Here is a 57,671-nt window from a genome sequence, read left to right as displayed (position 1 = left end):
ACCCCAGTGGATAGACGTGCCATCCAATCGCCCACTTCGACCACTCAGGTGCGGCAGCGAGCGTCTTATTAGGGGCGTTGGGGGTCGTGGACATTGTCCTATGCATCCTCTCTAGGTGCCTGAGGCTGATTGGAATTATCTGATGCCGCCGCCTCAGGACTCGGTGAGGTCTCCCCCGCCGATTCGCTTGACGACGCCCGCGCCTGGCCCGCATGCGACTGTGGCGTGCCAAGGCCTGCCTTCCGCGGCCGTGGAGGCACGGAACCTGCTGCGGGCATGGTCGGAGATGTGGCAGGTCGCTCCGGCGGATGATTCTTCGACGGGTTCAGTGCGTCGAGCGCGATTTGGATTTCCGTGCGCATGCCATTGACCATGGCTCTCTCCACAATTTTAAACTTGGAATTGTGGAGAAAGAAGGGATTACCCGCTTCCGGGCCACCGGTGCCGAGGAACATGTAACAGCCCGGCGCTTCACGAGAAAAATAGGAGAAGTCATCCGAAGGAGCCCACGGATCGGCGGCGAACACCTTGGAGTTGCCAACTGCCTTCGTCGCCGCATGCCAGGCACGATTGACTGCAATGTCGGCGTTGACCACCATCGGGTACGGAATCTGCCAGTCGAAAGTCGCCTGTGCGCCGTGAGCTTGGCAGACGCCGTTGACGACGGCCTCGATACGCTGGCAGACAATCTCCCAGTCGGCCTCATCCACCGAGCGGATGGACACTTCCAGGTTGGCCGTATCCGGAATCACGTTGCCGGCCTCACCTGAATGCAGTGAGCCGACGTTGACGATGTTCATGTGCTTTGGATCCACATCGCGGGAGACAATCGTGTTCAGCATGAGAGTCACCTCACTGGCGATGAGCACCGGGTCAATCGACAGCTGTGGGTTCGAGGAGTGACCGCCACGGCCACGAATCGCGATGGAGACAATGCCCGACATGGTTGTCACTCGCCCAGCGCAAATTCCCACATGCCCCACCGGATGCGGCGCGACGTGGAAGGCATAGACCTCATCCAAGTCATCGGCGGCACCCTTGTCGACCAGCTCACGAGCACCGCCCGGCAGCATTTCTTCGGCGTGCTGGAAGATGCACAGCACCTTGCCGTGCAGCTGATCGCGCATTCCAGAGAGCACCTTCGCCGTGCCCAGCAGCATCGCCGTGTGAACATCATGACCACAGGCGTGCATCACACCTGGCGTGCGCGAGGCATACGGCAGTCCCGTTTCCTCCTGAATCGGCAGGGCGTCAATATCCGCGCGGTAGCCAATCACACGGCCAGTGCTGGGGTCGCCCGCTGTTCCCTCGATGACGCCAATTACGGACGTCGGGGTCAACCGGTACGTCGGGATGTCCCACTGATTGAGCAAATCCTCAATCATGTCCGAGGTCCTGTACTCCCGGAAGCTCAGCTCCGGATTCTGGTGCAGTTGGCGACGCCATGCCACCGCCTCTTCGATAGGTACTTCAAGGCGGTGCGACGGCAGGGTGTCGTTAGCATCAGTCATGGTTCATAGCATGACAGAAAATAGGCTCCACGACGAGCAGCTACGGAAATTCCCTCACCCATTTTCGCTTCACGACGGCCACAGCGCCCCGACATCTCCCCTGCTAGAGGCGACTTCAGCGCTGCCAGCGAGCTGCTAGTGTCCGGCACCCCAGAAATCCACGGTGAGTTCGGCCAACCACCATGGGTCAATCGTGCCGCACATCTCACGCGCCGAGTGCATGGAGACCATCGCAGCTCCGATATCGATGGTGTCGATACCCAGTCGCGTTGCAGTGATCGGGCCGATAGTGGAGCCGCATGGCTTGTGGTTCGCAGAGACAAAATACTGCACCGGCACTTCCTGGCCAATGCGCTTGGAGGTTTCCGCTGCGATTCGGACAACCTCCGCCTGACCGGCCGCCGTGGTGGCGTAGCGCTGGTTGGCATTGATCTTCACCACCGGGCCGGCATTGAGTTCCGGCTGGTGCCCCGGCTCGTGTTCGCCTGCATAGTTCGGGTGCACACCGTGTGCGCCGTCAGCAGAGAGACAGATGGAACCGCGGTAGAGCTGCTGAGTGCGTTCCAGGTCAGCGCCCGTGGCCGCTGCGATGCGGGACAGAACGTCGGCAAGCAGTGGCCCTGCAGCGCCCGTGGTGGAGGCGGACCCAACTTCCTCGTGATCGAAAGCGACCATGACGGGGATGGTGGTTGACGTGCTCCAGTTTTGACGGAGCAAGGTCTCGAAGGCGACCAGGGAGGAGTGGACGCTGAGCAGGTTGTCGAGTCGGCCAGAAGCCAGGAACTCATCGTGAGCACCGAAGGTGCGCGGCTGCTGAGTGTCGAAGGAAATGAGGTCCCAGGCGACGATGTCGTCGATAGACAGTCCCGCAGCATTAGCGATGATCTGGTGCACATCGGTGCCGAAGGTATCCAGTCCGATGATTGGTGCAGTGTGATTCTGCCTGTGGAGCTTCAACCCCTCTTCGTTAACCGCACGATTGAGGTGGATAGCCAACTGCGGGATACGCGCGACCGGGCCAGTGCGAGCAAGGTGCTCATGGCCGTTTTTATCAATTACCCGACCAGCGAACTCGATTTCACGGTCGGTCCAGCTTCCCAACAACGCGCCGCCATAGACCTCTACAGCGACCTGCGCATAGCCTGCGGCGGAGGTGCGCGCGTTGGGCTTCACACGAAAACCGGGCGAATCCGTGTGAGAACCCACAATACGGAAACCGGTGAAATCGGCAGCCGGCGTCTCCGGGACGACCCAAGCAACGGCAGCGCCATCGCGACGCAGGACGTAGGCACCGGGCTCGCTTGGCCACTGCTCGTGCTCGTCGACGACCGTGGCACCGGCTGCACTCAGACGGTCAACGACCTGTTGTGCCGCATGAAATGAGCTTGGCGACGCAGCCACAAAATCTATTAAATCCTCAACGTGACTGAGCGCTGCCGCCGGAACGCTGCGCGATGCCGCGTCCGAGGTATCCGCTGAATCCGGGGACTCAGGGGTGGGTGCCGAAGAAATAGCCATAACCAAACTCCTACTTCACATTTGATTCCGGATTTCATTGTATTGGAGCCCACAACTGACCGTGACCGAGCATTAAGCCGGTCCACAGTGTGATGCAGCTTTCATGTTGGGAACGGTATCCACTTAGTCACTTTTGCCCGTTTTAACTCGATATCGGGCATATTCAGACATATAGTGGCAACCGCATCAAAGAAAACCATTTGAATACAGAAACTCTCAAACCGGAATCCTGACCGGATTCCGACCACAGAAAGGGTTTATACCGTGAGCCTTGAAAACCTGTTCCCCCGTTCTTTCACTACCAAGCGCGCCTTCTTCTCTCAGCCGCTGCGCGAAGCTCTTACCCGCGACACCAGCAGTGACGCTAACGCAGTCCACTTCGGCCACCAGGTTAAGAGCGCCCGGAACGAGATTTACAGCGACATGTCTGCCCGTGACATCGTCTCTATGCTGAGCCGCTAAATCTAGCGCTTCCTCAAGTCGAATAAGACCATTGGCTCTGGCTGAGGAAATTTTAATGTCTCCGCGGCAGCTAATTCACTGCCAAAACCAGCTCCAACCTCGCCTGCATCACCATCGCCGTACCGATGTACCGCAAACGCGTGGCAGCCACCAACAACTAGCATCAATGCCAGCGTCAAGAGCATCGCAGTAATCCCCGAGTACACAAATCCGCCGGTATACGGCGTAGCAGCAATCGGGTTTGTCACAGGGAACGTCAGCAGGACCACTAGCAACGCAATACCGATATACGGCCACTGTCTGGTCAATCGGTTCCGCGCCATGGCGGCCAAACCGAACACAGGCGTGACCAGCATCAACATGTAGTGGGTCCAAAGAATCGATGAGAATGTGGCTGCAATAAGCCACGCGCCGGTGATTAGAAACTCAAACCGGTAGACCGGGTTCAACCACGCAACTGCCGTGACCATCAACACCACGCCGAGCGCAATACACAGTGGAATCGTTTTCACGTGACTCGGATAATCACGAACCACTGTTACTAATAAATCAGGATTGCCCAGGTCTGTGGCTAAAGTCGACGCCAACGACTGATTCGCACCACCGACCAAGACCGACGCACCAATGTCGTCGATTCGGTCAATCCAGTCCGAAATAACCGGCATGTCAATGCGGATAAACATCCAGACCGCCAGTACCGCCGTGGTGGCCAGCGACCAGAGGGCTGCGCGCCGTCGATAAGCGAAAAAGAGCATCACGGCGATGAGCGCATACGGAGTCAATTTAATGGATGCGACAATGCCGAGGACGATGCCCGCGAGCCAAGGACGAGTGCGCGAGGCAGCAAGCCCATAGGCGACGCCCGCGACAATCAGCGGTGTCGTCTGACCAATCCAGAACGAATTGAGAGTGGTCGGCAGGGCGAATACGCATGCGGTAACCAGCGCTGCGATGCCCCAGGGCATGGTCGACCGAAACCACAGGTGGTAGGAAGCTGCGACCAGGACCACGACGGCCATTCCGGAAAGAAACAGCAACCAAGCAACCGAGGTTTCAAAGCTCATGACGTGGGATATCGCTCCCAGAGCCTTTGCAAACAAAGGGTTTTGCACAAAGGGATGCGTAAATGGCGCAGACACTTCCTGCGCCAGGCGTGGCCAGACCTCTCCGCTCATGGCGGTGAAATCGATTGGATCGGCATCATAGAGATGGGACTCAAGTCCCCTGTCCATCAGTAGCCCGCCCACCCAGAGCGACGCCCAATCGTCCGGCTGGGTGCGGCCATTCCAGGCCAGCAGCGAGGCAAGACCACCGAGCAGCGAGACCAGCATAAGAGGCCAGCTCATCACAGGCGATTGCGTCAGCGCAGGGGCCTGATTGGGTTTGCGAACCCATATTTTTCGCGAGGCCCGCGACGGAGACTCCGCAACAGCACGTTGCGACTCCGCAACCTGTGACGATGCCCCATCCTGTGACACCGGTCCTTCTGCCCGACTATGCCGTCCCACGTTCCTCCTCATCGCTGGTAAGCGCCTCTATCTAATGTAGTGATTCCACTACAGCAGTGGTTACAACCCGCAGGAACCCGCAAGGTATGACGGCTTACTTTGAACGAAGTGCCAGGTAGACGACAGTTGGCGGCTGTGATGGTCGGAGGGACTACCGGAACTGCGAAATAGTGCCGATGGTCGTGATCAGCTGATCTCCATCGCTGTCGACCACGGCGGCAATGGGCATACGCTCCATCTCGTCCGGGCCGACATCGTAGCCCTGCGAGACCTCTGCCGTAATAATCTTTCCGGTCGGGCCGTCCTCAATGCGCGGATTACGGACGACCACATGAACCAGACTGAACTTCGCGGTGAAGTGAACTTCTCCGCGGTAGCTCTCCCCTTTGGCATCGCTGCTGTCATTGTCGCGGGTGAATGAAACGACTCCGGCCTCAGGCTCTAGGGCACCGTTCTTGGCAGTGACGCCACCACCCAGTGCGCCGAATACCTTCTCCAGCGCAGATACAGAAATTACTAAATCCTCACTCGAGGGAGCCGGAGCATTCTTGCCCGGAGCATCCGAATAATTCAACGGAATATAGATTTCCTCGGCCGCATTAATCGAGCCGGCTGCCGGGTAGACGTAAATGCCCCAGTTATCACCAGCTGGAGCCTCTGGCGGGTCAACAACAATGCGGGCTTCAAAACTGCCGTCATCTGTCATCGGAGTAGCCTGACGAGCGATAGAACGCCGCATATCGACGCCCTGGTTCGGTATCGCCTCGAGAGTTCCAGCCGGCGTGACCCAGGCAATGTTGTCGTGCGGATGTTTCCGCGCCGAAGACGGAGCACCTTCACTTGGCTTCCACGAGTCTGGGAACGCACTGTAGAGAACGTAAACACCATTGGGCACACCCGGAGGAATTGGAAGCGGGTAACCACCACGGTTGGCCGACGGATTGAAACCACTGCCGCGAACAATAAGAACATCGCCGCGATGAACCGTGGCACCTTCAGCTGGTGTGCCGTCTTCAAAAGTGACAGTAACTTCCGGGGATTCGACATACTGTGAATCCTGCGGCTGGAAGTTCTCCGCTGGATTGATCACATTGGGAAAATTGTCCGGCACGATTGGTTTCGCAGTTTCAGCCATTGCCGGGGACACAAACGCCGAAAGAACCATGGCGCCGGACAGCGAAACCGCAGTAGCAGCTCTGCGCGCACTCCGCCCCACCGGTCGACGCACGCCTTCTCCAGCCGTGGATGATTCAGAGCTGAATGAACGGCGAGTGTTGCGAGTGTTGCGAGCACCTGCGAGATGGCGGTGGGAATTATCGAAAGTCAGGAATCTCAGGCTGTGCATACAAGCAATGTACACCCCACTAGTTAGGTGTACCTAACGCCTTTATGAAGGTGCGCCTTACCCTCCCCCCGTTTGAGCCTCAACACTGAGGCCGGCAGAAATAGCTGAAAGCAAAAGAAAACCGCGGCCAAGCCCAATAGAGCTAGACCGCGGCTTACTTCAGCATCTTCTAAGACAACCAACTACTCCGCGGTAATCGGCAGGTAGACGCGGCTGCCCTGATCAGCGAACTCCTGGGACTTCTCAGCCATGCCGGCCTCGATCGCTTCAACGGAGTCCAGGCCGTGTTCCTTCGCGTAGTCCTGTACGTCCTTGGAAATACGCATGGAGCAGAACTTCGGACCGCACATGGAACAGAAATGCGCAGTCTTTGCCGGCTCTGCAGGCAGAGTCTCATCGTGGTAATCCAGCGCAGTGTCCGGATCCAGAGCCAGTGCAAACTGGTCATGCCAACGGAACTCGAAGCGAGCCTTCGACAGCGCGTCGTCACGCTCCTGAGCGCGCGGCAGCCCCTTCGCCAAGTCGGCGGCGTGAGCGGAAATCTTGTAAGTAATCACGCCGACTTTGACGTCGTCGCGGTTCGGCAGCCCCAGGTGCTCCTTCGGCGTGACGTAGCAAAGCATGGCGGTGCCAGCCTGCGCAATGATTGCCGCACCGATAGCCGAGGTGATGTGGTCATAGCCCGGCGCGATATCGGTTGCCAGCGGGCCGAGGGTGTAGAACGGAGCTTCCTCACACCACTCCTCTTCCCACTTCACGTTGTCGGCGATCTTGTGCATCGGAACGTGGCCTGGACCTTCGATCATGACCTGGCAACCACGGGACTTAGCGATCTTGGTCAGCTCGCCGAGGGTGCGCAGCTCAGCCAGCTGGGCTTCATCGTTAGCATCGGCAATGGACCCCGGACGCAGGCCGTCACCGAGGGAGAACGTGACATCGTACTGCGCCAAAATGTCACACAGCTCAGCGAAGCGCGTGTAGAGGAAGCTCTCCTGGTGATGCGCGAGGCACCATGCGGCCATGATTGAGCCACCGCGGGAAACAATGCCCGTCACGCGATTGGCGGCCAGCGGCACGTAGCGCAGCAGCACACCCGCGTGAACGGTCATGTAATCCACGCCCTGTTCACACTGCTCAATGATGGTCTCACGGTAGATTTCCCAGGTCAGCTTGGCCGGGTCACCCTTGACCTTCTCCAGCGCCTGGTAAATCGGCACCGTACCAACCGGCACCGGGGAGTTACGCAGAATCCACTCGCGGGTTTCGTGAATGTCCTTGCCAGTGGACAGGTCCATGATGGTGTCCGCGCCCCAACGAGTCGCCCACACCATCTTCTCCACCTCCTCAGAGATGGACGAAGTCACAGCCGAGTTACCAATGTTGGCGTTGATCTTGGTGGCAAAGCGCTTGCCGATAATCATCGGCTCAGTCTCCGGGTGCTTGTGGTTCGCCGGAATCACGGCACGACCCGCAGCGACCTCTTCGCGCACAACTTCCGGATCCACACCTTCACGAGCGGCGATGAAAGCCATCTCCGGGGTGACAATTCCCGCGCGCGCCCAAGCCAGCTGCGTCTTGACCTTCGGGGCGTCCTCAGAGCCTGCAACCGCCGGCACTGCCGGAGCCTTCGGCCACGAGTCACGAGTCTTAGCCAAACCCTCCTTCAGGTTCAGCTCCGGGTTTTCCTCGGTGTAGATACCCGAGGTGTCGTACGCATCGAAGTGAGTACCGTCCGTCAGATTGATTCGACGAACTGGAATCCGCAGGTTCGCCTCACCGAAATCGTTGCTGAACGCAACCTCGTCGTAATGCTTGTTGCTGCGGTAAATCGGGCCAGTTGTAACCTCGCCCTCTTTCGGCGGAGCGGATACAGATACACGTGCAGCCATGAAGCAACACATCCCTTTCCTACGCTGGTATTACCCAGATTCAGGTTCGTCCGGTCGACGCTCGGTTCCTAGCGTCCTCTCAGTGCCGGAATTTCGGTTGGCACTCCCGTGGTTTTGTAATGCGCCTCATAGTCTAACCAATCGTTCGGATTACTTCGGTCATTACGCCCATGTTTGCCGCCAACGCTTAACGACGGCACGGAGAACACACCCTAAAGGTGCAGGTTGCGGCTGTGCAGAGGCGCTGTTTTTCGCGGCGACCGCGTTGTCCACACCCCTAAAAAGTTATCCACAGTCGGTCTATTTTTTCGGCTTCTCAGCAAGCGCAATTGTGAACGCGGTGTTATATCTTTCTCACACAAATTCTTTGGGGAGGGAAAATTGAAAAAGGCGACTACTGCCGCCCTAGTGTCAGCACTTCTATGGGGAGTAACGGGGACTAGTTGCGCATCGACCAAGGCTTCCGGCGAGGACGTTCAACCTGTCGGCGACAATGCGACAACCATCACTACTGACTCGGGCGTGACGTTACCTGCGGGTGTGCTTCCACCCAACAATCCGCCGGAGCCCGGTGATGCTCCACTTGGCCCCGATGGGCACTACAACTACGACGCACCCGAATTCGTCCTGACCAATCCGTGTGACGACCCTGAGATTATGGGGCGCTTAGACAGGCTGGGGTTCCGGGAGCAGTCGTACATGGAGGGCCGAATCGAAGGAAATAAACAGATCGGCTGCGTTATCGAATCCGACGCTTCCGGCCTGCTGAGCATCTGGCATGCTGCGGTCGCTCATTCACAACTCGAACGCTACAGTGCCGAGCCTTTGGCTCATCACGAAGGGATTTTCAATTGGGTGACATTCACTCAAATCAATCCGCTCGGAAGCTCTGCCTGTATTGCTTCTGTCGAAACAGAGCAAGGGGCTCTCGGATTCGTTATCGATACAACCGGACAAGATAGCCCTGACCCACAGCACCGGCTGTGCGCTCCCGTAAATGAGCTGTTAATTGATTACTTGGGGGAAGAATCATGATGCATGCCGTAATTCCAACAATCGACTCTGCAATTCAGAAGTTCCATTCCACGAATTTGCTGGCAAATAATGCCATCCATATCCAGCCCAACTTGGCCGGCTACTCACAGGTTCCGTCACTCCAGCTGGTGGCGACAGAACACAGTCTCGCAATTTCCGGCAGCTCAGGAAGCTCTGCCGCCGTCGGATTGTCTCTGGGCAAACAGCTCACGTGGGCGCAAACAAATCTCGCTGACTTCCGTCGCGTGATTACTGAGCACGAATCCACCATGAATCGGATCCTTCGAAGCATTAACCCGTTCAATGGTGACGGTGCTTCCATTGCCGAAGTAGCGCGAACAAGCGGTGTATTTCAGCGTCGGCCAATGTTTGAAGCTGGAAGTCTCACTTTCGCGCCAGTCACACTTTCTGCGGAACTCGATCTTGATGCGAAGTCCCTACTATCCATGTTTTCCTCGACAAACGACGGTGCCGTAGCCGAGGCAATCGCCTACTGGAACAACTTCGCCGAAACTATGACCACGTTGGCCAGCAATCTAACCTCCATCTCATCCGGCTTGGTGTCGAGCAACAGCGGTGCTGTCTTCTCTGCTGCTGACTCAACAATGAAAGGTCTGGCCGCACGCGCAACCAGCATCGCCACCGCATCTGAGGTCATGGCCGGACACCTTGCCGTTTTGCCGTCCGTTAAGGCAATGGCCGTCAATGCACTATCGGCGATTGAGGCCGAGTCCAAGGCACTCCCAAACCCCGGCGCGCAGAAAGCTTTTGAACAGGCCGAGGTAGCTGCCTTTCTCTCTGGCCCGTATACCGCACAGCTACAGACCGCTATTCCTCGAATTCCTAACCTGGTTTCTGCCGATGCGGGAAGTGGCGTGACTGCCGAGGTTTCCGTTGGAGCCACAGTCGCCGGACGCTCGGGAACTAGCCAGTTCGGTCTTTCGCCTGCGGGGATGACTGGAAGCATGCAGGCCGCCAGCGCACCAGTTGGCGCCACCTCAACAGTTCCGGATTCTCCAACACCGCAATCCACAGCCGCGAGCCCTTCCGCTCCTTCGCAGGTTCAACCGAGCACTTCGACTTTGTCGAACCCTACTAATCCGTCTGCTACCCCTGTGCACCCCGCATCACCTGGCAGCCCAACGAGCTCCACAATCTCGCCAACTTCCCCGACCGGTACATCGACTATGGCTCAACCGAATGCGGCGAATCCAGCCATGGTCGCTCCTTCGGGCGCGAGCGCCCCACTTCAACGCACATCACCGCAAGGCGTTTCGTCTTACGGAGTTCACGGCAACCGACCGGCTGGCTCCCTCGGTGCAGGACGCACTGCGGGGCTCACACCAGCGGGCAATATCCCGGTACTGCCGTCTTCTGGAAACGCAAGCCCCCGCCCACCGGCCTCGGGAATTCCGACTTCAAGTCTTGGACGTATGCCAGCGCCAACAGCGGGTCGCGAGATGGGAACCGGCTTGGGTGCCGGGGTCGCTGGGTCTGCCTTGCCAAACGCTTCGAACAGCCCTGCACAGCGCGGAAGTGGATTGATGAATTCCCTAATCAGTGCGCGCAACAGTGCTACTACCGGAGCTACGGGTGCTGCTGGCGGAATCGCGGGTACCGCTGCTGGAAACCGTGGTGCAGGGACTTTCGCGGCCACCACTGCGGGCAACCGTGGCGGACTACTCCAAAAGAACTCCGCACCGTCGGCACGCAAACTGACAAATGTGGCCACCATCAGGGATAACGATGCCGGCGCTTTCGAGCAGAACGAATACCAGAAGGAGCTTTTCGGGGATGCGCCAATCACTATCCCGGCGGTGATAGGCCACAACGTCCGAGCGTAAAGCTCCGAGCGTAAAGTCAGCGCGTCCAAGCTGATCTTTACCCGCTCGGGCGCCACGGGGGATCGAACGGCGTCCGTGAATTCGTACCTCAACAACGCCTTCAACTTAGACACTTTTTCACCGGCCCTTTGGTAGGGATTGGCGTACTTTTGTTGAAGTTCTAGGCCTAAATCGTCGCTCTCCAGAAGTTGTAACTAAACCGAACGTTCGTTACAGTTACTGGAATGACAAGTACCGACCACGCCGCTTCCACGAGGGCTAATCCGTCCACTCCAGTCACCCACAGGTGGGTCTTCCTCGCTATCATCAGCGCCGGCCTACTACTCATCGGCATAGATAACTCGGTGCTCTACACTGCCCTGCCAGTTCTGCGCGAGCAGCTCCACACAACCGAGCTGGAGGGCCTGTGGATCATCAACGCCTACCCACTGGTGATCTCCGCACTCCTCCTCGGCACAGGCACTCTGGGCGACCGCATCGGTCACCGCAAGATGTTTCTTGTGGGCCTGACAATCTTTGGCTTCTCTTCCCTGACCGCGGCCTTTGCGCCGCACGCCTGGGCCCTGGTCATCGCTCGAGGCTGCCTGGGACTGGGCGCCGCGACCATGATGCCAGCAACCCTCGCACTGCTACGTGAGACCTTCCACCACCCTCGTGAACTTGCCACGGCTATTGGCATTTGGTCAGCCACAGCAACACTGGGTGCCGCTGCTGGCCCCGTCGTCGGCGGTTTCCTGTTGGAGCACTTTTGGTGGGGCTCAATCTTCCTTATCAACATCCCTGTCGTAGTTTTCGCAATCATTGGCACGCTGATTTTCGCTCCACCAAATCAGCCCAACCCAGCCAAACACTGGGACTTCCTCACCAGCCTCTACGCGATGCTGGCCATGCTGGGCCTGGTTTCACTCATCAAGGAACTCGCCGGCCATCGCTCCTCCACCGTCATCGTCGCAGCTATCGCCTGTGGGCTAGTGGGCGCGGCACTGTTTCAGCGTCGTCAGGCACGTCTTACCGAACCCCTCATCGACTTTTCGGTCTTCCGTTCGCCGATGTTTTCCGGTGGCGTGCTGGCAGCAGCGCTTGCCATGTTTGTCCTGGCAGGCGCCGAATTGATGACGACGCAGCGCTTCCAGATTTCCGTCGGATACACACCACTCGACGCGGGCTTGCTAGTTGCCACCGCGGCACTGGCATCCTTGCCAGTTGGTGTCATCGGCGGCATGGTGCTCCATCGAATGGGTTTCCGCACACTCATCACCGGCGGCTTCCTCCTCAACGCCGTCGGACTGGCAGGCATGTACTACGGCGTTTCCTCGGGCAATTTCTCGCTCATGATCGCGGGATTGATACTGCTCGGCGCGGGCGCAGGTTCTGTGATGTCGGTGTCGTCGACTGCGATAATCGGCTCAGCCCCGAGGTCAAAGGCCGGTATGGCGGCGGCGATGGAATCCGTGTCCTACGAATTTGGCACACTGATCACCGTCGCAATCACAGGCAGCCTCCTACCCATGTTCTACGCCTTGTTCACGCCTGTCGACGCCAGCATCTCACTCACCGATGCACTTCACACGCCAGCGCTTAACGACGGCGCCCGCGCCGGCCTCGACAGTTCCTACCTGGCCATTTTGATTATCCTGGCTGTCGTTGCTGTCATTGCAGCGATTGCGACTGCGGTGGCATTCCGCGGCAACCCGAAGGAGACTGAATATGCGCACGAGTAAGCGCACTGCCATTCTCGACACAATCGTTGAGATTATCGAGACAAATGGCTTTTCCGAGGTCACCTACGAAAATGTCGCAACTCAATGCGGAATGAGTAAATCAGGGTTGATTTACCACTTCCCCTCCCGCGAAGACATGATTCGCAGCGTCCATGAGCACATGGCGCAGTTATGGGAAGAGGAGCTTATCGAAGCCGCGGGTGGGCCCGCAGAGGAGGTACCCCCCGCCAACCGCCTACGCGCAAACCTCCAGGTCTCGCTGGATACAGCAACGAGGGCCGAGCTACTCATGTCCATCGACTCTGCCGCCGACCCGGAGCTGCGCGAGATCTGGACGCGCCTTTTGCGCCGGTGGAATCCGCCGGTAGAACAGATTGCCACCGATGAGGAAGCCTGCATGGCCTACGTTGTCCAAATGATTTCCGATGGACTCTGGGCCAACGACTACCTCAACGGCAATCAGCTCACGAAAGCACAGCGTAAGGCAATCGCCGAGGCCGCGGCAAAGCTGATTCCAGAGTCGATGGAGTAGCCAGCTCTAAACGCCCTTGCGCTGAACGTCCTTGAGCTCGGAGTCAGTAGCCAGGCCGTAGTTAGCACCCTCATAGACGGCCTTTGCTCGACTCGTTCCGCCGAGCACATACTCACTAAAAGACAGCACCAGCGAGCCAAGCACATTCTTGGACGGATCATCCAGGTAGGTACCGTGGTAGGAACCGGTGACTACCGCTTCCCAGGCGGGCCCTTCAGCGTCGCGGTAGCCACGTCGATCCGCATCAAAAGGAACGATGTCCTCGTGCTCCGCAATGGCCACCAGGCTTGGAATCTCCGGCGGTGTGGAGATTAGTCCAGCGTCGGAAGGCCCTGGGGTGATGGCGACCAGACCACGGGTGACCATATCGATACCCGCAGCCTGGAAGGCTTTATCCATCCTGTTGTTCAGGAAGATTGCGGAGCCACCACCCGCAGAGTGCCCGACCAACATCGTGCGGGAGAAATCGATCTTGCCTGCAAGTGGTGTGGACTCATCCCCATTGGCCGCTGCGGCAACTGAAGCTGCCAGCACCATCTGTGGCGCGAACCAGTTGGTGAAGTTGTAGCCAAGAGCCACGACGTATCCGTGGCTTGCATAGAGTCGCGCTTGCGCGTCGTACATACCCGGCTCAGTACCAATGCCAGGGCTGAGAACCATCAGTGGCGCAGACTCCATCGAGTCAATATCCGCCGGGTAGATAAGCTGCGCGCCAACTGGGGAGGCGTTGGCCGATTCAGGCAGTACGTCATAGCAGCCGGTGGTGCCGTGGAGACCGTGGAGGTCCCGCAGTACGCGGTTATAGATGGTGTAGACGACACCATCACATGGCATTGCTTCGCGGGTTGCGGCAACTGGATGGGAGCCCATCGCTCCGAACTCCTTGCGCAGCTGCCCCGCCTCTGGGGCGAACGGCTCGGTGATATGGCCACTTTCGCCACCGGAAATGACACGGTTCACGCCACCCATGACATCCACCAGACCACCGCCAATTTTGTCCACGGTTTCCGAGTTCTGGTAGTCAATAGTGCTTTCGCGTGCAGTGATATCCGGCAGCTGACCAATGCGCGGTGCCGCCTGCGCTGGCACCTGTCCGCCGAGAACTACACCAGCTGCGAGCGAGAGAGCAGCCACCTTCGAGAACGTACGCCCCTGCCCTCGGCGGGATGCCGACACGGCCTTTCCGGCGGCACTTAGTGAACCAATCATCGTTTTTCCTTAACTCTTGCCAAAAGCCTTGGAATACGAATCTACCTAATGCGTAAAGACGTACGTAAAGACAGAATCATCCTCCCCCATACTTCACCCCTCAAACAATCATTCAGGGCGCTACAAATGTTCACTCTCGCCCACAATTAGCACTATTACCCCCATTTCCTACCCCCTTTCTAAGAGTGCGCAAACTCAGAAAAACCCACCTCACCACCGTTACCCACATATTTTTATTACCTTTTTCCACAAACGCCTCCGCTGCCTCCCCACCAGCGCATACCTTATTGACACCAAGGAGAAAGTGGCCACGCCCACACTCACTGTTAACCGACAACCGAGTGTGCATGGCCCTTAATAAAACCCCCGAACAGAAAAGAACTCCCACAATGAGAATCGGCATCCCTTTAGAACCCGATCCCCAGCAAACAATTGTGGCTGCGACCCCGGAGACCGTCGGCAAACTCGTCAAGCTTGGCTACGAGGTCGCCGTGCAGGCTGACGCCGGCCTGGCTGCTAAGTTCACCGACGCGGACTACGAATCCGCCGGTGCCACCATTGTCGACGAGTCTGTCTGGCACAGCGATATCGTCGTAACGCTCGACACTCCGCCGGAGCAGTTCCGTGCACTGCTTAACGACGGTGCCATGCTGATCAGCCGACTTGCGCCAGGCCGAAACGAAGAACTGGTCGAAGAGCTCGCGCAACGCAACATCACCGCCCTTGCTATGGATGCAGTTCCCCGCATTTCCAGGGCACAGTCGATGGACGTACTGTCGTCGATGGCCAACATCGGCGGCTACCGCGCAGTAGTCGAAGCGGCTTCTGCATATGGTCGCCTTTTCACTGGTCAGGTGACTGCCGCAGGCAAGATGCCGCCAGCTACCGTTTACGTCATCGGCGCTGGTGTCGGCGGACTTGCGGCGATCGGTACGGCCAACTCTATGGGCGCGGTTGTTAAGGCAACAGACCTGCGCCCTGAAGCCGGTGAACAGGTCGAATCGATGGGTGCAGAGTTCATCCCGATTCCGGCCGCCACCGAGAAGTCCGAAGATGGCTACGCCAAGGAAATGACCAATGATCAGGCTGCCGCTGCCGCGAAGCTCTACTCCGAGCAGTCCGCGCAGGCTGACATTGTCATTACCACCGCGAATATCCCTGGCCGTCGCTCTCCACTGCTGCTGACTGCTGCCGATGTTGCAGCTATGAAGCCAGGCAGCGTCATCGTCGACATGGCTGCCGCCGGTGGCGGCAACTGCGAGATGACCGTTCCAGGCAAGACCATTGTCACTGACAACGGTGTGACCATCATCGGTTACACCGACCTTGCAGGACGTCTGCCCGCGCAGGCATCGTCGCTGTACGGACAGAACATTTTCAACCTGTTCAAGCTGATCACGCCGGAAAAGGATGGCTCTCCAGTTCTCAATCTCGAGGACGAGATTATCCGTGGCATCACGGTGACAAAGGCTCGCCCACAGAATGGCGCCGGCGCTGCCGGAGCTGAGATTCTCTGGCCACCACCGCCAATCAAGGTCGCTGTCACCCCTGCTGCCCCACTGCAGGAGCAGCAGGCTCACCAGGCCGCATTAGAAGAGAATGCGCCGGAGAAGGTTTCCTTCATGGGATCTGGCCTGGGCTCGAAGATTGCTCTGGGCCTGACGGCACTGCTGGCAATTGTGGTTATGCTCAGCGCACCGCACAGCGTGAGCGCCAACTTCATGGTTCTCACCTTGGCTATCGTGCTTGGCTTCTACGTAATCTCCGCGGTCACGCCGCGCCTACACACACCGCTGATGTCTGAGACCAACGCGATTTCCGGCATTGTTCTGGTGGGTGCGATTCTCCAGGTGGGAAGCTCCAACCTGCTGGTTTCCGGTCTCGCGTTCGCGGCCATCGTGGTTAGCTCCATCAATATCTTCGGCGGTTTCGCCGTCACCGACCGCATGCTTGGCATGTTTGTGAAAGAGGAGGCATAAAGTCTAATGGCTAGCATTGATACTGCTTCGCTTCTGGACTGGACCTACCGCCTGTCCAACGTCGGCTACATTGTCGCCGCCGTCCTGTTCCTCGCTGCCCTCTCGGGCCTGTCCAAGCCGGAGACCGCTCGCCGCGGTAACTCCTTCGGTATCGCCGGTATGGCTGTAGCCGTCGTCATTGCCATCTTCCAGGCACTCGTGACCGCAGACACCAAGCCGGATACTCACTTCTCGCCGCTGATTACCCTGATTCTCATCGTTGTCGCTATCGGCATCGGTGGTGTCATCAGTATCAGTCGCGCACGCCGCGTTGCCATGACTGGCATGCCGCAGCTGATTGCACTGTTCAATGGTCTGGTCGGACTCGGCGCTATCTTCATCGGCTTCAACTCCTACATCTTCGCCGAAGATGTAGCCCCCGATGCCCTGAAGTTCCACTTCGGTGAGGTCTACATTGGCGTCTTCATCGGCGCTGTGACCTTCACTGGCTCCATCGTCGCTGGCCTGAAGCTGTCTGAGAAGATCAAGGGCTCGCCGCTTCTGCTGCCGGGCCGCAACGCTCTGAACATTGCCATTCTGGTGGTCACTCTGGTTCTCCTGGCTGTCTTCATCGCAACCGGCACCGAGGGCGGCGCCATCGCATGGGCATGCATGGTTGCAGTGACTGCTTTGGGCCTGTTTTTGGGCTGGCACTTGGTCATCGCCATCGGTGGCGGCGACATGCCGGTTGTCGTGTCCATCATGAACTCGTATTCCGGTTGGGCCGCCGCTTTCACCGGTCTCATGCTTGGCAACCCGCTGCTCATCATCACTGGTGCGCTGGTTGGTTCCTCCGGCGCCTACCTGTCGTACATCATGTGTGAGGCCATGAACCGCTCCTTTGCCAACGTTATTCTGGGTGGCTTTGGCTCCGAGGCTTCGTCGGGAAGCGCCGTGGAAGGCTCCCACACCGAGGTCAGCCACGAGGACACCTCCGAGATTCTGCGTGACGCAGACAAGATCCTCATCGCTCCGGGCTACGGTATGGCTGTGGCACAGGCTCAGTACGCTGTTGCTGACCTAGTCCGTAACCTGCGTGAGGCCGGCAAGGAAGTGGTCTTCGGTATCCACCCAGTCGCTGGCCGCCTGCCGGGTCACATGAACGTGCTGCTGGCTGAGGCCAAGGTTCCCTACGACATCGTGCTGGAGCTGGACGAGGTCAACGATGACTTCGCTGATGTGGATGTCACCCTGGTCATCGGTGCAAATGACACCGTCAACCCGATGGCAGAGCAGCCGGGCTCCCCGATTGCGGGTATGCCGGTGCTGAAGGTGTGGGAATCTGAGCGCGTGATTGTTCTCAAGCGTTCGATGGGTTCGGGTTACTCGGGCGTGCAGAACCCGTTGTTCTTCAACGAAAACACCGACATGCTTATCGGCGATGCGAAGGCCAGCGTCGACTCTCTGAACCGCATCCTGGCGAGTTCGAAGGTCAACGCTTAAAACTTCAGGCAAGCAACGCCGTACAAATCGGAGCCTAGGCGATTAATTCCTAGGCTTCGCCACGGGCTGCATCACGAACCATCGTGATGTGCTCAATGCCGGCTTCTATGAAGGTCTCCCCGATCTCATGGAAGCCGGCTTTTGCGTACACAGCCTTCGCCTGCGTCTGGGCATGCAGAATCAGCCCCGTATCTGGGTGGTCAGCGATGACCTGCTGCAGCAGTTTCGAGGACAACCCCCTACCCCGGCTCGCAGCATCGACGACAACTCGGCCGATGGTGCGCGGGTAGCTCGTCGAGAACTCATCGAGCGTGTCAATTACACGCAAGTACGCAATAATCTTGCGGGAGTCATTGTCGTCGCGGATGAAATAGTGCTCTGCGGTATCTTCCAGGTCGCGCCAATCCATTTCCGGCTCTGTACAGGACTGCTCAAGATAGAACACATCGGTGCGCAGTGCCGAGATGGCATAAACATCCGTCGCGCTGAGTTGAGAAAAGGAGGCGTGTTCAATCATGGTGGCTGATTTTACTGCGAAGAACGGTGTGACGCTCATAGCTGGCAAACGTAGTGGCGCACCATCGCGCAGAATGAAGCCGCAGACCTATACCGCCCGCACCCGGCGGAATTGTACCTTCGCGCCGGGCACCAATTGCCCGGCCCTCGACAATGACGGCTCCGTCAACACACCAATGACCGGATATCCACCCGTCGCCGGATGATCAGGACCGAAAATAATCGGCTGCCCCGATGCGGGCACTTGTATCGCACCGGGGACCATTCCCTCGCTTGCCAACTCATGGGTGACCTGGCGCTCAAGAGTAGTCCCATTCAGCCGAAGTCCGACGCGGTTGGCCTCTTGCGTCACGGTCCATGTCTCGTGAAAGAAATCACTGACGCTTTCCCGCGTAAACCAGTCCGCCCGAGGGCCAGGAACAACATCTAAGCGCGCAGCCTCGCTCGACCAATGAGGCGCGGGATAAATTGCGATTGACGACCCCGTCGAATACTCCGGGTCGCCGACCTGCAAGACCTGACCGGCCTGCAAAGGCGCTGGGCCGAGCTTGCCGAGCGTATCGTATGACCGCGAGCCCAGCACTTCCGCGACATCGATGCCCCCTCGAATCGCGACGTACCCGCGAAGACCTGCATCGAAGGTACCAAGCCGCACAATTGCCTTCGCCCCGACCACAATTCGACTATTCATCGAGGTCTTGATGACCTTGCCATCCTGCTCGACAGTCACCTCACCGTGGGCTCCTGCGAAGGATATGATTGCTCCCTCCGCTACTTGGAACTCCAACCCGCCGACGACGCACTCAAGCACCGCCAGGCTTTCTTCGTTGACAACCATCCGGTTAGCAGCTGCCGCGGACTCGTGGTCGAACGCACCGGAAGTACTCACGCCCAGGCTGCCTTGCCCTGCACGGCCCAAATCCTGAATCGTCGTCAATATGCCGGGTCGAATAATCTCGATAGAATTCTTCATCTCTTCCGCCCCCTTTTTCTACGCCGCACTCACCGTAGAAGTCGCTTCAAATTGCACCTCAACCCCGGGCTCAAGCAGCGCCGGATTAGGCCGATTCAAGTCCCACATCTCCACATCTGTATGTCCCAAGAGCTGCCAGCCACCGGGCGAATCGATGGGATATACACCTGCGAATTGGCCCGCAAGTCCGACGGAGCCCTTGGGAACTCGAGTGCGCGGCGTCGTAAGGCGGGGAATATCAAGCGGCTCTGGCCACCCCTGACCGCTCCCGCGCACCATGTAATAAAAGCCCGGCGCGAATCCACCGAACGCGGCCGTCCAAGGGCGTTCGCAGTGCCAATCAATTAACGCTTGGGGGCTCATCCCAAGGCTTTGTGCCAAGGACTCAAGGTCCGCGCCGTCATAGTGAACGGGAATCGTCATTGTTTTTCGCTTGTCGACGGTCTGCCTCTGCGCATTGTTGCCCCGCAGCGCGGTTTCTACTGCGCCGAGGTAACGACGAGCCGGTCCGCGAAAGCGAAGAAGGAGCGTTTGGGCTGCAGGTACCCTGTCAACGAGTCCCTCGATCTCGGCCGCAGCAGAGTGTGCACGAAGTACCTTCGCCAACGGATTGGCCGATGATGAATAGTCGATAAGCAGCGCATTTGTTCCCATAGGGCGAATCTCGGCCATGGCGGTGCTGATCCTTTCTTTCTTGCGGGGTTGAAAAACTGCGGTTGATAAGACCGGTGTGCGAGTCCGCGCTATACGTGGGCAGCGACGGTGACTCCGGCGTCGACGAGCCCTTGGCGAATCATACGGGAGAGTTCGACCGCACCAGGGGTGTCTCCGTGCAAACAAATAGAGTCAGCCTGCACGGTCAACGGTGAACCGTCGTAGGCGACGATTGGTTCCCCGCTAGCCATTGCAATGACGCGTTTGACGACGGCATCGGGTTCTACAATGACCGACCCCTCGAGTACTCGGGACACCAGAGTTCCATCGGAGTTGTAAGCGCGATCTGCAAAAGCTTCCCTAATCACAGGGAGGTCCGCGTCGAGGCTGAGCCGTTCGATGACCGACCCCGGCTGCGCCATAATGGCAAGCTCATCTCCGCAGGTGGAGCGAGCGAGCAGGAGCGCCTCCACCACTGCAGCGGCCTGATTTTCATCCACTGCGATGCGGTTGTAGAGGGCACCGTGGGGCTTGACGTAGGAAACTTCGGTACCCACCGCCCGTGCACATGCCGAAAGTGCACCAATCTGGTAGACGGTTTCGGCTCGCAATTCTCGATGTGAGTAATCCATGCGTCGTCGTCCGAATCCGGCGAGATCGCGGTAGGCGACGTGCGCGCCGATGCGAATTCCGCGCACGGCAGCTGCCTCACAGGTCTCCATCATGACGCTAGCGTCACCCGCGTGATACCCGCAGGCAATATTGGCACTGGTCGCAATGTTCAGCAGAGCGATATCATCACCCATCTTCCACGAGCCGAACGCTTCCCCAAGGTCAGAGTTGAGATCGATAGTGGCGCCCATAAACGTCACCGCTCCTTCCAAGTAATAATGCTGGTCTTTGTACCGTTGTTATGTTGGTTCTCATCTGAGCTGTGCGAGAAACCGGGGGGGGATTAGCCGAGCATTTCAAACACACCGCCGAATGAGCGCCACGCCAAGAACCAGGCGACTGCGACACCCAAGATTCCGATAGCCGCCAACCACTTCGGGTACTTGTAACCATTCATGAGATCCGCACGGAACAGCGCGATGTAAATCAGCACAGTAACGCCAATTGGAAGAACCAAACCATTGAAGGCTCCGGCGAAAACCAACAGCGTCGCTGGAGCCGTACCGATGACACCGAAGAGCAGCGTGGAGATTGCAATTAGGACAATGGTGATCGTGTTTTGAGTCTTGGCTCCAGCACCCGAGGAACGAGTCAGAAATGTTGCTGAGGTGTAGCTGGCACCCACAATCGACGAGATTCCCGCAGCCCACAGGACAACGCCAAAGAAGCGCATACCCCAATCTCCTGCCGCAGCTTGGAATGCCTCTGCAGCGGGGTTTCCATCCGTATTGAGGACCACGCCACCCGCAACCACTCCCAAGACAGCTAGGAAAAGGAGGAAACGCATGATGGCTGTGACGATGATGCTCGTAACAGATGAGCGAGTGGTCTGTGCGAGGTTCTCTACACCGCCGGCGCCAGCATCAAGCATGCGGTGAGCGCCAGCGTAAGTAATGTACCCGCCAACAGTGCCACCGACGAGCGTGATGATTGCCAACAAGTCAATCGTGTCGGGCATGACCGTGTTCTTCAGTGCTTCCCCTACTGGCGGGTTAGAACTGAACGCCACAATTCCAGTGACCAGAATCATCACGACACCGAGCACAACGAGTGCCTTGTCCAGCGCCATACCCGCCCGACGGGAGAGGAAGAAGCCAATGGCGAGGATTGCAGTAACAATGCCGCCAATCTTTGCGTCCACGCCCAACATCGCGTTCGCACCAAGTCCAGCACCGCCGACGTTGCCAATATTGAAGACCACACCACCGATGACAATGAGAATTGACATTAACCAGCCCAGCCCCGGAAGCACGGCGTTGCCGAGCTCCTGCGCGCGGCGTCCAGAGACAGCAATCACTCGCCACACGTTGAGCTGAATCGCGATATCAAGAAGCACCGAGATCACAATGGCAAAGGCGAAAGCCGCGCCAAGCTTGGCCGTAAAGGTTGCGGTCTGGGTGAGGAAGCCCGGCCCGATAGCACTGGTCGCCATCAGGAATACGGCGCCGAGGAGTGCCGTTCGCCGCGCCTTATGGGCAGATGTTGAAGCGTCCATAGCGTAAGGCCTTTCCCTACAAGTCTGACGATTCCCACGTTGAAGGATTCCCACGTTGAAGATCGCCTGCACAGAGATTGTTGAACAATGTCTCGTATGTTAATTGGTGATGGCCGCCACACAAAAGTGCTTTAGTAGTCTGTATTACATGACTACCCCCGGAAGCATCCTCGACGATCAGCCCCACACGTCCTCTGGGGAAAAACAACAAGACGTTTCAGTAGCGGATGTCACCGCAACTGTCCTGCGCCGAGAGATTCTCGCCGGAAAGCACTACAGTGGCGAGCAGCTCCGTGAAACCCAACTTGCTGCGCGACTGCAGGTCAGTCGCAACACCATCCGACAGGTCTACCGCAAGCTGGAATCTGAGGGGCTACTTACTCACATCCCTCATCACGGCGTGTTTATCGCTTCCTTCGACAAACAACGCATCCGCGAACTGTATGCCTTTCGCCATGTCGTCGAATGCGGAACACTGCGATCGCTAAGCAAGAGCCAGGCAAAGCTCCTCGGCGAAGAGATTCTTTCTATTTGTGGTTCACAGTCATCATTGAACCTTCCCGAACGGAATAATGCCTTTCACCTCGCCATCGTCAGAGCTTCCGGGTCCCCCGACCTGTTAGCCACCGCCGAATCAATTCAGGCCCAACTCCGTCTTTGCTTCCTCTCCTACCCCCAAAGCATCGAACTCCATGCCCGATACGCCGATCGCCACATCAGTATCGCCAAAGTTCTCATCGAGGACACCCCAAACCACGCCGCCGACCTCCTCAGCGCCTACCTCAATGAGTCGTTCAGTGCCGTCACCGCTGCCCTCCCGCTTGCCGACCGTTGATAATTAGCTGCTAGGACTAAAGTGATGGACATGGCAGCAAATTCAGGCAACGCATACGCAATGACCATTCCGGAGTTCGGCCCCGCTGACATTTTCACCAGGACACTTATCGATCATGCTCAGCCCGGTCCCGGCGAAATCCTGGTCAAAACCACAGCCATCGGCGCGAATCCGCTGGATTACAAGATGCGCGATGGCTCTTCCGGTCTGTGCGCAAAGTTCACCCCTCCCGCCGTCCTCGGACGCGAAGCCGCTGGCGAAGTCGTTGCCGTCGGCGAAGGTGTGGACAACTTCCACCCCGGCGACCGAGTCTTCGGCATGCGCGGCTTCGATGACTTCCGCGGCACCTACGCAACGCACAACGTCTTCCCCGCCGACGGTGTGGTTCGAACACCCGATTCGCTTGACGACGTAACCGCTGCGGGCCTTGCCCTAGTGGGAATCACGGCGACCGTGGCTGTCGATCAGCTAGCGAAGGTAAAAAGCGGTGACACCGTACTCATTCATGGTGCCGGCGGCGGCGTTGGCCAGCTGATGACGCAGCTGGCAGTTGCCCGTGGCGCAACTGTGTTGGCCAGTGCGTCGTCACGCCATCATGAAAAACTAGTGGGCTTTGGCGCGCAGCATCTTGATTACACAGCGGAAGATGTATTCGAGGTTGTGCGTCGACGGTTCCCCGAGGGCGTAGATGTTGTGCTCGATGGCGTGTACTTCGACACCTTCCTGCCCTCGCTGGATGTGTTGCCATCGGATGGTCGGATCGTGGCGCTACCTTCACTGGCCGATCTGGCACCGGCGAAGGAACGTGGCATTGAGGCGCACATTCCGGCTATTTCGAATGACACGACTATTTACGCCGACCTGGCCGACCGCGTGGTTGCCGGTGAGATTTCACTTCCTATCGGACTGACTAAGAATCTCACCGAGGTCGCGGAGGTCCACCGAGTATTGGAAGACGGGCACGCTGACGGCAAGATTGTGATGACCGTCGAGTAAACCAGGTGCGTTACTACAGCTCGCGACGAGCGTTCTGATACGTCTTCGTCAGCGAGCACCACAGCGCGTCGGCATCAGAGATGGCTTCCACCAGCTCCCGGTTGGTCATAGTTTCACGCTGCTCGCGCAGTCGGTTGTTTAGCTTCCGAGCACGAGAGAGCTCACCGCGTAGCTCGATGAGCTCCGGCGTAGCCTCACCGGAGGCAAATACATCTTTGTAGATGGTGCCGACACCCATTGTGGTGTTCACGTTGTCCCAGGCAGAGAGGATTGCGGTGAGCTGGTACTCGGTGTCCATGGCAATCTGTTGCAGCTCAGCGTGATTACGCTCGGCGAGCTCGTGCGCCTCAGCGCTGCGGCGCACACCGACCCACGCCTGGTATGCAATGAGAATCGCAAGCACCAAGCCCGCAACTGGCAATGCATATTGCAGAATCCACAGCGTGACACCGAAGAGCTGAACAATCAGGCCGAAGAAGAAAAATACGACAATGACCGTCGCGCACCCGTTGTCGGAGCCTGAGCGTTTACTCATCGCGGCGTCACCTCCGCCGCAGCATTCAAAATCGCATCGGCCCCCAGGTGGCTGGCGTAGCCAAGTCCAATGGCTGCTGCCAGAAGGAGTATTGCCAGCAGCGTATAGACGATTGCCTCTTTGACAGTGCTAGTAACCGCAATGCGCTGCTCTTCGTAGTCAACCAGGGCACGCATGTCTTTGGTCGAGGCATTCAATCGACGTTCGAGGTCAACCATGTGTTCCTGCTGCTCGGCGCGTGAGATAGCGATGGCATTCAACGGCACATCAACACTCTCGACACTGGCATATGCCTGCCGACGAGCACTCTTCACGCTGTCGAACGACACTGACGGTGCGGGTGGCACTTTCGTCGGCCCAGTGAGATTCCGCGACACCTTATAGTAAGAGCGCGCTGCGGCTCTCGTCAGTTGGTTGTTGGAGTCGCCTTGATTGCCCATAGTGCCGAGTCTGCCACATGAATTTTCTTTGGCTCGTTATCGCCCACCTCATCGATGATGGCGAAGACATGCATACCTGCATATGGTGCGGCTTCGGCTCGGAGCACGGTCCCCGGGCCTACCCCTGATGTAGCCAAATAGCGCAGCAATTCAGGATCGGAGTCGTTAATACGATCGACTACCACCATCGCGCCAGCTTCGATATCCGTCAGGTCAGTGCGCACTGCGCTGGCGATGGTACCGCTGGCGCTGGGAATTGGATCGCCATGCGGATCGCGCTCAGGGAATCCCAGCATTGCATCAATGCGACTAATGAAATCATCCGAGACCGCATGCTCAAGCTTTTCAGCTTCCTCGTGAACCTCATCCCAGGTGTATCCCAGAGTCGAGACCAAGAAGCTTTCAATAAGCCGGTGGCGACGCACCATGATCAGCGCAATATCCCGCCCACGGTCCGACAGGCTAATGCCCCGGTACGGCTCGTGGTTGACAAGTCCACGTGCAGCTAGCTTCTTCACAGCTTCGCTGGCGGTGGGCTTCTTTTCACCCATCCGCTCAGCGACGTCGCCTAGTGCCACTTTTTCACCGGTGCGCTCGTGCAAATCCCAAATGACCTTGAGGTAGTCCTGGGTCTTTGCTGGTAAATCCTCCACGTGCATTCTTTAAACTCTAGCGTTATTGCGTGTTGCCGCAATCTTGAGGGGGACATAGAAACAACCGGCGCACACGCCAATACAGCCACCAACTGACAAGTTCGCCGCCACCGCAATGAATAGCCCCACCAGGCCAATCGCGATACCCATCAATGGTGCTAACACGAATAGCAAACGGGTATCGTTCACTACCCCAACCAGCGCAGCTGCCGGGGCAGCCAACAGCGCGATGGATAAAATCGTGCCGACAGCCGGAATCAGCGCCACCAGAGTCAACACAATCAGCCCGCTGATGACCAACTGTGCTCTTCTCCTCGAATGCGCGACCCCGAAAGACTCCGGATCGAATGTGAAGTAAATCAGCTGGCGCCACCGAGCCACCAGCACCAACGCCACCAGCAGCAAGAGGCCACCGGACAGCACAATATCAATCTTGTTCACGTTAAGTACGCTGCCGACCAGGAAGCTTTCTACCTTCACCGGCAACGGGGCGAACCACTTGTTCAGGAAGTAGCCCAGTGCGAACCCAAATGTCAGCACAATTCCTGCCGCCGAGGACGTCGTTCCCACCTTTGACAGACCGAACAGTGCCCCAATCGGAATACACATCAGAAATGCTCCGATAAAGAGGAACACCGAAATCCACGAGTGGCTCAGGCCGAGCGCTGCCGCAATAACAACGCCCACAACCGCGCCGGGAAAAGTCGCATGTGTAATCGCTTCTGCGAAGAACACTTGTTTTCCCAGCACCGCGAGCACCCCAACTACTCCAGCCAGGGCTCCTACCAGTATCAGTTCGATAATGGGCAAAATCAGGATGCTAGACACGGTCTCCTCCCAGCACGACGCGCAGCCCCAGTGCCATGAAATACAGTCCCACCGAGGTCAGCGCGACGACTGCCTGAGGCGACACCGGCCCCAAAGGCACCAGTGCCAAACCAACGATTCCGCTGAGGCAGCCCACTGCAATCGCAATCGGCACCATCACATGAACTCGGCGAGTCAGCAGTCTCGCCGCCGCTCCCGGCACGACCAGATATCCGACTACCAGAAGCACGCCCACAGCGCTTGCCGACGACACCACGACCGCAGCAATCGCCGCGTTAATGGTGAGGTCGATGCCCCACACATTGACGCCTGCGGCTTTGGCACCGAAGCGATCAAAGGCAACAAACACCTGCCGGCGCCAGGTCACTGCGATAAGAACCAAGGCGATGGCACAGACAATCAGGGCGCTGGTGAGACGGGAGTCAGTGACTTCCAGCAGTCGCCCGAACATGAGCGCTTCCAGCTGTCCTGACTGGTCACCTTTCTTCAGCGAGAGAATCACACCGATGGAAAAGAAGCTGGTCAGTACAACTGCCACTCCGGCTTCCGACATGTGCGAGCGCGATACCAAGGTCAGTGCTACTGCCACTACCACCGCAAATGCTGCAGCCACCGGGATAATCATGTCGATGCCGCCGAATACGGCACCGGCCACAATTCCGGGAAAAATCGAATGCACCATGGCCTCGGCATTGAACTCGAGGCCACGCAGGTTCACGATGACACCGACCAGGCCAGAGACCGCCCCGAGGGCAATCAGCAGCACTAGTGGCCTGAACATGAAAGGCGCTACCCCAAGCTCATTCGCAAGCTCAGTCCACATAGGCTGGCACCAACTTCGAGGTCGCACCAAAAGCCGGCTGCTCCGCCACAATTAATGTGTTTTCGCAGGTCTCCTCAGCAAGAACAAGATCATGGGTGGCCGCGATAATTGCCGTGCCATTTTCCTTCAGTTCGTTGAGGAGATTCAGCAGCATCGCCCGATTTTCAGTGTCGAGGCCGTTGAACGGCTCGTCGAGAAGCACAAGTTGCGGACGTGCGACGATGGCGCGCGCCAACAGGACGCGTTGCTGCTGACCACCGGAGAGGTTGCCGAAACGTTCACTGGTGCGGTCGGCAAGCCCGACTTTGGCTAGCGCTGCGTGGATGCGTTCTTTGCGGTGTCCAAGCGGTTGGAAGGGGCGCAGTTCGTGCAGCACCCCCATGGCGACGACATCGAACGCCGTGACCGGAAAAGTGCGATCGAGGTCTGCCGACTGCGGGACGTAGGACACAATCTTCGCGTTGTTGTGCATCTCACCAGCGAGAAGACGAGTCCCACCCAGGATTCCGCGCAGCACAGTCGTTTTTCCAGAGCCATTGGCGCCGATGAGTGCAAGCCCGGTACCCGGCGCGACATTGGCGGTGATGTGATTGACGATGGGTACCGCCGTGTAGCCGAATGAGGCATCGCGGAGCGTGACTATGGGCTCGGCAGACATGGGGTTGGCTAAGTGGTTACGGCTCATTTGATGCCCTCTGGCAGGGGCGCGACAGTTCCGTCCCATGCCGTCACAACCTGAGTGACGTTGTGGATGATGGAACCGATGTAGGTCTCGCCATCACTGCCAGCCGGACCAAGGGAGTCGCCGTAGAGTGCGTCCTCACCAACGATGGCCTTGACACCTGCGGCCTTGGCGATCGCCTCAATTGATTTCGAGTTGTTCGAGTTCTCCGCAAACAGCGCGGTTGCACCCGAGTCCTTCACGGTCTTTGCCGCCTCGGCGATATGCGCGGCCGTGGCATCCTGCTGCTCGTTGAAATCAGACAGCGCTGCGCCGATGAAGTTGATATTGAACTCGTGGGAGAAGTATCCAAAGGCATCGTGGCTGGTAAACAGCACAGGGTCCGACACGGTGGCGATGGACTTATTTGCCCACTCATCCAGCTGATTCAGCTTCTCCTGGTAGGCCGCAACGTGGTCGGCGATGGTGGACTTCAGCTCATTGTCGCCACGTTCCTCAGCGACCTGTTCCAGGGCATAGCCGATATTGGCAACCTGGATCTTGGCGTTCTTCGGTGAGGTCCATACATGCGGATCGAAGCGGAATTCCGCCTCCTCACCGGGTTCTTCCGGCGGGAATGGCCATGGGGCGACATCAATCTTTTCCACCCCTCGGTCGATGGTGTAGTTACCATTCTTCGCCTTCTCTGGTGGCAGCGGCTTGGTTTTGTCCGTGTCCTTGGCTGCCTTCATGGCATCTACGTCACCTGCAGTGAGAACGCCACTGGTTACTGCCATCGTTCCGGAAAAGCCCGAGGACTCAATCGCCTGGTCCAGGAAGTGCTCCAAATCGACTCCGTTGACGAACAAGAGATCGGCGTTACCAGTCTTGGTCAGCTGCTCATGGGTCATTTCGAGCTCATGTGCTGTTGCATTCGGCGCCAACAGGCAGGTCAAATCAACTTCATCGATGTCCAGCTGCTTCACGTAATCACAAATCTGCGTCGTGGAAGCCACGACGTTGATTGGGTTCTCGCCGCTGGCTCCCTCACTGCCATCGCCACACGCTGCAAGGCCAGCGCCCGCTAGCAAGATCGAAAGGCCCGCACACATGGACTTAGCTGATCGCGAAAGTTTTCCGGAAATTGTCATGTTGGTGTCCGCTCTTGATTGTTTGTTATTGCTTTACGACGGCTACGCTGACCGGCCGCTTCAGTAAATCTGGTCACCTTAGGGGCGGTTGGAGCGCACTTCGCCGTTCATCTATCACGTGTGAGAGTAAACCTAACGACAACTATTTTCAACCTATTGAACTTAAGTGTTGTTGGCTTTACAGCCTTTCAGGATAAATAATGAACAAGGTCTCACCCCATACAGTTACACCGCTCCATCAACCGCCACACCACAACATCAGCCATGATGGAGACATGGAAGCGAAGATTTACCACAACCCCCGCTGCTCAAAGTCCCGCCAAGCTCTCGCCGTACTACGCGAGGCCGGAATCGAGCCGGAGATCATCAAGTACCTAGACACTCCTCCAACCAAGACCGAGCTGCGCTCGCTAATCGAGGCGGCCGGCCTGAGCGTCATCGATGCCGTGCGCACCAAGGAAGCAGAGTTCAAGGAACTGGGACTCTCCAAGGACTCCAGCGACGAGGAACTGCTGGACGCAATGGTCACACACCCACGCCTGATTGAGCGCCCATTTGTCGTCACCAATAAGGGGGTAAGGATGGCTCGCCCCACCGAGGCCATTAATGACATTCTCTAGGCAGTGACAAGCATTAATTGCTTTTACGCCAACCCCTCTCAAAGACCTCCAAGGCCGGGAGGTTAATGCCCCGTTAATAGAGACTGAAGTCTCTGTAAACTCAACGCTGAAACGATAAAGCTCCCCGCCTGCTGCCCTAACCACCCGCACAGGTTGCATTAGAGGCAACGGCGGCCTTCAGCGAAAGGACTGTCATTATGAGCAGTCAGAGGCTCGGCTGGCTCAGCGCACCCGGCCCAGCAGCTCCCCTCCCCGAGGAAAAAATTGCCCCGACCTACCGAACCTGGCGATTCAACGTGTTCATGGGCATCTTCATCGGCTACGCGGGCTTCTACCTCATCAGAAATAACATCCCCCTGGTGTCCGCCGTACTGGAAAAGCACGACCTACTTGGCGCAGCCGGAATCGGCATCGTAGCCAATGCAGTTCTGTTCTCCTACGGCCTATCCAAATTCTTCATGGCCATGCTCTCCGACAGGGCCAATGCCAGGTACTTCCTCCCACTTGGCCTAGCACTGTCCGCGGTCGTAAACCTCTTTGTTGCATTCGTCCCAGCAATCAGTGCCTCTGTTGCAATTTTCGCGACAGTCATGTTCATCAATGGCTGGTTCCAAGGCATGGGCTGGCCTCCTTCTGGACGCGTTGTCGTCCACTGGTTCTCGACATCCGAGCGTGGCACCTTGATGTCGATCTGGAACACTGCCCACAATGTCGGCGCCGCCGTCGGCGGTGCTCTGGCAGCCTGGGGCTTGCATTCGTTCGCCACTTCCGACGCCGACTGGACTCCCGCATTCTGGCTACCGGCAATTGTCGCGCTCGTGATTGCCGCCATCGCATTCCTGCTGATTCGAGATAACCCGCAATCCATGGGTCTGCCTCCGGTAGAGGAATACCGGAACGACCCGGACAAGGTCGAAGGAACTAATGACGAGGCACAAGAACCCTGGTTCACAATCGTCAAGAACCATGTTCTTACCAATCCGGTTATCGTCATGCTGGCGCTGGCCAATGTGTTCGTCTACGCACTCCGTTACGGAGTTCTTAACTGGATTCCGATTTACTTGACAAACGAATTGCACAAGACCAACGTCACGGGCGGAATCATCGGATTCATGCTCTACGAGGGCGCAGCAATTGTGGGCACCTTGCTGTGCGGATGGGTCTCCGACAAGGTCTTCAAGGGTTGGCGCTCAGGCGCCGGCATGCTCTTCCTGGTCGGCACCGGCATCACCATTTTCGCGTACTGGCAGCTACCCGCTACGGCACCATTGTGGATGTTCTACGTGCTCATCTCTCTGATCGGCGCACTCATTTACGGTCCAATCATGCTCATCGGACTGCAGGCCATCGACCTCTCGCCTAAGTATGTTGCGGGAACCGCAGCTGGTTTCACTGGATTGTTTGGATACCTTCTCGGCGCAACACTCGCCTCGACTGGTGTCGGCCTCTTGATCGACTTCGCAGGCTGGAATGTTACATTCGCAACCCTCATTGGCGTTGTCGCTATAGCGTTTGTCCTCATGATGTTCGTCGGCAAGTACGAGCGCGATGTCATGCACAAGGCAGATGAAGCCCGCACCAAAACAGCTCAATAACTGTCGGCCACGGTGTAGCTAGTCGAATCTCAACTTCACTCCGTGGGGCCAATACGGTCGCAAGGTCGCCAATTCATCGGTACACTCTATGTCACAAACGAAAAAACGCGAGTAGACATTACGAATGGAAGGAGACTTCACCATGGGACTTATGGACAAGGCCAAGGAAGCACTGAGCAACGAAGAGAACACCGATAAGGTTCTGGACAAGGCTGAGCAGCTGGGCAAGGAGAAGCTCGGCGAGGACAAGGCCGACCAGATCAAGAAGGCTCGCGACATGGCAGACGAGCGCCTGGGCGACGAGAAGTAAGCTACAGAGCTTTTCACCCCGCATTAGCACCCCACTTTCACAGGGGAGCTGGTGCGGGGTTTTGCTGTCCTTAGGAGATCCCACAGGACCGCTGACACGCCTTTATTGACAATTATTTTCACATTGTCCATCATTAGCCACGTGAAAACTATTGTCGATAGAGCTTCTCTTCCGCGTACTCGAAACCAAAAACTTCGAGCCCGGCTCTTCGGCTTTCTGTTTTTCCTGGCCGTCCCCGCCACAATCCTCTTGGCAATCTCCATCGGCCCCGCGGGAACAGGTTTCAGCAACGGCATCGTCGCACTGCTCACCCCGCTCATCAATACGCTTTCCGACGACCTCTCAGCTCTCAACCACCTCCTGCCAGAGATATCCCCTGCCACGCAATCACTTGTCTGGAGCATCCGGCTGCCCCGTGTCCTGTTGGCGGGGCTGGTCGGTGCCTCGCTCGCTGTCGCAGGCGCAACCATGCAGGCAGTCTTTCGCAATCCACTGGCGGAACCCGGTGTTACCGGTGTCTCCTCCGGTGCAGCAGTGGTAGCCGTTATTCTCATCGTCACTGGCGTGGCCGCGAAAGCGCCGTGGGTCCTCTCGGCAGGCGCATTCATAGGCGCGTTGCTGGCTGTCATATTTGTCCAGATCGTCGCCGGTCTCAATGGCGGCAGTGGAGCCACCCTGTTGCTCGTCGGCATTGCGCTCAATGCGTTCCTCGGCGCAGTCATCGCCGCCACCATCGCGAACGCGCCACACAGCGATGACGCACAACAGGCCATGTTCTGGCTCAACGGCGATTTAACTGCTGCCAATTGGCAGGACATTGCGCTGGCAGTCGGCCCCATTACCGTCGGCACGGTTATCCTGATGATGCTCATTCCCGAACTCAACCTGCTCCTCCTCGGCGAAGAACAGGCCGCTGCCACTGGTATGCGCACAGTCTGGATCCGGCAACTGCTACTCGCCCTGGCTGCTTTAGTCACGGCAGCGGGCGTCGCTGTCACTGGCGTTATTTCCTTTGTCGGATTGGTCGTCCCGCACCTGATTCGCCTTGCCATCGGCCCCGATCACCGCAGCCTGCTGCCCATTTCTATGTGCCTCGGCGCAGTATTTCTCATTCTCGCCGACCTCGTCGCCCGCAGTCTCTTTTCCCCAGTTGCTCTGCAAACTGGCACAGTCACCGCGTTCCTTGGCGCACCTGCGCTACTCGCGTTGATTCTTCGGCAAGGTGGTCGCCAGTCATGAGTCAGCAGACGCAAAATCTCACCGACCACGTCACTAAGCCAGACACCGACAGCACCGCGCTGCTGCGGGCTACCGATCTCAGTGTCGGTTACCGCAATCGGACCGTCGTAAGTGGCGTGAACCTTGCTATTCGACCTGGCGAAGTCCAAGGCATCATCGGCTCCAACGGCACCGGAAAATCCTCCTTGCTCCGTGCTATGGCTGGCATTGTGACACCGAGTTCGGGGCAGGTTGAGCTCCTCGGCGCGCCGCTGACGAAGCTTCGTGCCCACGAACGCGCCACCCGGTTGGCGTACCTGCCGCAGCACACACCGGCCGATACTGCTATTGACGTTCGAACTGTCGTGGCACTCGGCAGGTACGCGCACCACCGTCGGCGTGACCGTTTCCGCAGCTCACTAAACTCCACGGACCACGACATCGTCGCCTACGCTCTCGACCGCGTCGGTGTCACCGCACTCGCCGACCGCCCTATCACAGCTCTGTCCGGCGGGCAGCGGCAATTGGTGTTCATCGCAAAGCTATTGGCACAACAGGCCAAGGTCATGCTTTTCGACGAACCCACTGCGGCCTTGGACATCGGGTTTCAGCTGGAAATCCTCGAGCTCCTCGGCGAGCTTGCCGACGAAGGCCACGGTATCGGAGTCGTCCTTCATGACCTCAACCTCGCGGCCCGCAGCTGCCACCGGCTCAGTGTGATTCACAACGGCGGATTGGAAGTCACTGGTTCCGCCGAAGAAGTGCTGACGCCTCCCCGAATAGATGCGATTTATCGCATCTCCAGCGCTGTCGATACGGATCCGCATACCGGTTCGGTGCGAGTGACGGCGTTGGCTCGGGCTCGCCCGGCTGACTGATTGCGGCTAACTGATTCCAGCTAGCGATAACGCAACCGAAAACTTTCCCAACAATCAAAACTCAACATTCAAGGAAGTACTTTCGTGTTTTCACCAACTTCTCCTATCTCTGCCTTGAAGCGAAACTCTAAAAAGGCCTTCACTCTGCCATTGATTGCAGCGCTTCCACTCGCTGCGATGGTCGCCTGTTCCTCTTCGGAGGAGGCGTCGCAGCAGCCGTCGTCAAGCGAAACTGCGACGAACAAGCAGGCGCAGTGGCCGCGGACTGTGACCGTCGGCGACCACGACGTTACGGTGCAGAGCCAGCCGAAGCGCATCGTTGCACTGTCGACCGAGGTTGCGGATCTGGCGTTGGAACTGGTTGGGCCGGAGCGTGTCGTAGCCGTGACGAAGAATGCGCTCGATGAGAGCTCGGGTAATCAGGTTGAGCTGGCGCGTCAGGTGCCTAACGCGATTGCCAACTCCACGAAGCCGGATCCGGAGCAGATTCTGTCCTATGAGCCGGACATGGTGTTGATGACCAGCCGCCATGATCAGGAGCAGTCGGCAAGTGAGCTGCTGGGTGCCAGCGATGTCCCGACCGCGGCGTTTGCCAGCAGTGATTTCGCCTCGCCGAAGGCGCTGGCGGAGTCGGTGACCAAGCTCGGCAAGTTGCTCGGAGCCGAAGACAAGGCGGCCGAGATGGTTGCCAAGATTGAATCGGAAACCGAAGAGATTCTCTCGGAAATTGATTCCACAACTAAGCCAAAGACGCTGGTCCTGTTTGCCCGCGGTGGTCAGAAGATGATTATGGGCATGCAGTCGGCGACGACGAATCTCGTTGAGCTGGCCGGTGGCGAGCCGATTTCGCCAAAGGGCAAGCGCCCGGGTGCCGTTCCCGCTGATCCGGAAACAATTGTGCAGCTCAATCCGGATGTCATTTTGATCCAGGATTTCCACGGCCAGGGCAAGGCTCCATTCCAGGAATTGCTGGATAATCCGGCGCTTGCCGACGTCGCTGCGGTCAAGAATGATCGAGTGCAACTGATTGATGCGAAGACGACCTCTGGCACCGCCGGAATGCACATGCCCGATGGACTGCGTGAGATCGCTGACGCGCTGGCTAAATAGAAAATAGGTTTTCACGTCGCTATGTGGATTCATGAAGCACTGACTTCCCCACCCCGCCGAATGCACTGGGTTTTGTTATCCAGCTGGGGGCGCAGCTTTTTCTTCGCTCTCAGTGCCGTGTCTCTTGGACACGCGCTCGATGCTCTAAGCAGTTTGTACGGCGGTGTCGCAGACACCAGTGGCGGCAACTGGTTTGGGCAGTGGGGACTTCATGAATCCCTGTCCGCTGCAATTGTGGCGGTCATTCTGGGAAGCCTCTGTGCTTTTGTCACGGAGGCATTGCCACCACGGCTTGCTGGTGAGCAGGAAAAGCTGTGGCGCTCACATGTGGTTGGCAGTGTGCTGAAGCCGGAGTTTTCTGCTCCTGAACAGGCCCCAAAGCAGGCGCATGGAAGAGGGCACGGCTCCGGGAAAGCTGGTCACGCACACCGAAGCGCCTCCAACACTGGCGAGGGCCTACTCTTCGATGCCGCGACCACAAGCGTCGAACAGACCGCGAATTATCGAGCGACATTTCTCGCTCCCACGTTGGCCTCGTTTAGTGCTCCACTGATCATTTTGGCGGTGTGGGCTTTGTGGGTGGATACGAAAACCGCCTTGTGGTTGGCACTATTTTTCATTTCCACGCCGTTGATTATTATTGGTGCGGGAAAGATTCTGCGGAAATCCAATGCGACGTATCGCCGAAAGCAAGCGAAGGCCACGCATGCCTACTTGGAGATGCTCGAAGGGCTGGGAACATTCAAAGTTCTTGGAGCAATTGATCGAGTCATGGCACGTTTTGCCAGCCAAACTCGCACTGCGATGTCTGAGCTCACCGCCCTGCTCGCCCGCAATCAGCTGATGATCATTGTCAACGACGCGGTTTTTGGCATTGCAATGTCGACCACAGCAATCGGCCTTGTCCTGCTGCGTTTGCAGGCAGATGCAATCAGCGTTGGCACAGCCCTCGCAGGTGTTTTCCTATCCGTTCTGCTCTACGAGCCCGTCAATCGCGTCGGCCGCACTTTCTACATCGGACTCGGTGGGCGCACGCATCGAAATGGAATTGTGGAGGTATTCGGCGAGCCTGCAGCTGAAGCGTCCACAGCCGCAACAGCGCATTCCACCAAGGCCACCGCACCGCAGGCACCGGAAGTTGCTCTCCGCAATGTGAGCGTTGACGTCGGCGAAAAGCGCATTCTCTCCGATATCAACCTGACAATTCCAGCCGGCAGCAGAGTCGGCATCGTTGGCCCCAGCGGTTCTGGAAAGAGCACACTCCTGCGTGTACTCGCAGGTCTGCAGCCGCATTCCGGGGAAGTCTGCCTTGACGGCGACGCGCTTTCGACCCCGGAGTTGCTCGCCAACTCGCTGCTCATCTCCCAGCAACCAGCCATCTTCGGCACCACCGTCGCGGATAATCTTCGCATCGCATGCCCGGACGCAACGGCCGTCGATATGCGAGAAGCACTTCGCGACGTGCACTTACTCACCGAAATCGAGCAGCGCCCTGGCGGTCTCGATTCGGAGGTCGGGGATCAGGGCAATTGGCTCTCAGGCGGGCAACGACGTCGCCTGGCCATGGCGCGTGGTCTGCTCGGCACCGCTTCGATTGTGCTTCTCGACGAGCCGACAGCGGACATCGATCGTCGGACGGAAGGTCTCATCAAGGAGTCCTTGACCCGCCTTGCTGAAGGACGAACGAGCATCATGGTCGCTCACCGCATGGAAGCGCTATCGGACGTTGATCTGGTCATTGTCGTCGCCGAAGGCCGGATCGTGGCTGCGGGCAAACCCGACCAACTGAGCACAAGCAATGAGTATTACGCACGAGCGCTGACCGAGGAGAGCTGACATGAACAACATCATCTGGTTGCTGCGCTTTTCCGCACAGGCTCGCGGAGCGCTCAGTGCATCTATCCTCGCACGCGTGGCTGGGCACATTCTGGGTGCATTGATGCTGGCTGTGCCCGCCTGGGCAATTGCCACAATTGCGCTGTCGAAGTGGGACGCAACCGACTCGTCGCAAAGCATGGGCATGCAGTGGACGTGGGCGGTCATTGGCGTGGTTGCAGGGCTGGCGCTGTTGAAAGCGATTCTGCGGTATGTCGAGCAGTACCTCGGGCATTTGGCGGCATTTCGACTGCTCGGCGAGCTGCGGCTGTGGATCGTCGAGCGTCTTATCCCGCAGGCGCCCGCGGTAACCGATGGGCTGGGTACTGCCAGGATTCACACAATTGCGATTCGTGATGTTGACCGAGTGGAAGTCTTCTTCGCGCACACAATTGCGCCCGCGGTGACGGCCGTACTGATTCCGCTGATGGCGGTCGTGACAGCGGCATTGACTGCCGGAGCCCTGCCTGCGATTGCTCTGACGCTGACCTTTGCGGTTGGTTTTGTGATTGCACTCGCAGGCTCTAAGAAGGCGACTGCGGAGGCTTCCGCAACGAACTCCACGCGCACGGACATTGCGCAGTACATTGCCGATACGCTGCGCCTTCGGGAGGAAATCCTCATCTACGGCGCAGCCGAGCAGCGGCTGCGGGGATTGCGTGAGCTCGATGAACAGCTTGCTCAGAAAATGCGTACAGGCGGCAAGCGGGCGGGCCTCCGTTCTGGTGCAACGGGACTTCGGATTTGGGGTGGCAGCATTGCCGTCTTTTGTGCTGGTATCCCGGCGCTTTCAGCCGACTACCGTATGCTCCCTGCTGTTTTGGTGACGACGTCCCTGGTGGCGGGAACTGCTTCATCAATGGATTCGATCGAGCGCCTAGCATCTTCTCTGCCAGCAGGACTCAATGCAGTCACTCGGATCAGGGAGCTGGCCGCGCAGCCGCCGACTGTGGAAGAACCGAAGACACCAGATGTGGAAACGTCCCTGTCCGAATCCACCAGCTCAGTCCCTGCCCTCGAACTGCGCGATGTCAGCTACCGCTACCCTGGCGCTGATCACCCCGCGCTGAGCGATATCAGTCTGCGCATTGCCACAGGGCAGTTCATCGGTGTGGTCGGACCAACCGGCTCGGGAAAGTCCACACTCTCCCGGTTAATCCAACGGCATGTCGATCCGGATGCGGGAGAGGTCATCATCAATGGCCACAATGCCCGTGACCTCGGCTCAACCAATGTCTGCCGAGCTGTTGTTGTCGCAGATCAGAATCCCTTTCTCATGGAGGCCACCGTCGCTGAGAATTTGTGTCTCGGCGCACCTGATGACTGCAAGGTTCCCGAATCGCTCATGCACTGGGCACTCGAACTCGCCGCCATCAACCCTGCTGAGATGCCGCTGGACAGGCCCATTGGCCGCCGCGCGCAGCGGCTCAGCGGTGGTCAGCGTCAACGTCTGGCGCTGGCCCGCACCTACCTACGCGCGGTACTTGCCGACGGCTCCGTGCCCCATGCACCCACCGCACACCTCGCCGGAAAGATTGTCATTTTCGACGAAGCTACCAGCCACCAGGATCCGCTGACGCAGGCTCGTATCGTGGACAATGCCCGCGCATGTGGCGCGACCTGCATCTTCATCGCACACCGACTTCAGACACTGGCCGAGGCCGATGACATCCTGGTCATCGAAAACGGCCAGCTCATCGAACGTGGCACGTATGACAACCTCTTGAGCGCCGACGGTGCCTTTGCTCGACTGGCGCGCGCACAGGTCTAGGCTCGGTCGAGCTCACCGCGCTAAGACTCAGCGCTCGGATACTCGCCTAGTGATCCTCGACGAGCTCGCGGAGCCGGGCAAAGATTGCCGCACCATCGTGGCGAATGCCGTCATGCTGGAATGCATTGGTCACATGTGGCCGCAGGTCCCGGTAGCAGTTGGCTGTCTCCATGGAGTACTCGAACGGCACGAAAATATCGTCGAGGTAAACCGCGGCTGCCGAGGTTGGGGCGTCGGCAAGCAAGCGTGCGGAATCATACGGCGAGCTTTCCCAGGTGTGCTGCGCAAATGCTTCCGCCTTTTCCTTGAAAGGAACGAGCGCGGGGTCCTCGTCGAATTGCCAGGGGAAAACGTGCTCACCGGTGAGGTAGAACGGCTCGTCTCCTGCAGGATTGGCCTTTTCTTCAAAACCTGGGATTTCCTCGCGAATACGGTGAGCTGCCCAATTAGTTGTGGGCTGGTTTCCGACGCCACCATAAATGGATTCGTGAATCGCGGCGTATAGCGGACCGTCGGCGAAACTCACGCGGGATCCTACATCGGCCAGAAAATCGGTGCGCAATTGCTTTTCGCCATTGCGAATGTGGAATGGCTCTTCCAACAAATACGCCAGATTGTGGAATCCATCTCCGCGGCCTAATTCAATTCCGATGGTGCGGAATCGGCGAGAACTCAGTCGCTCACCGGTGGGGAGAGTTTCTGCAGATTGCTCGAGGTGCGCGCAGATTTCTCGAATTCGGTTTTCGACCCACGGATACTCGCGATAAAAACGCTCGTGACGGGTGCGCAGCTTCGCATACGTCGTGCGATAAAGGTCGTCAGCACCACGGTCCAGAACAGGTAAACCGCCTGTGAGATAAGCGTGCTCCACGGATTCCGGATAGCAGCTGAGATACGAAGTAATACAAAACCCGCCAAAAGACTGGCCATACAGCGACCATTTGGCAATGCCCAAATGCTTTCGCAATGCCTCCGCGTCTTCGACGATGTATTCCTGACGCAATTGGGCAAGCCGCTCGGCCGGAACATCTGCAATATTGGCCGCATCAATTCGATGCGAGCGCCCAGTGCCGCGCTGATCCAGCAGGATGACGCGGAATTCCTTCAGCGCCTCACCGATTACTCCGCTGGCACCTACCGGACGCGGTGCCGGAAATCCCGGGCCGCCCTGCAAATAGACAATTGCCGGCGCATCCTCATTTCCTGGCGCATAGATTTCCCTGGCGAAAAGCTCAAATGTCGCGGCATTCGCAGCTTCGGTAAAAGGATCCCAGGGCACCTCAACGGTGTGTTCCTTAATAATGTACCCAAAATGCCTGCTTGCAGTACTCGTCGATGCCATGTCTCTGCCGCTCCTCTAATCCCGCTGCTCGTATTTCTTCATCAGCTTTGCGACGAGTAAATCGGTCGCCTCATCGTCCGCAAGAATTTGATCCAACATCTCCCGGTATTCCCGCTGCCGCAGTGCCGTATCTTCTCCGTAGTCATCATAGGAATCACCGGATAGGTCCACACCGAAATCGGATTCGTCGCTGTCATCCTGCACTGTCTCCTGCTGCGCCGTCGGCATGTGCAGATCCGCTGGGAAGTCCGCATTGAACTCCTCCAGGAATTCCTCCGCGTTGGCCTCGGCGTCGGAACGCGACACTCCCCTATCAACCTCAGCCTGAATGCGACGCTGCAGCGCTTTTTCCATCTGTCGGTGACGCCAGCTGCGGAGGCGTGCGGGCTCGAAACGTCGACCAACCTCGCGGCTCTTGCCCTCTGCTCGACGTGCGAGGACCGCAATCTGCGCCGCGGTGTCGTTCAGTGGCGCCCACTCCGAGTGTGCCGACACTCGCCAATTACCCCAGTACCCCAGCAGCGAAAGCAGGATGCTGACGATAGGACCAATGACCATGGACACGGCCATAAATCCCAAATGGTGGCCTCCGATGACAATGACCGCGCAAGCCACGGCCGGGATGACCGTGGGCTGGTTGCCGCCGAAAACAGCGGGTACTCGCCCGGTCACAATGTCGCGGATCATGGAACCACCAGTGGCGGTGAAAACGCCCATCATGATGCACGGCAGAATGGGCAGACCATACGTGACGCCTTTGACCGTTCCCGTAGCTGCCCAGAGTCCCGAGACCACAGCGTCACCGTGGACCTGAACGTATTCCCAGGTCTTTCCTTTGAAATAGAAAAATCGCGCAATGAGCGCACCAGTAAACGCCAGGATTAGGTACTCCGGCTGGCTCATTGCGGCGACGGTGCCCTGGTTAATCAGAACATCGCGAATCATGCCGCCCCCCAGTGCGGAGAACAGCGCAATAAAGAAGAACCCGATGATGTCGTAGCCTCGTTGCCGGGCGATGGTGCCACCGATGATGCCCATGAGCAGGACACCACTGACATCGGACCACCGGTACATCGACTCGATGAGCGGATCTACTTCTGCGACGTTCATGATGTTCAAGCTTAGACGCTGCTATTTTTCAAGCATCAACGAAAGGTCGGGATACCCATGCAAAACGCTGACACCTTTGCTTCAGCACGCCCCAGCAGCAGGCTCATGCGCGGCATCGCAACTGCTTCCCGCGCACACGATGGGCACTACCGAAAGGGCTCTGGCCTTCCCTATATCAGCCATCCGATGTCAGTGATGTTGATTGCGGCGAGCGTGACTAACGACGAAGACGTGCTGTTGGCAGCCCTCTTCCACGACATTTTGGAAGACGTGCCGGAAAACTACTCACGTGCCGAGATGGAAGATGAGTTCGGGCCTCGCGTGGTTGAGATCGTCGAGGGCGTCACCAAAGACTCTTCCCTGCCCTCGTGGCAGGAGCGTGCCGATGCCTACCTGGAGCAGCTTTCTCATGGCAGCGAGGAGTCCCTCATCGTGGCCGCTGCGGATAAGTTCCACAATCTCAGCCAGACTCTGGAGGATTTAGACCGCGATGGTCACGCTCTGTGGGACCGCTTTCGGTCTACTCCGAGCCAGCAACTGTGGTGGTACACAAGCGTCCGCAACGTGATTGCCGAACGACTGCCCGACATGCCTTTGCTAGCGGACCTGAGCGTTCTTATTGAGCGCCTCGATTCCTGGGTACAAGAGGCGTAACCTGCGAGTCAACAATTAAACCGACAATTAATCCAGGAATACACGACAGGAGAATAATAGTGACTTCGGTTAATGCTTCGTCCACAGCCGAACTGCCCACCACCACTCAGCAATGGGTTTTAGCGTCTCGTCCGTCCGGCCTGCCAACTGACGAGAATTTCCGCCTCGAGACCGTCGATTTGCCTGAGCTTAACGACGGCGACATTTTGGTAGCCAACTCGGTCGCTACCGTTGATCCCTATATGCGCGGCCGCATGAACGACACCAAGTCGTACATCCCACCATTCCAGCTCGACCAGCCAATGACTGGCGGTGCTGTAGGCACCGTCCTTGCGTCCAAGTCGGATAAGTTCCAGGTTGGCGACGCTGTCCGCCACTCTTACGGCTGGCAGACCAACGCTGTTATTGCCGATTCCGAAGCAACTCCGGTTGACCTCAACGTTGCTCCAGCTGCTGCCTACCTGGGCATCCTTGGTCTTACTGGCCTTACTGCTTACGTTGGTCTGAGTGCCGTCGGAGAGATGAAGGAAGGCGACGTCGTCTTTATCTCTGGCGCTGCTGGCGCAGTTGGCTCGGCTGCTGGTCAGTTCGCCAAGCAGATGGGCGCTTCCCGCGTCATTGGCTCCGCCGGCTCGGACGAGAAGGTTAAGCGCCTGCTCGAACTCGGCTTTGATGCCGCTTTTAACTACAACGACGGCCCGGTTGCAGAGCAGCTAGCAAAGGCGGCACCAGAGGGCATTGACTTCTACTTCGACAACGTTGGTGGAGACCACCTGGAGGCAGCCATCGGCGCGATGCGCACCTTTGGCCGTGTCGCTATGTGTGGCGCAATCTCCCAGTACAACAACACCGGAGCTCCGACCGGACCACGCAACCTAGCTCTGGCCATTGGCAAGTGCATTACGTTGCGCGGCTTCGTATTGGGCAAGTACCTGCACCTGGCAGGTGAATTCCAGGAGCGAATGGCTCCGCTGGTCGTCAGCGGTAAGGTCGCTTACGATGTCACCACTCGCCACGGTATCGAGAACATGCCAGCTGCATTCCTCGAGCTGTTTAGCGGAGGCAACACCGGCAAGATGGTCGTAGAGTTCTAACGAACTAAAGAACTGCCCTGCGCGGAGCCGAGACTTCCTTCAGCCTGCTGGACATAGCGACACCAACCAGTCCCATCAGCGCCAGGAAGATTAGAGCCGCCGCAGGGCCGAAGCTAGCGATAACACCCGACAGCGCACCGACGATGAGCAGGACAACACCCATGATGGTGTTGGCCGCTCCGACGTACTCGGTGCGCTTGTCGCCTTCTGCCATGTCAACAACATAGGTCGAACGAGCCACACGAACACCGGCGTGAACGACGGGCATTGCGAAGAAACCGAGTGGGAAAATCCAGGCATTGGCGCTGGTGGAAAGCCAGTGCGCACTTGCGACCAGCAGGAAAAGCACGATCGAGCCGACGAGCGAAGAGTAGGTCAGGACCTTCTTTGAGGATTTATCCGACCAGATTCCGGCGACTTTTCCACCAATCAGAGAAGCGAAACCCGCAGCGAGCATGAAGATGCCGACGTTTGCGTTCACTCCCCCGCCGCTACCGTCTGAAGCTTCCAGATCAGCACCCACCTGCGCACTCAAGGTCACGATGAACGACGTAGATAGTGCTGTGACCAGCAACAAGCTACGGACAATCACGAAGTCACGGAAGTTCTTATCCTCCGCAAATAGCCGCCAGGTGTCCTGCCACCAGGTTTTATTCGGCTCTTCCTTGTCATCTTCATTGGTGGGCTCGACAATTCCGCGGAAAATCAAAACCGCTGCCACCCATGACAGAGCTGCAGCAAAGATGAGCCCCGCCACGATCGGTTTGGTGACGTTATCGCGGATGATCCACAACACCGCACCAACAATAATTGCGGCGACACCGCCCAACATCGCAGCTCGGCCGCTGATCTGCCCGCGCTGCCCCTTCGGAATCGTGCGTCCTTGAACATCCTTGGAGGCCATCGAGCACAGTGCTCGGGCCGTCGCAAAGCCTGCAAGTGCGAGGATTACAGCAACACCGAGCGCGGTACCTTCCAGGAACAACGCCGCCAGACCAATCAGCGCTGCAGCGACCGCTTGCCCCAACGCCCCGGCAATCCAGACGGTCGTGCGGCGCGGGCGAGATTTCACCCACGGTGTCAGCGCAGCCTGCGGCAGCATAGAGCCGGACTCACGCACTGGCACAAGCATGGCGATGAAGAAGCCCGGCGCGCCAGCCGAATGCAGCAACCATGGCAACAACGTCTTTGCCGCGACGATTTGATCGCCAATATTCTGCAGGCCGTGCGCCCAAACATAGCGCTTGGCGTTGGTGCTGGCGTGTTTTTGCACCGACTCTGGGTTGTCCCCTACAGGTTTGTCAGCTACCGAGCTATCCGTCATACCTTTCACGCTACCTGTCCGCAGCAACGGCGCTGACGCACGCGACTGTCTGCTCAGGCCAGTCGAAGCACGAAACGCGCTTGCCCCTTCTGCCATTACACTCGCGGGAAGAACATCTAACATCTTCAACGAAAGTAGAAATATGCCCGCTGACCTTTATCGGCGTCTCTCCAACCTCGATGGCAAGAGCTACGGTGCATACAAATCTTTGCGTGGCTCCCACGACCTGCCGGATCTGGACGCGACGCTGTTTATCGACAAGGTCCAATCCGACCCCTATGCCCCGGCATCACGGGCACGCGTCCATATTCCGCTGTCCGTACTGGACTATCGCGGCGCCTCCCGGTCACAGCCCGGCAGGTTAAGCACGGCGGAGCTCGATTTGCTGAACCGCCGTCTCGTGCGCGCTTTGAAGAAGTATGGTCGCGGGCTATTCATTGATTCTCCAGGTCAGCAGGTCTTGCGCCGAGCAGCTGTCGCTGAGCTCCGTGCGGATGCGCACGACGTCGATAAGCATGGCGATGCCCTACAGATCAGCCTAGAAATCCAACTGCCCGCCCGCGGCCGACGCATTCTCGGGCGTGAGGCGGCGCGCTTGATCTGTGAGGATCTGTTTGACGCGCTTGACGACGCCATCGTGAACGCACCCATCGATGCGCTCGAGGCAGCCGCGGAATTGGAGTATGACCAGCTCTTTTTGCGCCGTGCAGTGGCGGACGCGGACCTGATTGGGTTTGTGGCAGACAGTGCGGTGTTGCCTCGTCAGGCGGGCAATAGCCAGCTTCCGAAGCCCGGCGCGACTGCGTTTACCTCGCCGGAATCGCTGCAGCACAGTTTTCAGCTGCCGTCGGGCAAAACCGTGCACGGCATGGGTATTCCGCGGGGCGTGACGTTGATTGTCGGTGGCGGTTATCACGGCAAGTCCACGTTGTTGTCTTCCCTGGTCACGGGCGTGTATAACCATGTCGCTGGCGATGGCCGCGAGTTTGTAGTCGCCGACGAGACTGCGGTTGCGCTGCGCGCCGAGGACGGCCGAGCCATCGCTGGTGTGGATATCTCGCCGTTCATCAACGGTCTTCCCTCCGGAGATGACACGACCCGGTTTTCCACCGCGAATGCATCGGGGTCGACATCGCAAGCTGCGGGCCTGATGGAGGCACTGGGTGCCGGTGCGCGCGTGCTGCTCATCGATGAGGACACCTCCGCGACCAACTTTATGATTCGCGATGAGCGCATGCGCCGCCTCATCCCCGATGACCGGGAGCCGATTACTCCACTGGTCGCACGGGTCCGCGAGCTCTGGGAGGACCACGGGATCTCCACGGTTATCGTCGCTGGCGGCTCTGGGGCTTTCATCGATGTCGCGGACACCGTGATTGCTATGGATGCGTACACGCCTTACGACGTCACCGAGCGCGCCCGTGAACTTCGCGAATCGGCTACTCCGGCTGAGCCTTCGCCTGCTTTTGCGCAGATCGGTGAGCGTTTTCTGCAGGCTGACTTCCCTACCGGTGGTGGCCGTGGTGGACATGGTGGTCGCGGCGGCGGTCGCGGTGGGCGCGGTGGCGGTGCGAAACCACCTAAGCCACCGCGTGCTCGTGGTCTAGAGCTGATTCAGGTGGGCAAGGACAATCTTGATTTGCGCGCTGTCAGCCAATTGATGGACTCCTCCCAAACAGAAGCAATTGCCCGGATTCTGGGCGCCGTCGTAAAGCAGCTCGATGGGCGTACTGACCTCACCGACCTAATCCAGCGCGAGTACGACAACTTTTGTCATTCACTCTTCGATGTGACAGCTGAGTTCACCAACTCTGGTCATCTGGCCGAGCCTCGCGTCCAGGAGGTCGCAGCGGCAATCAATCGGCTTCGGCTCTTGCGGTAGAGCCTCGAAGATTGGCGGACCCCGGCCCCGCTCCCTCCCCTGCGGCTGCCCCAGCTAACTTCCTCGACGGATTTCGGCGTCAGGTCTTGACCTTGACGCGGCGTCAAACAGAAAGATGATTCCCGTGAGCAACAACGACAACGAGTACACCATCGGCGAGGCAGCCGAGCTCCTGGGCGTTACCACACGCACGCTGAGGCATTGGGATGCCATCGGACTACTCAGCCCGCAGTATCGCACGTGGTCCGATTACCGCCTCTACACCGATGAGGACATCGACACCGCGCTGGAGATTCTGGTCTACCGCGCCGCCGGTGTGCCGTTGAAGACTATCGAGGAGTTCATCCACGGCGATTCCTCCCCGAGAAGTCGGAAAGATCGTTTACTCGCACAGCGAACTGTTCTCACCGAGAAGATCGCTGACCTGCACCACATGGTGCAGTCCTTGGACAAACTGATTGAGGAAGGAAATACCATGAAAGCAAAGACGAAAGCGGAGCTCTTGGGCCGCGACTGGCAGAATCTAGAAGCCGAAGCTGAGGAGCGCTGGGGCGACACCACTGAGTGGGAGCAGTCTCAGCAGGCTCAGGAAAAGATGAAGGACAGCGACTGGGCCGAGCTTGAAGCAGAGGCTAAGGATTTTGCCGATGCGCTTGCCGACGCCGCCGAGCGCCACGTCGAGCCCGGTTCCGCTGAGGCGGCCGAGCTAGTTGACCGTCACTTGGCCTCTATTACTCGCTTCTACGAGGCTGGTCGAGAAAAGCAGATTCTGTTGGCTCGCATGTACGTCGCTGATTCCCGGTTTGATCGGTACTACCGCGGCAATGCTGGCTACCTGCTGGAGCTGATTGAAGCTCAGGCCCGTAAGGAAGGCATTGACCCGGCAACTGCCGAGTGGCGGTAAATACAGGGAAGCAGCCGTTCAGCCCGGCCTTCCCATCCGGGACTGAATCGGCATAGAATTGCCTCATGAAATTCATCGAAGCCGCAGACTTCACCGCTGATCGCCCGTGGGGCGCACTGGATGTGGTCACTATGACTGGAGCCACAAGCGTTCGGCTCCACTGGAGCGATCAGCCATACAAGTGGCACATCAATGATGGCGAAGAGGTCTTTGTGGTTGTCGACGGAGCCGTCGATATGCACTACCGCGATGCGGGAGAGGAATGCGTACGCACATTAACGCCTGGCACTATCTGTTTCGCAGAAGCCGGCGACGAACATGTCGCGCACCCGCAGGGCGAGGCGCGCATGCTTGTCATTGAAAAAGAAGGCTCAGTCTAGCCCACAGCAACAGCAGCTGACAGTGCACACTTCGGCATCTCCATAACTCCGTCATATCCCCGACTCGGGAAGGAATTAACCATGAAATTCTCTCGCTCTATCGCCGCTGTCGCCATCGGTGCCGCTACTGTGCTGGGCGCTGTTGCTGCCTCTCCAGCTGTCGCACAGGCTATTGGTTGCCCCTTTGCACCAGTGCACAAGTATGAAGAACACCGTTTCTCCGGTTCTTCGACTTCAGCAGATGCTTTCAAGGTTTGGTTTAACGGTGGCGTCTACATTGAACCAATCGTCGAAACGCTGGATTTGGTTGAGCTTCAGGTTAACGACACCCAGGTCGCTCACGCTGGCGACATCATCTACAAGGATGAAGACGGCAACTTCTGGGTGAAGTAGCCTACGCAGGAAAAACAGGGCTCAATTACAGGTCTCACCCCGTGGCAGATTAACCTCATCTGAATAGGGCTATAGCGCTTAGCGTTGTGGAGTCACTGGTACTCTGTCTCGCACCTTTTGCAATTTCTGCCACGAGCCCTCGTTTTCAGGAGTGTTCCACCATGGAAATCATCATCGTCGATTCTGAGGCCGAAGTCGCGAGCATCGCTTCGGACTACCTCGCTCACTACGCCAACAAAGGTGGAAACCTCGGTGTAGCGACAGGATCGACTCCGCTTGCGACGTATCGGGAACTGATTCGTCGCCATCGGGCTGGTGAAGTCACTTTTAAGGACTGCAGTTTCTTCGCACTCGACGAATACGTGGGACTGCCCATCGAGCATGAGCAGAGCTACTACCACGTGATTCACAATGAGTTTTCCGATCACGTGGATGTTGACCCGGCGAGGGTCCATATTCCCGATGGCCTCGCGGACGATATCGGCGCGGCCTGCGAGGATTACGAGCGAAAGATTATCGAGGCCGGCGGCATTGACATTCAGTTGCTGGGCATCGGCACCAATGGGCATGTTGGTTTTAACGAGCCCGCCAGCTCTTTTGGCTCTCTGACTCGCATTAAGACGCTGCACCCGCAGACCGTGCTGGATAACGCCCGCTTCTTCGACTCCGCGGACGATGTGCCGTACCACGTGGTCACCCAGGGGCTTGGCACCATTTCACGTGCGGGGCACCTCCTGCTGCTGGCCACCGGCACCGCAAAGGCGCACGCTATTGCCGCATCCATCGAGGGCCCACTGAGCGCGTCGATGCCTGCGTCCGTATTGCAGCTGCACCCACGGGCCACGGTTGTCATTGACCAGGCCGCAGCCAGTGAGCTGAAGAACAAGGAATACTACGAGTTCACCTACGCCCATAAGCCGCAGTGGCAGAAGGATATGTGGAAGTAGGCCCCGGCCCTCCCCGGCCCCTTCCCAACCTTCGCTCCCACCCCCGGACTAGTCAGCGCTAGTCGTCATCATCCATCTCCAGCTCGGGGTCTTCGGCACGCGCCTGCTCGTAAACTTCCTTCGCTGCCGTGAGATTAATGACGCCGATGACAAGTCCCACGACGATGTCCGGCCATGCGCTGAACCAGAAAATGGTGACCACTCCGGCGGCGAGAATGAGCAGGTTCGCCAGGACGTCGTTACGCGCCGCCAACCACGCGCCGCGCATGAGCGCACTGTCGGCCTTGCGCAGGTTCATCAGCAAAATCGCACAGACCAGGTTGATGACCATCGCGATAATTGCCGTCACCGACAGCGTTAGTGGCTCTGGCGGCTCACCGCTAATCATCTTCCAAATGGCGGTGCCGAACGCCGCAATCGCCGGAATCAGAATCAGCCCGGCAAGGCCGAAGCTCGCTTTACGACGGCTCGCCAGCGACCACCCCAATGCGGTGAGAACCAGCAGGTTGATCAGAAAGTCTTCAAGAAAGTCTGCAGCGTCGGCGAACAGCGCTGCGGAACCAATAATTGAGGCAACAATTAATTCAATGAAGAATCCGAGAAGATTCAGGCCTGCTACCCACGCAACAATTTTGCGGGCGCGGTGATCCAAAGTTGATGAGGTAAACACGGAGGACATCGTAACGCCCGGCGCGAGTACCATCGAATCCTATGACGCACCCGCAGAAATTCCACTCAGAAATGAAGGTTCCCGGCGGCAAATTGGTTGTTGCCGACTGCGAGACCACCGGTGACACTATTTCGTCGATAAGCATTTCGGGCGATTTTTTCCTCGAACCCGATGAAGCCTACGACATTATTAATGACGCTCTCCTCGGTGCGCCTGCCGGGGACAATACGGAACGCCTACAGGCTCGCCTCGATGCGGCGCTGAAGGATTTTGAGGAGCAGTCTGGTCGCGAGGTGCGACTGCACGGTTTTGATACCCACATCATTGCGCAGGTCGTTCGACGTGCACTGACACAGGCTGTCGACTTCACTGATTTGGAGTGGGAGGTTTTGCAGCCGGGAGTCCTGCCGACGGTGATGAATGTTGCCCTCGACGAACTCCTCCTTGACCAAGTCAATTCCGGACAGCGCGGACCAACTCTGCGCTTCTGGGATTGGGATGATCGTGCCACCGTCATCGGTTCCTACCAGTCCTATGTCAATGAACTCGAACCCGAGGGCGTAGAGAAGCACGATGTGCAAGTGGTGCGTCGTCTCTCCGGCGGTGGCGCGATGTTCATGGAGGGTGGCAACTGCGTCACCTACTCGATCTATGTTCCGGAGAAGCTGGTCGCCGGCCTCAGCTACGTCGAATCCTATGAGTTCCTCGACCGCTGGGTCATCGCCGCACTCGCACAGCTCGGCGTCAATGCGTGGTACGTCCCCATCAATGACATCACCTCCGATGGCGGCAAGATTGGTGGTGCCGCACAGAAGCGCCGTGGTTCGACAGTGCTCCACCACGTCACCATGAGTTATGACATCGATGCCGACAAAATGATGGAAGTCCTGCGCATTGGCAAGGCCAAGATTGCCGATAAGGGCCTGCGCAGCGCGAAGAAGCGCGTCGATCCGCTCCGTCGCCAGACCGGTGCCAGCCGCGCGGAAGTCATTGACACGATGAAGCAGACATTCATCAACCGCTACGGCGCCACCGAGGCATCGCTTTCCGACGAGGACTTCGCTGCGGCGCAGCATCTTATTGACACCAAATACGGCACGGAGGGCTGGACTCACCGAGTCCCCTAAACGTCGCACTGCTTACTTGTATACGACAGCTGGTCGGGAAAAGGAGTTAACTAAAGGAGACAAGTAAACAAAGGAGAGTCGACGTGAGCGGCGAGCGTGCAATTGGGTCCTATCCTGCGAATATGCACCAAAACCTGGTGAAGGGTTCGGCGCGCGCCGTAACAACACCGCCGTGGTGGTCTCCCCGATATCGAAGGCACCGGAATTGTGATTCACGGGCGCCCACTACAGAGCTTGAACGGTGTCGGCGAATTCACCGAGACACTGGCCACAACGCCGCTACAGCCCCCGCGAGAGGTTCCAGCGCAGAACCGCAGGCCGGTCATGGTAGCGACCAAGCACTGACAGGGACGCAGTATTCAATGGGAAGGACTGGCCAAGTTCAATGGGCAGTTCCAACCAGGCCGTAGTGAGCGCACGCAGCGAGTGACCGTGGGCGAATAGAATCGCCTTGTCTTCACCCGATTCACGAACCCTTTTGACTACACGTTCAACGCGCTTGCGGACTTCTTCCGCGGTTTCGCCATTGGGCACACCGTGAGTCCAAATCTGCCAGTCGGGAACAGTCTTCTGCACTTCCTTCGAGGTAATCCCCTCGTAGTCGCCGTAGAACCATTCCGCGAGATCCTCTTCGACTTCGAAGTCGTGGAATCCTGCCAATCGAGCGGTCTCTTGGGCACGCTGGCGGGGTGATGCCAGCACTAGCCCAAAGTCCTTCGGATCCAGCCAGCCGTTCAGGGCCTCGGCTTCTTCCCGACCGTTGTCAGTCAGAGGAAGATCAGTTACCGATGTGTGCTGTCCAGTGCGCGACCACTCAGTTTCGCCGTGCCGCACGAGATATAAATCAGTCATAGTTCCAGCTTAGGCTTATCTGAAAGTGCGGTTAGCCGCGGCAGCCCTGCTAGCCCATCACGGGGTCACGGATCCGGCTACGAACGCTGCTTAAGTGTTTCCACTGCGCGGTCGGCAAGCTCCTCGCCAGCACCGTCATAAAGGTAGACGGCCATGTCGGCACCAACGTTGAGAAGCTGATCCTTAAACCTCTGCACCTTAGTGGTGGTAGCAACCACGGCTTCGGTGTCCTGCTTACGGATGTTCTGAATCATCGCGTAGGTCTCAGCGTGCTCAGACAGCGCCAACACGTACAGCGCTGGTTTCTTCTCCAACTCGATGTGGTGCCACAGCTCTGGGTCTGTCACATCACCCGAGATAACCTGGTAGCCCTGCTCACGCAGCTCTTCGATGCGATCCTCATCGAAGTCAACGCCGAAGACGTTCATGCCGTACTCATTAACCAACCTGCCGTAGACACCGACGCCGACGCGCCCCATACCCATGATGAGGGCATCAGCGTTATCAATAATGACCGTTGCCTCTTCTGGGACCAGGCGGTCCTCTGGGGTTTCTGGGACGAACTTCTGCAGGAAGCTGACCAGCTTGTCCTCATGCGGGACCATCAGCGAGCTGGCAATGAAGCTACCCGCCACGGCGACCGCCATGATCGAGGTCCACTCATCGGGCAGAATGTCCTGTTGCGTCGCCGCAGCCATGACAATGAGACCGAACTCCGAGTAGTTACTCAGCGTCAGGCCCGCCAACGCGCTAGTGCGCAGGGACAGTCCGGTGCGCTTGAGGATCCCGATGAAGATAGTGACCTTGAACACCAGGAACAGGACCATAATCGCGGCGATAACGTAGCCGCCAGCACTTGGCAGACCACCGAGGCCAATTTGGATAAAGAACGCGACCAGCAGCAGCTCGCGGATACTAATCAGAGCTTCCGACAGACGGTCAGAAATTGGGTGCGAGGACAGCAGAATACCGGCGACCAGGGACCCCAGCGAGCCGGACAGCCCTGCCAGCTCGAAGGCCGAGTACGAGGCCACGGCAATACCAATACCGGTGAGAACCAGCAGCTCAGTGCGGAACATGCGGTTGGGAAGACGCGCCGCCAGTGGGCGAATAAAGAACAACAGCGGCAGCGCCAGCGCCCACAGCTCCGGGGTCTTACCCGACGAAACCACCAGCACACCGACCGCAATGATGTCCTGCAGAATCAGCACACCGATCGCGATGCGGCCGATAGCCGAAGCGCCTCGGTTCTGCTCCTCCAGGTGGCTCATCACAAACACTGTCGAGGAAAACGAGGTTGCGATGCCGATGTAAATCAGTGAGGTCACCGACAGCCCCGTGAGCTCACGCAGCGGCAGGAAACTCGCGACACCGAACAGCACGGCAAAAACTACCGTGTTCAAAAGCGCGTGCCCCAGCCCCGAAAAGACCACTCGCGGCGCCACGATATCCTTCGGATTCAGCTTCAGACCAATAGTGAACAGCAAGGTGGTAACACCAAGCTCGGCCAGCGAATCAATAAACGGGATTTCCTCAAGCCCCATTGCATGAACGGCAAAACCGGCCCCAAGGAAACCAATCAGCGGCGGCAGCCGAAGCAACGAAGCACCGAGTCCGCCGATAATCGAAAACAGTATTGCTGTTAGGTAGACAGATTCCACCCATCAAAGATACGGCTGGCACCGCCGATTTATGTAGGGCTTGCCATTAACAGTTTTTTAGTCACCCAATTGGGGGCTAGCGCCGATACGGGACCTCGCCCAACGTAATCGGCTGCGGGTGGTCTGCAACCCACGCGACTGCCGCTTCAGTCAACGCATCAATGTCCGCCTCCCCGGCTTTGCGCTGCTTCACGACGGTCATCGCTTCCTCGGCAGCCCCAACCGTCTCCAACCAGAAGTCGGTCATCTGGACAAAGTCTTCGTCCCAGTTGACGTAGCCCATCTCCAGGGCCTCGTACCCGAGCCGACCGACGATGCGAATAACTTCGCCCTGCACAGTCGCGGCTGTACCGCCACCAGGTACAAGGTAATTCCAGAGGTATTTAAACTGGCCATTGGTCGACTTGTCTTCGGGGACAATGATGTCGCTGTGGCCGTCGTGAGGCGTAATCACGTCCGGACGTTCCGCACCGATGCGTTCGTAGAGACGATCCATGACCGGCTGGTACTCGTCGCGCGCCTTGTCTGACATGCGGTTGTAGCGGCGGCCAAACTTAGTGAACTCTTCGCGGACTTCGTCGTCGATGACCGAACCGGCGTCCAGGAGAACCTCGATACTCTCTAGGACTCGCCGGACTGCATCGGTATCGGCGGTAGCGATTGCCTCTTTGAATGCTGTACGACCGTGGCCGAGGCGGTTCTCTCTATGGAGGTCAGCGCCATTTTCCAACAGCAACGCAATCGCCTTGGGCTGATGGCTCTTCGCTGCCATAAAAAGCGGAGGATACTTACCGGCTTCAGTGTCCGCACCGCATTCGAGCAGAATCTTCATCCTGTCGATGTCGCCCCGGTTGGCATGCTCTGCCAGCGCGGTCTTACCGAACCGGTTCTCGGTGTTGACGTCGAGACCCTGTTCGATCAGCCAGCGCATGAGCTCTGGCGGGGTGCCACGGAGCGCTAGTGCAGTGTCCTTGCTGTATCCGAAAACCGCGTTGAGAGCGCAAGTGTCATAGACGGCCTTCAGCGCATCCATGTCACCGGCTTCAAGCAGCTCTTCGAAATCTTCGACCAGTTTCTTCCGCTTCCGTGGCATGCAGTTTCCCTTTTACTTACCGCCCTCGTCAGTGGACAGCGCAGCCACGAATGCCTCCTGCGGCACCGAGACCGAACCGATGTTCTTCATGCGCTTCTTACCGGCCTTCTGCTTCTCCAGCAACTTGCGCTTACGGGAGATGTCACCGCCGTAGCACTTAGCAAGGACGTCCTTGCGCAGTGCACGGATGTTCTCGCGGGCGATAATCTTCGAACCGATTGCAGCCTGAACTGGGACCTCGAACTGCTGGCGAGGAATCAGCTCGCGCAGCTTCTTGGTCATCTTGTTGCCGTACCACTGCGCGTTGTCGCGGTGGACGATAGCGGAGAACGCATCGACGGCCTCGCCCTGCAAGAGGATGTCCACCTTGACCAGATCCGCAATCTGCTCACCGGCGTCTTCGTAGTTCAGCGAAGCATAACCCCTGGTGCGGGACTTCAGCATGTCGAAGAAGTCGAAGATGATCTCACCCAGTGGCATCTTGTAGCGCAACTCCACGCGGTCCTCCGACAGGTAGTCCATGCCACCCATCTCACCGCGCTTCTGCTGGCACAGTTCCATGGTAGGACCAACGAACTCGCTTGGCACGACGATGGTGCACTTGACCATCGGCTCGTAAATCTCGCGGAGCTTACCCTCAGGCCAGTCACTCGGATTGTGAACCGTGACCTCGGTGCCGTCCTCAGTGACAACGCGGTAGACAACGTTTGGAGCCGTCGAAATCAGGTCCAGGTCGAACTCGCGCTCCAGTCGGGCGCGGGTGATCTCCATGTGCAGCAAGCCCAGGAAGCCCCCGCGGAAACCGAATCCGAGGGCCACCGAAGTCTCAGGTTCAAATGTCAACGAAGCGTCGTTAAGCTGGAGCTTTTCCAACGCATCACGCAGGTCAGGATAGTCCTGCTGAGAGATTGGGAACAGACCGGAGTAGACCATCGGCTTCGGCTCTTCGTAGCCTTCCAGCGGCTCCTCCGCCGGCGTGGCGTTCAGCGTGACGGTGTCACCGACCTTGGACTGACGGACGTCCTTCACACCGGTGATGAGGTAACCGACCTCGCCGACGCCGAGGCCCTTACACTTCTTCGGCTGCGGCGAGACGATGCCGATTTCCAACAGCTCGTGCTTAGTTCCGGTGGACATCATCTGAATGACTTCACGCGGCTTGAGCTGCCCATCAACAACACGGATGTACGTGACCACACCACGGTAGGTGTCGTAGACCGAGTCAAAAATCAGCGCACGAGCAGGTGCCTCCGGATCGCCGACCGGTGCCGGGACGAGCTCACAGACTCGGTCGAGCATTTCCGCAACGCCCTCACCGGTCTTGCCCGACACACGCATGACATCCTCCGGCTCACAGCCGATGATGTGCGCGATTTCCTCCGCGTACTTATCCGGATCCGCGGCCGGCAGGTCAATCTTGTTCAGAACCGGAATGATCTCCAGGTCGTTTTCCATGGCCAGGTACAGGTTGGCCAGCGTCTGCGCTTCGATGCCCTGAGCAGCGTCGACAAGCAGAATCGCGCCTTCACACGCCTCTAGCGCACGCGAGACTTCGTAGGTGAAGTCGACGTGACCAGGCGTATCAATCAGATGCAGGACAATCTCTTCGCCCGCGTGCTCGCCGGTGCGCGGAACCCACGGCAGGCGCACGTTCTGAGCCTTAATGGTGATGCCGCGCTCGCGCTCAATATCCATGTTGTCGAGGTACTGATCGCGCATATCGCGTGCTTCAACAACGCCCGAGAGCTGCAGAATTCGGTCCGCCAGGGTGGACTTACCGTGGTCAATGTGCGCAATAATGCAGAAATTTCGAATCCGTGAGGGGTCCGTAAAAGTCTGCTCCGCAAAATTCTTGGTCACGTTGGGTCTACTCCGAAAAATAAAGACGTTATGGGCATTGGGGCGCGGCGTTGGCCGACCCATATGCGCCGGCCTCGAAAACCGACCAGCCGGGCTTAAATACAATCACGCACAATCTTACCTATCGATTCCCTCCGCACTAAACCTCTAGACTTAGATTCCATGAGCTCCACTTCGCCCACCGATCAAAATGACCGCGAAAGCTGGCCGCGCCGCCTGCGCAATCGCATCAGCGCGCGTCTTTTCGCCGGTACCGAGTGGTTCCGCGGCCCCGACACACTCGATGAGGCACTGTTTAAGCTCAACACGCAACTTGGGCTCGCTCAGGACACCTCGCTTTCCGACGAGTCCAAGGAGGCCCTACTTCGCCTGCGAGACCCGGTGACCATCGCGCGTCCAACCGCGGAACTGGCCCGCACGATCGTGTACAGCCCCGACATGGATGGTCAAGCCGACCCCGGCGAAGTGGTGTGGATTCCATTGCAACTCGAAGGCGAAGACGCCGCCTTGCGGGAGCGCGCAGTTGTCGTGGTTGGCCGCCATGACCAGTACCTTCTGGGCATGCTGATTTCCACTCGCACCGAGCACAGCGAGCAACCGGAGTGGCTCTTTATCGGCAGTGGGTTCTGGAATGAAGACCCCAAGCCATCCTGGGTTCGCATGGACCGAATCTTGCTCATCCCGGAATCTGGCATTCGTCGCGCAGGTGCGATGATGCCCCGCAGGCGCTTTGAGCTCATCGCCGCCCGGCTACGCGGGGACTACGGCTGGAACTAGGCGCGGCTGGAACTGGGGCGTGGCTGGAATTACTCAGTAGCTGGAATTAGGCAGCGCTGTTTGCTAAGATTCTGCAAGTTGTTTACCGTTGTGTTCCTTTACGGCGAGCGCGGGCAGGACCTTGGGTTCGCGTTTTCATCGTCGTACAAGCGCAGTGCGCGGTGTGATTTCGCTGGTTGATTAGTTTGACCGGCGATGATTGTACAGCACGATATGCACTGTGATCAGGACTTTTCTTGGTGGCGGGCGGTAACAATTCCAACTACTACGGATACAAGAGGTATTCACGATGGCAAATATCAAGTCCCAGATCAAGCGCAACAAGACCAACGAGAAGGCTCGCCTGCGTAACCAGGCAATCCGCTCTGCAGTCCGCACTGAGATCCGCAAGTTCAAGGCTGCTGTTGAGGCTGGCGACAAGGCTGCTGCTGAGGCTCAGCTGCGCGTTGCATCCCGCAAGCTGGACAAGGCTGTCACCAAGGGCGTCTTCCACCGCAACACTGCGGCTAACAAGAAGTCCGGTATGGCTAAGGCTTTCAACAAGCTGGAGGGCTAATCCCCTCTTGGCGCTGTGAGCTGTGCTGTTGCAGCGGCTGTTTCAGCGCTGCGCTTGCGTCGTGCGAGCACTGCTTTTACGCCGCGCTCGCACCGTGAAAGTTAACCGCTTCCTGCTATTTTCCGATTCTCAATTCGGAATGTGGCGGGAGGCGGTTTTTCTTATTTAATCCCAATGCGAGTTAGTGACCCCGTTTATGTTTGGCGACGGCGGGCCAATCCGAGTTACTGACTGCGTTTATGACTGGCGACGGCGGGCCGCTCCGACTTACTGACTGCGTTTATGACAAAAATGGCCTGGTAGGGTCAGGCGGTGAATGCATCACCACTTTCGACCAGGAGAAGTAGTGAAGCAAACCCGCCGATCGAAATACAGTGCCATCAAACCGATTGCGCTTCAAC

The 57,671-nt window shown here is 58.1% G+C and carries 54 protein-coding genes and 1 riboswitch (1 of these 55 running past the window's edge); of the genes, 27 read left to right on the top strand and 27 right to left on the bottom strand.

Going from position 1 to position 57,671, the window contains the following annotated elements; all coding sequences use genetic code 11:
• The 3 genes from CRD18_RS02195 to CRD18_RS02185 form a co-directional block, all read right to left on the bottom strand.
• On the bottom strand, window positions 1-94 hold the start of the coding sequence (locus CRD18_RS02195) for an alpha-amylase family protein (protein WP_049172705.1). It extends 1,247 nt beyond the left edge of the window; 94 of the gene's 1,341 nt are visible here — the first part of the coding sequence; its start codon is at window positions 92-94; its stop codon lies beyond the left edge, outside the window.
• Between the two features lie 4 nt (window positions 95-98).
• Entirely contained in the window at window positions 99-1,511 is a 1,413-nt protein-coding gene (locus tag CRD18_RS02190) for a M20 family metallopeptidase (RefSeq protein WP_048732929.1), read from the bottom strand.
• A gap of 135 nt (window positions 1,512-1,646) precedes the next feature.
• Window positions 1,647-3,029 carry a M18 family aminopeptidase gene (locus tag CRD18_RS02185; protein ID WP_049172704.1) on the bottom strand — a complete coding sequence of 461 codons (1,383 nt, stop codon included), beginning with the start codon at window positions 3,027-3,029 and terminating at the stop codon, window positions 1,647-1,649.
• Window positions 3,030-3,293: 264 nt separating this feature from the next.
• Between CRD18_RS02185 and CRD18_RS02180 the strand changes: the two genes are divergently transcribed.
• Entirely contained in the window at window positions 3,294-3,491 is a 198-nt protein-coding gene (locus tag CRD18_RS02180; protein WP_048732933.1) for a hypothetical protein, read from the top strand.
• 2 nt (window positions 3,492-3,493) lie between these two features.
• Here CRD18_RS02180 and CRD18_RS02175 read toward each other — a convergent pair whose 3' ends face one another.
• The 3 genes from CRD18_RS02175 to thiC all read right to left on the bottom strand — a co-directional run bounded on the left by CRD18_RS02175 (window position 3,494) and on the right by thiC (window position 8,233).
• Complete coding sequence (locus tag CRD18_RS02175; RefSeq protein ID WP_224784043.1) at window positions 3,494-4,837, bottom strand: glycosyltransferase family 87 protein; 1,344 nt, start codon at window positions 4,835-4,837, stop codon at window positions 3,494-3,496.
• 313 nt (window positions 4,838-5,150) lie between these two features.
• Entirely contained in the window at window positions 5,151-6,344 is a 1,194-nt protein-coding gene (locus CRD18_RS02170; protein ID WP_224783802.1) for an HtaA protein, read from the bottom strand.
• Between the two features lie 182 nt (window positions 6,345-6,526).
• Window positions 6,527-8,233 carry a phosphomethylpyrimidine synthase ThiC gene (thiC, locus tag CRD18_RS02165; protein WP_150960945.1) on the bottom strand — a complete coding sequence of 569 codons (1,707 nt, stop codon included), beginning with the start codon at window positions 8,231-8,233 and terminating at the stop codon, window positions 6,527-6,529.
• Window positions 8,232-8,353, bottom strand: a riboswitch (TPP riboswitch). It overlaps the preceding gene by 2 nt.
• 288 nt (window positions 8,354-8,641) lie before the next feature.
• Between thiC and CRD18_RS02160 the strand changes: the two genes are divergently transcribed.
• The 4 genes from CRD18_RS02160 (at window position 8,642) to CRD18_RS02145 (ending at window position 13,365) form a co-directional block, all read left to right on the top strand.
• Window positions 8,642-9,268, top strand: coding sequence for a hypothetical protein (locus CRD18_RS02160; protein ID WP_240593314.1), 627 nt, complete (start codon window positions 8,642-8,644; stop codon window positions 9,266-9,268).
• On the top strand, window positions 9,265-11,112 hold the full coding sequence (locus CRD18_RS02155) for a hypothetical protein (RefSeq protein WP_070705964.1): 1,848 nt from the start codon (window positions 9,265-9,267) through the stop codon (window positions 11,110-11,112). The genes CRD18_RS02160 and CRD18_RS02155 overlap by 4 nt, the downstream gene beginning before the upstream one ends.
• Window positions 11,113-11,336: 224 nt before the next feature.
• Entirely contained in the window at window positions 11,337-12,833 is a 1,497-nt protein-coding gene (locus CRD18_RS02150; RefSeq protein WP_187406479.1) for an MFS transporter, read from the top strand.
• Window positions 12,820-13,365, top strand: a complete 546-nt coding sequence (locus CRD18_RS02145) for a TetR/AcrR family transcriptional regulator (protein WP_187406478.1) — start codon at window positions 12,820-12,822, stop codon at window positions 13,363-13,365. The genes CRD18_RS02150 and CRD18_RS02145 overlap by 14 nt, the downstream gene beginning before the upstream one ends.
• 6 nt (window positions 13,366-13,371) lie before the next feature.
• Here CRD18_RS02145 and CRD18_RS02140 read toward each other — a convergent pair whose 3' ends face one another.
• On the bottom strand, window positions 13,372-14,574 hold the full coding sequence (locus CRD18_RS02140; protein ID WP_070439467.1) for an alpha/beta hydrolase: 1,203 nt from the start codon (window positions 14,572-14,574) through the stop codon (window positions 13,372-13,374).
• 389 nt (window positions 14,575-14,963) lie between these two features.
• Here CRD18_RS02140 and CRD18_RS02135 point away from each other — a divergent pair, with 389 nt between their 5' ends.
• The gene (locus CRD18_RS02135) at window positions 14,964-16,553 is read left to right on the top strand and encodes a Re/Si-specific NAD(P)(+) transhydrogenase subunit alpha (protein ID WP_070546440.1); all 1,590 of its coding nucleotides are present in this window, start codon (window positions 14,964-14,966) and stop codon (window positions 16,551-16,553) included.
• Window positions 16,554-16,559: 6 nt separating this feature from the next.
• Window positions 16,560-18,035, top strand: a complete 1,476-nt coding sequence (locus tag CRD18_RS02130) for an NAD(P)(+) transhydrogenase (Re/Si-specific) subunit beta (RefSeq protein ID WP_070546438.1) — start codon at window positions 16,560-16,562, stop codon at window positions 18,033-18,035.
• A 49-nt stretch (window positions 18,036-18,084) separates the two neighbouring features.
• On the opposite strand, the gene CRD18_RS02125 is transcribed toward CRD18_RS02130, so the two are convergent.
• The 5 genes from CRD18_RS02125 to CRD18_RS02105 form a co-directional block, all read right to left on the bottom strand.
• Complete coding sequence (locus tag CRD18_RS02125) at window positions 18,085-18,552, bottom strand: GNAT family N-acetyltransferase (RefSeq protein WP_049193633.1); 468 nt, start codon at window positions 18,550-18,552, stop codon at window positions 18,085-18,087.
• 87 nt (window positions 18,553-18,639) lie between these two features.
• On the bottom strand, window positions 18,640-19,524 hold the full coding sequence (locus CRD18_RS02120) for a biotin-dependent carboxyltransferase family protein (protein ID WP_049172680.1): 885 nt from the start codon (window positions 19,522-19,524) through the stop codon (window positions 18,640-18,642).
• Window positions 19,525-19,542: 18 nt separating this feature from the next.
• A complete protein-coding gene (locus CRD18_RS02115) occupies window positions 19,543-20,196 on the bottom strand; it encodes an allophanate hydrolase subunit 1 (protein ID WP_049172678.1) in 654 nt (217 codons plus the stop codon).
• 71 nt (window positions 20,197-20,267) lie between these two features.
• Window positions 20,268-21,041 (bottom strand): LamB/YcsF family protein, encoded by a 774-nt coding sequence (locus CRD18_RS02110; RefSeq protein ID WP_049193632.1) that lies wholly within the window; start codon window positions 21,039-21,041, stop codon window positions 20,268-20,270.
• Window positions 21,042-21,133: 92 nt separating this feature from the next.
• Window positions 21,134-22,345 carry an NRAMP family divalent metal transporter gene (locus CRD18_RS02105; protein ID WP_049193630.1) on the bottom strand — a complete coding sequence of 404 codons (1,212 nt, stop codon included), beginning with the start codon at window positions 22,343-22,345 and terminating at the stop codon, window positions 21,134-21,136.
• 148 nt (window positions 22,346-22,493) lie between these two features.
• Here CRD18_RS02105 and CRD18_RS02100 point away from each other — a divergent pair, with 148 nt between their 5' ends.
• Together CRD18_RS02100 and CRD18_RS02095 are read left to right on the top strand one after the other, a co-directional pair.
• The gene (locus tag CRD18_RS02100) at window positions 22,494-23,180 is read left to right on the top strand and encodes a GntR family transcriptional regulator (protein WP_049189356.1); all 687 of its coding nucleotides are present in this window, start codon (window positions 22,494-22,496) and stop codon (window positions 23,178-23,180) included.
• 30 nt (window positions 23,181-23,210) lie between these two features.
• Window positions 23,211-24,176 (top strand): NADP-dependent oxidoreductase, encoded by a 966-nt coding sequence (locus CRD18_RS02095; RefSeq protein ID WP_224784254.1) that lies wholly within the window; start codon window positions 23,211-23,213, stop codon window positions 24,174-24,176.
• 13 nt (window positions 24,177-24,189) lie between these two features.
• On the opposite strand, the gene CRD18_RS02090 is transcribed toward CRD18_RS02095, so the two are convergent.
• The 7 genes from CRD18_RS02090 to CRD18_RS02060 all read right to left on the bottom strand — a co-directional run bounded on the left by CRD18_RS02090 (window position 24,190) and on the right by CRD18_RS02060 (window position 29,267).
• Window positions 24,190-24,711, bottom strand: coding sequence for a hypothetical protein (locus CRD18_RS02090; protein WP_049193626.1), 522 nt, complete (start codon window positions 24,709-24,711; stop codon window positions 24,190-24,192).
• A complete protein-coding gene (locus tag CRD18_RS02085) occupies window positions 24,708-25,040 on the bottom strand; it encodes a hypothetical protein (protein WP_049193624.1) in 333 nt (110 codons plus the stop codon). Before CRD18_RS02085 ends, CRD18_RS02090 begins: the two co-directional genes overlap by 4 nt.
• A gap of 77 nt (window positions 25,041-25,117) precedes the next feature.
• On the bottom strand, window positions 25,118-25,810 hold the full coding sequence (locus CRD18_RS02080) for a metal-dependent transcriptional regulator (protein ID WP_049172669.1): 693 nt from the start codon (window positions 25,808-25,810) through the stop codon (window positions 25,118-25,120).
• Window positions 25,811-25,813: 3 nt separating this feature from the next.
• Entirely contained in the window at window positions 25,814-26,632 is an 819-nt protein-coding gene (locus CRD18_RS02075) for a metal ABC transporter permease (protein ID WP_016422354.1), read from the bottom strand.
• The gene (locus CRD18_RS02070; protein ID WP_016422353.1) at window positions 26,625-27,455 is read right to left on the bottom strand and encodes a metal ABC transporter permease; all 831 of its coding nucleotides are present in this window, start codon (window positions 27,453-27,455) and stop codon (window positions 26,625-26,627) included. Before CRD18_RS02070 ends, CRD18_RS02075 begins: the two co-directional genes overlap by 8 nt.
• Window positions 27,445-28,140, bottom strand: coding sequence for a metal ABC transporter ATP-binding protein (locus CRD18_RS02065; RefSeq protein WP_049193622.1), 696 nt, complete (start codon window positions 28,138-28,140; stop codon window positions 27,445-27,447). Before CRD18_RS02065 ends, CRD18_RS02070 begins: the two co-directional genes overlap by 11 nt.
• Window positions 28,137-29,267, bottom strand: a complete 1,131-nt coding sequence (locus CRD18_RS02060) for a metal ABC transporter substrate-binding protein (protein WP_049193620.1) — start codon at window positions 29,265-29,267, stop codon at window positions 28,137-28,139. Before CRD18_RS02060 ends, CRD18_RS02065 begins: the two co-directional genes overlap by 4 nt.
• 275 nt (window positions 29,268-29,542) lie before the next feature.
• Between CRD18_RS02060 and arsC the strand changes: the two genes are divergently transcribed.
• The 8 genes from arsC to CRD18_RS02020 all read left to right on the top strand — a co-directional run bounded on the left by arsC (window position 29,543) and on the right by CRD18_RS02020 (window position 38,644).
• Window positions 29,543-29,887, top strand: coding sequence for an arsenate reductase (glutaredoxin) (arsC, locus tag CRD18_RS02055; protein ID WP_049189324.1), 345 nt, complete (start codon window positions 29,543-29,545; stop codon window positions 29,885-29,887).
• 197 nt (window positions 29,888-30,084) lie between these two features.
• A complete protein-coding gene (locus CRD18_RS02050; protein ID WP_049189323.1) occupies window positions 30,085-31,482 on the top strand; it encodes an MFS transporter in 1,398 nt (465 codons plus the stop codon).
• Window positions 31,483-31,624: 142 nt separating this feature from the next.
• Window positions 31,625-31,792 (top strand): antitoxin, encoded by a 168-nt coding sequence (locus CRD18_RS02045; protein WP_080969535.1) that lies wholly within the window; start codon window positions 31,625-31,627, stop codon window positions 31,790-31,792.
• A gap of 141 nt (window positions 31,793-31,933) precedes the next feature.
• Window positions 31,934-33,031: an iron ABC transporter permease gene (locus tag CRD18_RS02040; RefSeq protein WP_224784253.1), complete on the top strand. Its 1,098-nt coding sequence runs from the start codon at window positions 31,934-31,936 to the stop codon at window positions 33,029-33,031.
• Window positions 33,028-33,888, top strand: coding sequence for an ABC transporter ATP-binding protein (locus CRD18_RS02035; protein ID WP_049193616.1), 861 nt, complete (start codon window positions 33,028-33,030; stop codon window positions 33,886-33,888). Before CRD18_RS02040 ends, CRD18_RS02035 begins: the two co-directional genes overlap by 4 nt.
• Before the next feature lie 84 nt (window positions 33,889-33,972).
• A complete protein-coding gene (locus tag CRD18_RS02030) occupies window positions 33,973-34,998 on the top strand; it encodes an ABC transporter substrate-binding protein (RefSeq protein WP_070607793.1) in 1,026 nt (341 codons plus the stop codon).
• A gap of 117 nt (window positions 34,999-35,115) precedes the next feature.
• Window positions 35,116-36,834, top strand: coding sequence for an ABC transporter ATP-binding protein (locus CRD18_RS02025; protein WP_231367181.1), 1,719 nt, complete (start codon window positions 35,116-35,118; stop codon window positions 36,832-36,834).
• 1 nt (window position 36,835) lies between these two features.
• A complete protein-coding gene (locus tag CRD18_RS02020) occupies window positions 36,836-38,644 on the top strand; it encodes an amino acid ABC transporter ATP-binding/permease protein (protein ID WP_187406477.1) in 1,809 nt (602 codons plus the stop codon).
• Between the two features lie 46 nt (window positions 38,645-38,690).
• Here CRD18_RS02020 and CRD18_RS02015 read toward each other — a convergent pair whose 3' ends face one another.
• Entirely contained in the window at window positions 38,691-39,986 is a 1,296-nt protein-coding gene (locus CRD18_RS02015) for an alpha/beta fold hydrolase (protein ID WP_069359607.1), read from the bottom strand.
• 15 nt (window positions 39,987-40,001) lie between these two features.
• On the bottom strand, window positions 40,002-41,096 hold the full coding sequence (locus CRD18_RS02010) for a trimeric intracellular cation channel family protein (RefSeq protein ID WP_016422340.1): 1,095 nt from the start codon (window positions 41,094-41,096) through the stop codon (window positions 40,002-40,004).
• Between the two features lie 57 nt (window positions 41,097-41,153).
• Here CRD18_RS02010 and CRD18_RS02005 point away from each other — a divergent pair, with 57 nt between their 5' ends.
• Both CRD18_RS02005 and CRD18_RS02000 read left to right on the top strand, forming a co-directional pair.
• Window positions 41,154-41,750, top strand: a complete 597-nt coding sequence (locus CRD18_RS02005; protein WP_016422339.1) for an HD domain-containing protein — start codon at window positions 41,154-41,156, stop codon at window positions 41,748-41,750.
• A 59-nt stretch (window positions 41,751-41,809) separates the two neighbouring features.
• Window positions 41,810-42,844: an NADP-dependent oxidoreductase gene (locus tag CRD18_RS02000; protein ID WP_187400067.1), complete on the top strand. Its 1,035-nt coding sequence runs from the start codon at window positions 41,810-41,812 to the stop codon at window positions 42,842-42,844.
• 4 nt (window positions 42,845-42,848) lie between these two features.
• Here the strand turns inward: CRD18_RS02000 and CRD18_RS01995 are convergent, their stop codons facing one another.
• Entirely contained in the window at window positions 42,849-44,168 is a 1,320-nt protein-coding gene (locus tag CRD18_RS01995) for an MFS transporter (protein ID WP_242458660.1), read from the bottom strand.
• 142 nt (window positions 44,169-44,310) lie between these two features.
• On the opposite strand from CRD18_RS01995, the gene CRD18_RS01990 reads away from it, so the two are divergent.
• The 5 genes from CRD18_RS01990 to nagB all read left to right on the top strand — a co-directional run bounded on the left by CRD18_RS01990 (window position 44,311) and on the right by nagB (window position 48,674).
• Window positions 44,311-46,050 carry an ABC-ATPase domain-containing protein gene (locus CRD18_RS01990; protein WP_187406476.1) on the top strand — a complete coding sequence of 580 codons (1,740 nt, stop codon included), beginning with the start codon at window positions 44,311-44,313 and terminating at the stop codon, window positions 46,048-46,050.
• A gap of 115 nt (window positions 46,051-46,165) precedes the next feature.
• Window positions 46,166-46,954, top strand: a complete 789-nt coding sequence (locus CRD18_RS01985) for a MerR family transcriptional regulator (protein WP_049172640.1) — start codon at window positions 46,166-46,168, stop codon at window positions 46,952-46,954.
• A 65-nt stretch (window positions 46,955-47,019) separates the two neighbouring features.
• Window positions 47,020-47,334, top strand: a complete 315-nt coding sequence (locus tag CRD18_RS01980; RefSeq protein WP_049193606.1) for a cupin — start codon at window positions 47,020-47,022, stop codon at window positions 47,332-47,334.
• An 81-nt stretch (window positions 47,335-47,415) separates the two neighbouring features.
• Window positions 47,416-47,727, top strand: a complete 312-nt coding sequence (locus CRD18_RS01975) for a hypothetical protein (protein WP_049172637.1) — start codon at window positions 47,416-47,418, stop codon at window positions 47,725-47,727.
• A 161-nt stretch (window positions 47,728-47,888) separates the two neighbouring features.
• On the top strand, window positions 47,889-48,674 hold the full coding sequence (gene nagB / locus CRD18_RS01970; RefSeq protein WP_049172635.1) for a glucosamine-6-phosphate deaminase: 786 nt from the start codon (window positions 47,889-47,891) through the stop codon (window positions 48,672-48,674).
• A gap of 58 nt (window positions 48,675-48,732) precedes the next feature.
• Here the strand turns inward: nagB and CRD18_RS01965 are convergent, their stop codons facing one another.
• A complete protein-coding gene (locus CRD18_RS01965) occupies window positions 48,733-49,353 on the bottom strand; it encodes a cation transporter (protein WP_049172738.1) in 621 nt (206 codons plus the stop codon).
• Window positions 49,354-49,385: 32 nt separating this feature from the next.
• On the opposite strand from CRD18_RS01965, the gene CRD18_RS01960 reads away from it, so the two are divergent.
• Window positions 49,386-50,471, top strand: a complete 1,086-nt coding sequence (locus CRD18_RS01960) for a biotin/lipoate A/B protein ligase family protein (protein WP_049172633.1) — start codon at window positions 49,386-49,388, stop codon at window positions 50,469-50,471.
• Window positions 50,472-50,750: 279 nt separating this feature from the next.
• Here the strand turns inward: CRD18_RS01960 and CRD18_RS01955 are convergent, their stop codons facing one another.
• The 4 genes from CRD18_RS01955 to lepA all read right to left on the bottom strand — a co-directional run bounded on the left by CRD18_RS01955 (window position 50,751) and on the right by lepA (window position 55,937).
• Window positions 50,751-51,323, bottom strand: a complete 573-nt coding sequence (locus tag CRD18_RS01955) for a histidine phosphatase family protein (RefSeq protein ID WP_049172631.1) — start codon at window positions 51,321-51,323, stop codon at window positions 50,751-50,753.
• A gap of 77 nt (window positions 51,324-51,400) precedes the next feature.
• The gene (locus CRD18_RS01950; protein WP_049172629.1) at window positions 51,401-52,984 is read right to left on the bottom strand and encodes a cation:proton antiporter family protein; all 1,584 of its coding nucleotides are present in this window, start codon (window positions 52,982-52,984) and stop codon (window positions 51,401-51,403) included.
• A gap of 76 nt (window positions 52,985-53,060) precedes the next feature.
• A complete protein-coding gene (locus CRD18_RS01945; protein WP_049172626.1) occupies window positions 53,061-54,077 on the bottom strand; it encodes an ankyrin repeat domain-containing protein in 1,017 nt (338 codons plus the stop codon).
• Between the two features lie 12 nt (window positions 54,078-54,089).
• Window positions 54,090-55,937: a translation elongation factor 4 gene (lepA, locus tag CRD18_RS01940; RefSeq protein ID WP_049172624.1), complete on the bottom strand. Its 1,848-nt coding sequence runs from the start codon at window positions 55,935-55,937 to the stop codon at window positions 54,090-54,092.
• A 162-nt stretch (window positions 55,938-56,099) separates the two neighbouring features.
• Between lepA and CRD18_RS01935 the strand changes: the two genes are divergently transcribed.
• Both CRD18_RS01935 and rpsT read left to right on the top strand, forming a co-directional pair.
• Complete coding sequence (locus tag CRD18_RS01935) at window positions 56,100-56,714, top strand: type II toxin-antitoxin system PemK/MazF family toxin (RefSeq protein WP_070827886.1); 615 nt, start codon at window positions 56,100-56,102, stop codon at window positions 56,712-56,714.
• Between the two features lie 289 nt (window positions 56,715-57,003).
• Entirely contained in the window at window positions 57,004-57,270 is a 267-nt protein-coding gene (gene rpsT, locus CRD18_RS01930) for a 30S ribosomal protein S20 (RefSeq protein ID WP_038628143.1), read from the top strand.
• Window positions 57,271-57,671: the final 401 nt, after the last annotated feature.

The sequence above is a fragment of the Corynebacterium sp. LK31 genome (assembly GCF_014335015.1).
Taxonomy (GTDB): Bacteria; Actinomycetota; Actinomycetes; order Mycobacteriales; family Mycobacteriaceae; genus Corynebacterium; species Corynebacterium jeikeium_D.
This window is presented reverse-complemented; position numbering and strand designations above follow the sequence as displayed.

Excerpts from the sequence above, each read along its gene's own strand:
- CRD18_RS02065 (WP_049193622.1), bottom strand. The coding sequence starts at position 28,140 with ATGAGCCGTAACCACTTAGCCAACCCCATGTCTGCCGAGCCCATAGTC.
- CRD18_RS02175 (WP_224784043.1), bottom strand. The coding sequence starts at position 4,837 with ATGAGCTGGCCTCTTATGCTGGTCTCGCTGCTCGGTGGTCTTGCCTCG.
- CRD18_RS02105 (WP_049193630.1), bottom strand. The coding sequence starts at position 22,345 with ATGGACGCTTCAACATCTGCCCATAAGGCGCGGCGAACGGCACTCCTC.
- CRD18_RS01960 (WP_049172633.1), top strand. The coding sequence starts at position 49,386 with ATGACGCACCCGCAGAAATTCCACTCAGAAATGAAGGTTCCCGGCGGC.
- CRD18_RS02135 (WP_070546440.1), top strand. The coding sequence starts at position 14,964 with ATGAGAATCGGCATCCCTTTAGAACCCGATCCCCAGCAAACAATTGTG.
- CRD18_RS02125 (WP_049193633.1), bottom strand. The coding sequence starts at position 18,552 with ATGATTGAACACGCCTCCTTTTCTCAACTCAGCGCGACGGATGTTTAT.
- CRD18_RS01985 (WP_049172640.1), top strand. The coding sequence starts at position 46,166 with ATGATTCCCGTGAGCAACAACGACAACGAGTACACCATCGGCGAGGCA.
- CRD18_RS01995 (WP_242458660.1), bottom strand. The coding sequence starts at position 44,168 with ATGACGGATAGCTCGGTAGCTGACAAACCTGTAGGGGACAACCCAGAG.
- CRD18_RS01965 (WP_049172738.1), bottom strand. The coding sequence starts at position 49,353 with ATGTCCTCCGTGTTTACCTCATCAACTTTGGATCACCGCGCCCGCAAA.
- CRD18_RS02150 (WP_187406479.1), top strand. The coding sequence starts at position 11,337 with ATGACAAGTACCGACCACGCCGCTTCCACGAGGGCTAATCCGTCCACT.
- CRD18_RS02015 (WP_069359607.1), bottom strand. The coding sequence starts at position 39,986 with ATGGCATCGACGAGTACTGCAAGCAGGCATTTTGGGTACATTATTAAG.
- CRD18_RS01990 (WP_187406476.1), top strand. The coding sequence starts at position 44,311 with ATGCCCGCTGACCTTTATCGGCGTCTCTCCAACCTCGATGGCAAGAGC.
- CRD18_RS02145 (WP_187406478.1), top strand. The coding sequence starts at position 12,820 with ATGCGCACGAGTAAGCGCACTGCCATTCTCGACACAATCGTTGAGATT.
- CRD18_RS02070 (WP_016422353.1), bottom strand. The coding sequence starts at position 27,455 with ATGTGGACTGAGCTTGCGAATGAGCTTGGGGTAGCGCCTTTCATGTTC.
- CRD18_RS02005 (WP_016422339.1), top strand. The coding sequence starts at position 41,154 with ATGCAAAACGCTGACACCTTTGCTTCAGCACGCCCCAGCAGCAGGCTC.
- CRD18_RS02050 (WP_049189323.1), top strand. The coding sequence starts at position 30,085 with ATGAGCAGTCAGAGGCTCGGCTGGCTCAGCGCACCCGGCCCAGCAGCT.
- arsC (WP_049189324.1), top strand. The coding sequence starts at position 29,543 with ATGGAAGCGAAGATTTACCACAACCCCCGCTGCTCAAAGTCCCGCCAA.
- CRD18_RS02100 (WP_049189356.1), top strand. The coding sequence starts at position 22,494 with ATGACTACCCCCGGAAGCATCCTCGACGATCAGCCCCACACGTCCTCT.
- CRD18_RS02170 (WP_224783802.1), bottom strand. The coding sequence starts at position 6,344 with ATGCACAGCCTGAGATTCCTGACTTTCGATAATTCCCACCGCCATCTC.
- CRD18_RS01975 (WP_049172637.1), top strand. The coding sequence starts at position 47,416 with ATGAAATTCTCTCGCTCTATCGCCGCTGTCGCCATCGGTGCCGCTACT.
- CRD18_RS02060 (WP_049193620.1), bottom strand. The coding sequence starts at position 29,267 with ATGACAATTTCCGGAAAACTTTCGCGATCAGCTAAGTCCATGTGTGCG.
- CRD18_RS02010 (WP_016422340.1), bottom strand. The coding sequence starts at position 41,096 with ATGAACGTCGCAGAAGTAGATCCGCTCATCGAGTCGATGTACCGGTGG.
- CRD18_RS02130 (WP_070546438.1), top strand. The coding sequence starts at position 16,560 with ATGGCTAGCATTGATACTGCTTCGCTTCTGGACTGGACCTACCGCCTG.
- CRD18_RS02155 (WP_070705964.1), top strand. The coding sequence starts at position 9,265 with ATGATGCATGCCGTAATTCCAACAATCGACTCTGCAATTCAGAAGTTC.
- CRD18_RS01980 (WP_049193606.1), top strand. The coding sequence starts at position 47,020 with ATGAAATTCATCGAAGCCGCAGACTTCACCGCTGATCGCCCGTGGGGC.
- nagB (WP_049172635.1), top strand. The coding sequence starts at position 47,889 with ATGGAAATCATCATCGTCGATTCTGAGGCCGAAGTCGCGAGCATCGCT.
- CRD18_RS02140 (WP_070439467.1), bottom strand. The coding sequence starts at position 14,574 with ATGATTGGTTCACTAAGTGCCGCCGGAAAGGCCGTGTCGGCATCCCGC.
- CRD18_RS02080 (WP_049172669.1), bottom strand. The coding sequence starts at position 25,810 with ATGCACGTGGAGGATTTACCAGCAAAGACCCAGGACTACCTCAAGGTC.
- CRD18_RS02120 (WP_049172680.1), bottom strand. The coding sequence starts at position 19,524 with ATGAAGAATTCTATCGAGATTATTCGACCCGGCATATTGACGACGATT.
- CRD18_RS02190 (WP_048732929.1), bottom strand. The coding sequence starts at position 1,511 with ATGACTGATGCTAACGACACCCTGCCGTCGCACCGCCTTGAAGTACCT.
- CRD18_RS02185 (WP_049172704.1), bottom strand. The coding sequence starts at position 3,029 with ATGGCTATTTCTTCGGCACCCACCCCTGAGTCCCCGGATTCAGCGGAT.
- CRD18_RS02095 (WP_224784254.1), top strand. The coding sequence starts at position 23,211 with ATGGCAGCAAATTCAGGCAACGCATACGCAATGACCATTCCGGAGTTC.
- CRD18_RS01955 (WP_049172631.1), bottom strand. The coding sequence starts at position 51,323 with ATGACTGATTTATATCTCGTGCGGCACGGCGAAACTGAGTGGTCGCGC.
- thiC (WP_150960945.1), bottom strand. The coding sequence starts at position 8,233 with ATGGCTGCACGTGTATCTGTATCCGCTCCGCCGAAAGAGGGCGAGGTT.
- CRD18_RS02090 (WP_049193626.1), bottom strand. The coding sequence starts at position 24,711 with ATGAGTAAACGCTCAGGCTCCGACAACGGGTGCGCGACGGTCATTGTC.
- CRD18_RS01945 (WP_049172626.1), bottom strand. The coding sequence starts at position 54,077 with ATGCCACGGAAGCGGAAGAAACTGGTCGAAGATTTCGAAGAGCTGCTT.
- CRD18_RS02045 (WP_080969535.1), top strand. The coding sequence starts at position 31,625 with ATGGGACTTATGGACAAGGCCAAGGAAGCACTGAGCAACGAAGAGAAC.
- CRD18_RS02115 (WP_049172678.1), bottom strand. The coding sequence starts at position 20,196 with ATGGCCGAGATTCGCCCTATGGGAACAAATGCGCTGCTTATCGACTAT.
- CRD18_RS02110 (WP_049193632.1), bottom strand. The coding sequence starts at position 21,041 with ATGGGCGCCACTATCGATCTCAACTCTGACCTTGGGGAAGCGTTCGGC.
- CRD18_RS01935 (WP_070827886.1), top strand. The coding sequence starts at position 56,100 with ATGAGCTCCACTTCGCCCACCGATCAAAATGACCGCGAAAGCTGGCCG.
- CRD18_RS02035 (WP_049193616.1), top strand. The coding sequence starts at position 33,028 with ATGAGTCAGCAGACGCAAAATCTCACCGACCACGTCACTAAGCCAGAC.
- CRD18_RS02020 (WP_187406477.1), top strand. The coding sequence starts at position 36,836 with ATGAACAACATCATCTGGTTGCTGCGCTTTTCCGCACAGGCTCGCGGA.
- rpsT (WP_038628143.1), top strand. The coding sequence starts at position 57,004 with ATGGCAAATATCAAGTCCCAGATCAAGCGCAACAAGACCAACGAGAAG.